The sequence below is a fragment of the Bradyrhizobium neotropicale genome (assembly GCF_001641695.1).
Taxonomy (GTDB): Bacteria; Pseudomonadota; Alphaproteobacteria; order Rhizobiales; family Xanthobacteraceae; genus Bradyrhizobium; species Bradyrhizobium neotropicale.
This window is the reverse complement of the sequence record NZ_LSEF01000034.1, coordinates 102,991-160,261: the sequence shown is the minus strand read 5'-3', so window position 1 is coordinate 160,261 and position 57,271 is coordinate 102,991. Positions and strand designations below refer to the sequence as shown.

Annotated in this window: 49 protein-coding genes and 4 pseudogenes (1 of these 53 cut by a window edge); 21 read left to right on the top strand and 32 right to left on the bottom strand. The window is 64.1% G+C overall.

The features are described from left to right. From AXW67_RS10065 to AXW67_RS10055, 3 genes are all read right to left on the bottom strand, one after another. Positions 1-1,372: the 5' portion of an amidohydrolase family protein gene (locus AXW67_RS10065; RefSeq protein WP_063677761.1), read on the bottom strand. The gene continues 119 nt to the left of window position 1, outside the view; 1,372 of the gene's 1,491 nt are visible here — the first part of the coding sequence; its start codon is at positions 1,370-1,372; its stop codon lies beyond the left edge, outside the window. A gap of 204 nt (positions 1,373-1,576) precedes the next feature. Continuing rightward, a complete protein-coding gene (locus tag AXW67_RS10060) occupies positions 1,577-2,353 on the bottom strand; it encodes a class I SAM-dependent methyltransferase (RefSeq protein ID WP_063677760.1) in 777 nt (258 codons plus the stop codon). A 135-nt stretch (positions 2,354-2,488) separates the two neighbouring features. After that, entirely contained in the window at positions 2,489-4,111 is a 1,623-nt protein-coding gene (locus AXW67_RS10055) for an ABC-F family ATP-binding cassette domain-containing protein (RefSeq protein ID WP_063677759.1), read from the bottom strand. A gap of 198 nt (positions 4,112-4,309) precedes the next feature. Between AXW67_RS10055 and AXW67_RS10050 the strand changes: the two genes are divergently transcribed. The 4 genes from AXW67_RS10050 to AXW67_RS10035 all read left to right on the top strand — a co-directional run bounded on the left by AXW67_RS10050 (position 4,310) and on the right by AXW67_RS10035 (position 9,521). Next, positions 4,310-5,401, top strand: coding sequence for a hypothetical protein (locus AXW67_RS10050; RefSeq protein ID WP_063677758.1), 1,092 nt, complete (start codon positions 4,310-4,312; stop codon positions 5,399-5,401). A gap of 189 nt (positions 5,402-5,590) precedes the next feature. Beyond that, on the top strand, positions 5,591-8,362 hold the full coding sequence (locus tag AXW67_RS10045) for a xanthine dehydrogenase family protein molybdopterin-binding subunit (protein WP_063677757.1): 2,772 nt from the start codon (positions 5,591-5,593) through the stop codon (positions 8,360-8,362). After that, complete coding sequence (locus AXW67_RS10040) at positions 8,359-8,883, top strand: (2Fe-2S)-binding protein (RefSeq protein ID WP_063677756.1); 525 nt, start codon at positions 8,359-8,361, stop codon at positions 8,881-8,883. The genes AXW67_RS10045 and AXW67_RS10040 overlap by 4 nt, the downstream gene beginning before the upstream one ends. Positions 8,884-8,903: 20 nt before the next feature. Beyond that, positions 8,904-9,521, top strand: coding sequence for an Isoquinoline 1-oxidoreductase subunit (locus AXW67_RS10035; protein WP_082907851.1), 618 nt, complete (start codon positions 8,904-8,906; stop codon positions 9,519-9,521). A 170-nt stretch (positions 9,522-9,691) separates the two neighbouring features. Here AXW67_RS10035 and AXW67_RS10030 read toward each other — a convergent pair whose 3' ends face one another. From AXW67_RS10030 to AXW67_RS42690, 11 genes and pseudogenes are all read right to left on the bottom strand, one after another. Continuing rightward, a complete protein-coding gene (locus AXW67_RS10030) occupies positions 9,692-16,195 on the bottom strand; it encodes an AAA family ATPase (RefSeq protein ID WP_082907850.1) in 6,504 nt (2,167 codons plus the stop codon). Between the two features lie 17 nt (positions 16,196-16,212). After that, positions 16,213-17,496, bottom strand: a complete 1,284-nt coding sequence (locus AXW67_RS10025) for an MFS transporter (protein WP_063677755.1) — start codon at positions 17,494-17,496, stop codon at positions 16,213-16,215. Positions 17,497-17,962: 466 nt separating this feature from the next. After that, positions 17,963-19,399 carry an IS1182 family transposase gene (locus tag AXW67_RS10020; protein WP_063677754.1) on the bottom strand — a complete coding sequence of 479 codons (1,437 nt, stop codon included), beginning with the start codon at positions 19,397-19,399 and terminating at the stop codon, positions 17,963-17,965. 156 nt (positions 19,400-19,555) lie between these two features. Further along, complete coding sequence (locus AXW67_RS10015) at positions 19,556-20,260, bottom strand: GrlR family regulatory protein (protein WP_063677753.1); 705 nt, start codon at positions 20,258-20,260, stop codon at positions 19,556-19,558. A 252-nt stretch (positions 20,261-20,512) separates the two neighbouring features. Further along, complete coding sequence (locus AXW67_RS41750; protein WP_007609497.1) at positions 20,513-20,662, bottom strand: hypothetical protein; 150 nt, start codon at positions 20,660-20,662, stop codon at positions 20,513-20,515. Between the two features lie 77 nt (positions 20,663-20,739). Further along, positions 20,740-21,099 (bottom strand): annotated as a pseudogene (locus tag AXW67_RS43900) (tetratricopeptide repeat protein); the annotation flags it as partial. Between the two features lies 1 nt (position 21,100). Continuing rightward, positions 21,101-21,555 (bottom strand): tetratricopeptide repeat protein (locus AXW67_RS43895; RefSeq protein ID WP_430648709.1); only part of this gene is annotated, 455 nt, incomplete at its 3' end. A 32-nt stretch (positions 21,556-21,587) separates the two neighbouring features. Continuing rightward, entirely contained in the window at positions 21,588-22,274 is a 687-nt protein-coding gene (locus AXW67_RS10005) for a substrate-binding domain-containing protein (RefSeq protein WP_063677787.1), read from the bottom strand. Between the two features lie 20 nt (positions 22,275-22,294). Beyond that, the gene (locus AXW67_RS10000) at positions 22,295-22,996 is read right to left on the bottom strand and encodes a GrlR family regulatory protein (RefSeq protein ID WP_063677752.1); all 702 of its coding nucleotides are present in this window, start codon (positions 22,994-22,996) and stop codon (positions 22,295-22,297) included. Between the two features lie 190 nt (positions 22,997-23,186). After that, the gene (locus AXW67_RS09995) at positions 23,187-24,221 is read right to left on the bottom strand and encodes a glutamine synthetase beta-grasp domain-containing protein (RefSeq protein ID WP_063677751.1); all 1,035 of its coding nucleotides are present in this window, start codon (positions 24,219-24,221) and stop codon (positions 23,187-23,189) included. A 177-nt stretch (positions 24,222-24,398) separates the two neighbouring features. Beyond that, the gene (locus AXW67_RS42690; protein ID WP_161491245.1) at positions 24,399-24,677 is read right to left on the bottom strand and encodes a hypothetical protein; all 279 of its coding nucleotides are present in this window, start codon (positions 24,675-24,677) and stop codon (positions 24,399-24,401) included. Between the two features lie 78 nt (positions 24,678-24,755). On the opposite strand from AXW67_RS42690, the gene AXW67_RS09985 reads away from it, so the two are divergent. Continuing rightward, complete coding sequence (locus tag AXW67_RS09985; RefSeq protein WP_063677749.1) at positions 24,756-24,956, top strand: DUF2735 domain-containing protein; 201 nt, start codon at positions 24,756-24,758, stop codon at positions 24,954-24,956. Between the two features lie 112 nt (positions 24,957-25,068). On the opposite strand, the gene AXW67_RS09980 is transcribed toward AXW67_RS09985, so the two are convergent. Then, positions 25,069-25,380, bottom strand: a complete 312-nt coding sequence (locus tag AXW67_RS09980) for an MliC family protein (RefSeq protein ID WP_063677748.1) — start codon at positions 25,378-25,380, stop codon at positions 25,069-25,071. An 86-nt stretch (positions 25,381-25,466) separates the two neighbouring features. Here AXW67_RS09980 and AXW67_RS09975 point away from each other — a divergent pair, with 86 nt between their 5' ends. Beyond that, entirely contained in the window at positions 25,467-26,210 is a 744-nt protein-coding gene (locus tag AXW67_RS09975; protein WP_063677747.1) for a tyrosine-protein phosphatase, read from the top strand. A 10-nt stretch (positions 26,211-26,220) separates the two neighbouring features. On the opposite strand, the gene AXW67_RS09970 is transcribed toward AXW67_RS09975, so the two are convergent. Then, positions 26,221-26,940, bottom strand: a complete 720-nt coding sequence (locus AXW67_RS09970; RefSeq protein WP_063677746.1) for an SGNH/GDSL hydrolase family protein — start codon at positions 26,938-26,940, stop codon at positions 26,221-26,223. 116 nt (positions 26,941-27,056) lie between these two features. Between AXW67_RS09970 and AXW67_RS09965 the strand changes: the two genes are divergently transcribed. Then, positions 27,057-27,737 (top strand): SDR family oxidoreductase, encoded by a 681-nt coding sequence (locus AXW67_RS09965; RefSeq protein WP_063677745.1) that lies wholly within the window; start codon positions 27,057-27,059, stop codon positions 27,735-27,737. Here AXW67_RS09965 and AXW67_RS09960 read toward each other — a convergent pair. Further along, the gene (locus AXW67_RS09960; protein ID WP_063677785.1) at positions 27,734-28,081 is read right to left on the bottom strand and encodes a GrlR family regulatory protein; all 348 of its coding nucleotides are present in this window, start codon (positions 28,079-28,081) and stop codon (positions 27,734-27,736) included. The two genes, AXW67_RS09965 and AXW67_RS09960, sit on opposite strands and share 4 nt — an antisense overlap. 126 nt (positions 28,082-28,207) lie before the next feature. On the opposite strand from AXW67_RS09960, the gene AXW67_RS09955 reads away from it, so the two are divergent. Both AXW67_RS09955 and AXW67_RS09950 read left to right on the top strand, forming a co-directional pair. Continuing rightward, positions 28,208-28,894, top strand: a complete 687-nt coding sequence (locus tag AXW67_RS09955; protein ID WP_063677744.1) for a DUF2161 domain-containing phosphodiesterase — start codon at positions 28,208-28,210, stop codon at positions 28,892-28,894. A 104-nt stretch (positions 28,895-28,998) separates the two neighbouring features. Beyond that, positions 28,999-29,304, top strand: coding sequence for a hypothetical protein (locus tag AXW67_RS09950; protein WP_063677743.1), 306 nt, complete (start codon positions 28,999-29,001; stop codon positions 29,302-29,304). 74 nt (positions 29,305-29,378) lie between these two features. On the opposite strand, the gene AXW67_RS09945 is transcribed toward AXW67_RS09950, so the two are convergent. Both AXW67_RS09945 and AXW67_RS09940 read right to left on the bottom strand, forming a co-directional pair. After that, a complete protein-coding gene (locus tag AXW67_RS09945; protein WP_063677742.1) occupies positions 29,379-29,984 on the bottom strand; it encodes a GNAT family N-acetyltransferase in 606 nt (201 codons plus the stop codon). A gap of 148 nt (positions 29,985-30,132) precedes the next feature. Then, complete coding sequence (locus AXW67_RS09940; RefSeq protein WP_027551377.1) at positions 30,133-30,534, bottom strand: PaaI family thioesterase; 402 nt, start codon at positions 30,532-30,534, stop codon at positions 30,133-30,135. Between the two features lie 119 nt (positions 30,535-30,653). On the opposite strand from AXW67_RS09940, the gene AXW67_RS09935 reads away from it, so the two are divergent. Then, positions 30,654-31,442: a cobalamin-binding protein gene (locus tag AXW67_RS09935; protein WP_063677741.1), complete on the top strand. Its 789-nt coding sequence runs from the start codon at positions 30,654-30,656 to the stop codon at positions 31,440-31,442. Between the two features lie 285 nt (positions 31,443-31,727). Here AXW67_RS09935 and kynU read toward each other — a convergent pair whose 3' ends face one another. From kynU to AXW67_RS09910, 5 genes are all read right to left on the bottom strand, one after another. Further along, positions 31,728-32,936, bottom strand: coding sequence for a kynureninase (kynU, locus tag AXW67_RS09930; RefSeq protein ID WP_063677740.1), 1,209 nt, complete (start codon positions 32,934-32,936; stop codon positions 31,728-31,730). An 8-nt stretch (positions 32,937-32,944) separates the two neighbouring features. Next, positions 32,945-33,784 (bottom strand): tryptophan 2,3-dioxygenase, encoded by an 840-nt coding sequence (gene kynA, locus AXW67_RS09925; protein ID WP_063677739.1) that lies wholly within the window; start codon positions 33,782-33,784, stop codon positions 32,945-32,947. Between the two features lie 33 nt (positions 33,785-33,817). Further along, positions 33,818-34,627 carry an alpha/beta hydrolase gene (locus tag AXW67_RS09920; protein ID WP_063677738.1) on the bottom strand — a complete coding sequence of 270 codons (810 nt, stop codon included), beginning with the start codon at positions 34,625-34,627 and terminating at the stop codon, positions 33,818-33,820. Between the two features lie 243 nt (positions 34,628-34,870). After that, positions 34,871-36,148, bottom strand: coding sequence for an ArgE/DapE family deacylase (locus AXW67_RS09915; protein WP_063677737.1), 1,278 nt, complete (start codon positions 36,146-36,148; stop codon positions 34,871-34,873). A gap of 52 nt (positions 36,149-36,200) precedes the next feature. Beyond that, entirely contained in the window at positions 36,201-36,926 is a 726-nt protein-coding gene (locus AXW67_RS09910; RefSeq protein WP_063677736.1) for a pyridoxamine 5'-phosphate oxidase family protein, read from the bottom strand. A gap of 75 nt (positions 36,927-37,001) precedes the next feature. Here AXW67_RS09910 and pdxR point away from each other — a divergent pair, with 75 nt between their 5' ends. Both pdxR and AXW67_RS09900 read left to right on the top strand, forming a co-directional pair. Then, positions 37,002-38,474, top strand: a complete 1,473-nt coding sequence (gene pdxR / locus AXW67_RS09905; protein ID WP_063677735.1) for a MocR-like pyridoxine biosynthesis transcription factor PdxR — start codon at positions 37,002-37,004, stop codon at positions 38,472-38,474. 67 nt (positions 38,475-38,541) lie between these two features. Further along, entirely contained in the window at positions 38,542-38,787 is a 246-nt protein-coding gene (locus tag AXW67_RS09900) for a DUF6719 family protein (protein WP_063677734.1), read from the top strand. 13 nt (positions 38,788-38,800) lie between these two features. Here AXW67_RS09900 and AXW67_RS09895 read toward each other — a convergent pair whose 3' ends face one another. Together AXW67_RS09895 and AXW67_RS43890 are read right to left on the bottom strand one after the other, a co-directional pair. Beyond that, on the bottom strand, positions 38,801-39,163 hold the full coding sequence (locus AXW67_RS09895; protein WP_063677733.1) for a hypothetical protein: 363 nt from the start codon (positions 39,161-39,163) through the stop codon (positions 38,801-38,803). A 35-nt stretch (positions 39,164-39,198) separates the two neighbouring features. Beyond that, on the bottom strand, positions 39,199-39,360 hold the full coding sequence (locus tag AXW67_RS43890) for a hypothetical protein (RefSeq protein WP_201723657.1): 162 nt from the start codon (positions 39,358-39,360) through the stop codon (positions 39,199-39,201). A gap of 251 nt (positions 39,361-39,611) precedes the next feature. Between AXW67_RS43890 and AXW67_RS09890 the strand changes: the two genes are divergently transcribed. Continuing rightward, positions 39,612-39,827, top strand: a complete 216-nt coding sequence (locus AXW67_RS09890) for a hypothetical protein (RefSeq protein WP_063677784.1) — start codon at positions 39,612-39,614, stop codon at positions 39,825-39,827. Between the two features lie 8 nt (positions 39,828-39,835). On the opposite strand, the gene AXW67_RS09885 is transcribed toward AXW67_RS09890, so the two are convergent. Then, positions 39,836-40,384 carry a CreA family protein gene (locus AXW67_RS09885; RefSeq protein WP_063677732.1) on the bottom strand — a complete coding sequence of 183 codons (549 nt, stop codon included), beginning with the start codon at positions 40,382-40,384 and terminating at the stop codon, positions 39,836-39,838. A 208-nt stretch (positions 40,385-40,592) separates the two neighbouring features. Between AXW67_RS09885 and AXW67_RS43885 the strand changes: the two are divergent. The 5 genes and pseudogenes from AXW67_RS43885 to AXW67_RS09865 all read left to right on the top strand — a co-directional run. Beyond that, positions 40,593-41,614 (top strand): annotated as a pseudogene (locus AXW67_RS43885) (L,D-transpeptidase family protein); the annotation flags it as partial. A gap of 1 nt (position 41,615) precedes the next feature. Beyond that, positions 41,616-42,291: pseudogene (locus AXW67_RS43880) on the top strand (L,D-transpeptidase); the annotation flags it as partial. A gap of 92 nt (positions 42,292-42,383) precedes the next feature. After that, entirely contained in the window at positions 42,384-42,953 is a 570-nt protein-coding gene (locus tag AXW67_RS09875; protein ID WP_063677731.1) for a glutathione peroxidase, read from the top strand. Between the two features lie 165 nt (positions 42,954-43,118). Next, positions 43,119-44,120: a polysaccharide deacetylase family protein gene (locus tag AXW67_RS09870; protein ID WP_063677783.1), complete on the top strand. Its 1,002-nt coding sequence runs from the start codon at positions 43,119-43,121 to the stop codon at positions 44,118-44,120. A gap of 10 nt (positions 44,121-44,130) precedes the next feature. Next, on the top strand, positions 44,131-44,694 hold the full coding sequence (locus AXW67_RS09865; protein WP_063677730.1) for a dihydrofolate reductase family protein: 564 nt from the start codon (positions 44,131-44,133) through the stop codon (positions 44,692-44,694). A 95-nt stretch (positions 44,695-44,789) separates the two neighbouring features. Here the strand turns inward: AXW67_RS09865 and AXW67_RS09860 are convergent, their stop codons facing one another. From AXW67_RS09860 to AXW67_RS09845, 3 genes are all read right to left on the bottom strand, one after another. Then, on the bottom strand, positions 44,790-46,775 hold the full coding sequence (locus tag AXW67_RS09860; RefSeq protein ID WP_082907849.1) for a tetratricopeptide repeat protein: 1,986 nt from the start codon (positions 46,773-46,775) through the stop codon (positions 44,790-44,792). A gap of 302 nt (positions 46,776-47,077) precedes the next feature. Continuing rightward, a complete protein-coding gene (locus AXW67_RS09850) occupies positions 47,078-47,530 on the bottom strand; it encodes a DoxX family protein (protein ID WP_027551394.1) in 453 nt (150 codons plus the stop codon). A 285-nt stretch (positions 47,531-47,815) separates the two neighbouring features. Continuing rightward, positions 47,816-50,128, bottom strand: a complete 2,313-nt coding sequence (locus AXW67_RS09845) for an NADP-dependent malic enzyme (protein ID WP_027551395.1) — start codon at positions 50,126-50,128, stop codon at positions 47,816-47,818. Between the two features lie 252 nt (positions 50,129-50,380). Here AXW67_RS09845 and AXW67_RS09840 point away from each other — a divergent pair, with 252 nt between their 5' ends. Continuing rightward, complete coding sequence (locus AXW67_RS09840) at positions 50,381-52,348, top strand: hypothetical protein (RefSeq protein ID WP_063677727.1); 1,968 nt, start codon at positions 50,381-50,383, stop codon at positions 52,346-52,348. A 206-nt stretch (positions 52,349-52,554) separates the two neighbouring features. Here the strand turns inward: AXW67_RS09840 and aspS are convergent, their stop codons facing one another. Then, positions 52,555-54,327 carry an aspartate--tRNA ligase gene (gene aspS, locus AXW67_RS09835; protein WP_063677726.1) on the bottom strand — a complete coding sequence of 591 codons (1,773 nt, stop codon included), beginning with the start codon at positions 54,325-54,327 and terminating at the stop codon, positions 52,555-52,557. Positions 54,328-54,521: 194 nt separating this feature from the next. Between aspS and AXW67_RS09830 the strand changes: the two genes are divergently transcribed. Then, on the top strand, positions 54,522-56,000 hold the full coding sequence (locus AXW67_RS09830) for a protein adenylyltransferase SelO (protein ID WP_063677725.1): 1,479 nt from the start codon (positions 54,522-54,524) through the stop codon (positions 55,998-56,000). A gap of 53 nt (positions 56,001-56,053) precedes the next feature. Here AXW67_RS09830 and AXW67_RS09825 read toward each other — a convergent pair whose 3' ends face one another. Beyond that, positions 56,054-56,587 (bottom strand): REP-associated tyrosine transposase, encoded by a 534-nt coding sequence (locus AXW67_RS09825; RefSeq protein WP_063677724.1) that lies wholly within the window; start codon positions 56,585-56,587, stop codon positions 56,054-56,056. Between the two features lie 255 nt (positions 56,588-56,842). On the opposite strand from AXW67_RS09825, the pseudogene AXW67_RS43875 reads away from it, so the two are divergent. Next, a pseudogene (locus AXW67_RS43875) lies at positions 56,843-57,271 on the top strand (metallophosphoesterase); the annotation flags it as partial.

Below are 57,271 nucleotides of genomic sequence, written 5' to 3'. Positions count from 1 at the left end.
GATTCATTGCGGAGAACTCCGCCCGGTCGGTCAGCGTATTGTAGTCGAATACCACGATATCGGCATCGGCGCCTGACGCCAGCCGTCCCTTGGCGCGCATCGCGGGCGTGCTGTGCTGGAGGATCTCCGCCGGGATCAGCGAGCATTTGCGGATGCCTTCCAGCAGCGACACCGTCCGCCGCTCCCGCACCCACTCGCGGATGAAACGCGTGAAGCAGCCGGCCGAGCGCGGATGCGAGGTGGCATCCTTCGGCAGTGGCCAGGCATCGCCGGTGTAGACGCTGCCATCTGCGAGCGTCCAGGGCATCGCGTCGGACGCGATCGCGCCGCCGGGATAGAGCACGGCCATGTCGAGGAGATCGCGGTGGTGCGCGTTGTTCTCGATATCGAGAACGTGCCAGAGCACCAGCGTGGAGGGCTCGGCGGCCTGCGCCGCCAGCAGCTCCTCGCGGTCGCGGAAGCGCGTGCCGTCGGCAACGCGCTGCACCGAGTCATAGCCGGTGCCGTTGCGCTCGACGAATTTTGGGTCGCTGAAGAAGGCGGCGGCGAGCACGGTCGATCCGGTGCCGTATGGATAGGCTTCGATTGTGATCGGCAGCCCCTGCGCTTGCGCTTTCGCGACCAGCTTCACACAGCGCTCGATGTCGGTCTTGCTGGAGGAGTTGAAGTGGCAGATGTGCATGTGCGCGCCGGTGGCGCCGGCATAGCCGATCAGGCGGATATAGGCCTCGGCCGCGCTTTCCGGATCGATGCGTGACATGAAGGCGACGTGGGTGAAGGTCGGCACGTCATGCGTGGCCGCGAGCTGGCAGACCGCGGTGAGCTCCTGCACGCCGGCGCCCGGGGCATAGGCATTGAGGATCCCGATGCCGATGCCACCCTCGTTGAGGCCTTCGGCGAGACGATCGAGGATGCCGGCCACTTCCGTGTCGCTCGCCACGTTCTCGATCCAGCGGCGATCGCGCATGGCATTGCCGAACGCTTCCAGCGAACTTTCCGAGTTGGCGCCCGTCATCGCGCCGATACGCGCGAAAGCCCAGTTGGCGGCGGCGCCGTAATTGAGCACACGCCCCTTCGCCGCCTGCTTGCGATACCAGGCAGCGACCGGCAGGACTCCGGCCTCGAGGTCGAGCGTCGTGGTCACGCCGTCGAACGCCTGCATGCGATCGGCGGGGATCGACTGGCCGTGCGCGTGCAGGTCGATGAAGCCGGGCGCCACAACCAGACCGGTCGCATCGATGGTCCGCTCGGCGCCGCCAAGGGAGGTGCCGACCGCGACGATCCGGCCATCCATCATTGCGACGTCGCCGACGGCGTCCGTCCCGCTGGCCGGATCGACCACCCGGCCGCCCGTGATCACCAAGCCGCCCATTCCCGCTACTCCCGCATTCCAAAAGCCGAGTCCCTCGAAGCCGGCAATCGGCTCAAGCGAGCGTAGCGAGCGGTCTGCAGGCGTTCAAGGATGCGAACGGCATGGCAGCTCAAACGTTCGCGCGTTCTCTTCGGCGCGAATAGTTCGTTGCGCCAGGAATCGTACCGGGCGAGATCGACGCGTTCAAGGCGCGTCGGACGCCCGTCAGGCCTGCTTCAGCAGATGCCGGGCGAATTCGGGCAGCGTGCGGAAAGCCATGTGCAGGTTGTCGTTGAAGGAGGCGGTCTGATAGCCGTGGTGCTGCCAGGCGCGGACAAGCGCTGCGCGGCTGAAGATCGAGACATGGCCGTTGCGTGGGCCGACGTACCACCAATTGACGCCGTGCATCTCGAAATCAGCCGGCTGCACCAGCGTCGAGAACAGCACGAGCCCGGTCTCCTTCGTGCTTGACACGATGGCGGCGACGCCCGTCATCGGATCGGGCATGTGCTCCAGCGTCTCGAAGCAGGTGACGACATCAAACTTCTCCTGCGGCGGCTGCGCGAAATCGGCCACGAAGGGATCGAAGGTCTGCGCATCCAGGAAGCCGGAGCCGCGCAACGTCGTGCTCAGCAGGCCATCACCGCCACCGTAATCGAGCACGCGCAACTCAGCCTTCCTCGCTCCGAAAAAATGCTGCACCAGTTTTGCGTTGCTGATCGGCCGAGCCTCCCGGTAATCGGGGTCGACCTCGATATACCCGTCGTTATAGATGTTGGTCTTGAAGTTCGCCTCGCTCCAATCGTCAAATGCATCCGTGAACAGGAATCCGCAGACCTGGCAGCGATGGTAATAGACCGGGGTCCCAGACAGCGGCAGCCGCCTGCTGCGTGCTTCACTGCAGTGTTTGGCGAAATCGACCACACCGAACAGCGCGGCCTCCGCGCCGCAGATCTTGCACGACAGAGGTGCCGTCGAAACTTGTCTCAGTTTGGTGATCATGCCCCGTTCCACAACCTTCGCCCCAGGACGGTTTATCGCCCACGAGCGTTGCGCGAGGGTTGCGCGTCCGCGACCGCTTCACAACGTTACGGATCGGTCACATGCACGACTGGCAACCGATCGGGGCGATGCCGATCACGACCGCAGCCCCGGCGCTTCCTGGCCGGTGCGGGCGACGTATTCGGTGTAGCCGCCGCCATATTGGTGGATGCCTTCGGGAGTCAGCTCCAGCACGCGGTTGGACAGCGTCGCCAGGAAGTGGCGGTCGTGCGAGACGAACAGCATGGTGCCCTCGAAATCCGACAGCGCCGTGATCAGCATCTCCTTGGTGGCGAGGTCGAGATGGTTGGTCGGCTCGTCCAGCACCAGGAAATTCGGCGGATCGAACAGCATCTTTGCCATCACGAGGCGCGCCTTCTCGCCGCCTGACAGAACCCGGCAGCGCTTCTCGACGTCATCGCCGGAGAAGCCGAAGCAGCCGGCGAGCGCGCGTAAGCTTCCCTGCCCCGCGGTCGGGAACGCATCCTCCAGCGACTGGAACACCGTGCGCTCGCCGTCGAGCAGGTCCATGGCATGCTGGGCGAAATAGCCCATCTTGACGCTGCCGCCCAATGCCACCGAGCCCTGATCGGGCTCGCTCGCGCCGGCAACGAGCTTGAGCAGCGTCGACTTGCCGGCGCCGTTGATGCCCATCACGCACCAGCGCTCGCGGCGGCGGATCATGAAATCGAGGCCGTCATAGATGCGCTTGCTGCCGTAGCCCTTGTGGACGTTCTTGAGCGCAACGACGTCCTCGCCCGAGCGCGGCGCGGGCGGGAAATCGAACGCCACGGTCTGGCGGCGGCGTGGCGGCTCGACCCGCTCGATCTTGTCGAGCTTCTTGACCCGGCTCTGCACCTGCGCGGCATGCGACGCGCGCGCCTTGAAGCGTTCGATGAACTTGATCTCCTTGGCAAGCATCGCCTGCTGGCGCTCGAACTGCGCCTGCTGCTGCTTCTCATTCAGCGCACGCTGCTGCTCGTAGAACTCGTAATCGCCGGTGTAGGTCGTGAGCGAGCCGGAGTCGATTTCGACCACCTTGGAGATCACGCGGTTGATGAACTCGCGGTCGTGCGAGGTCATCAGCAGCGTGCCTTCGTAGTCGCGCAGGAATTTTTCCAGCCAGATCAGGCTTTCGAGATCGAGATGGTTGCTCGGCTCGTCCAGGAGCATGACATCGGGGCGCATCAACAGGATGCGCGCCAGCGCGACGCGCATCTTCCAGCCGCCCGAGAGCGCACCGACATCGCCGTCCATCATCTCATGACTGAAGCCGAGACCGGACAGCGCCTCGCGCGCCCGTCCGTCGAGCGCATAGCCGTCGAGCTCCTCGAAACGGTGCTGCACCTCGCCGTAGCGCGTGATGATCTCGTCCATCTCGTCGGCCTTATCCGGATCGGCCATCGCCGCCTCGAGCTCGCGCAGCTCGGCGGCGACCTCGCTCACCGGCCCCGCGCCATTCATGACCTCGGCGACGGCACTGTGGCCGGACATCTCGCCGACATCCTGGCTGAAATAGCCGATTGTGATGCCGCGATCGATCGAGACCTGGCCCTCGTCGGGCAGCTCCTGCCCGGCGATCATGCGGAACAGCGTGGTCTTGCCGGCGCCGTTCGGGCCGACGAGGCCGATCTTCTCGCCCTTGTTGAGGGCTGCGGAGGCTTCGATGAACAGGATCTGGTGGCCGGCTTGCTTGCTGACGTTGTCGAGGCGGATCATGAGGTCTTTTTGGGGGGAATTTTGCGTTGCGGCGTCTTAGTCCATGCGGACGCCAAGGGGAAGCCCGGCCGCGCCCGGGTTCACCCGTCCCCTGACGAATCCTTAGCAATTTTGCGCCAAAACGGTGCTCGCCCCGCCGAAGATTTGACAGGCGTGTGCTGACATACCGCCTTCTGGAAATGCTCCCGGAGAATTCCGATGAAATATCCTATTCGTTTTGCCGTGGCCGCCACACTGATGCTTGGTGGCGGGGGAGCCGCAACCGCCCAAATCCTGCCCGACTATATGGCGCCGATCTCCGGCAAGACGACCGCCGCGCCCGGCGACGTCGCGACCAAGGACGTGATCGCGCTCAACACGGCCATGTTCGAGCTCTATGGCGACGCTGCAAAAGTGTTCCAGAAGAACATCCTCGACAAGCACCCGGTGATCCTTGGCCTGTTCTCCGGTGCCGGTGGGCGCTTCATCCTCTACCGGCCCGGCCAGCCGCCGCTTGATGCGCCGCAGGTTCCGGTGGTCTACCAGCTTCTGAAATCGGTCGGCCACAGCACCATGGCGCTGGCCGAGGTCGTGGGCCCCTATGTCGACAATCCCGACAACAAATCGTGGCGCGGCCCGATGCTGGCGTTTCGCACCCGGATGCAGTCGGCGATCGACGCCCTCGATGCCACGCCGATGCAGGCCGACTGGCGCGACAACAGCCGCACCATCCTGAAAAACAACCTCGGCTTCATGGACGAATGCCTCGCAAGCGGCGTCATTCCGTTCGCGAAGCTCGAAGCGTTCGGCAAGCAGCAGGCACCGTTCCTCGCCAAGAATGTCGCCTGGGCCGCCCAGACCCAGGTCGCACACTGGATGGGAGTGCTCGCAGACTGGAAGGCGCAGCTCGGTCCCGATTGGGAGAAGACCTATGCCGCCAGCAATACGATCTATGTCGCGCGGCAGAACAACGTGCTCTTCAGCGTGCTGGCGCAGTTCTTCGGCCCCGAGGCGATCAACTCGCGCCTGCTGCTGATCGAAACCGTCTCCTTCACCACGACGCCAGCCGACATGCTGGAATCGCTGACGCGGATCATCGCCGATCGCTCGGTCGGTTCCCTGTTCTTCGGCAATTATCATCTGATGGACTACGAGCTCATGGGGGGCGACGGGCGCGCGGCGATCGTGGCGGAGACGGCAAAGCGCGGCATGACGCCGTTCCTGCCGCCGCTGGTCCCCTTCGGTTCCAAGCAGTGGCCGACCCTGATCACGCCAGGCCCAGGCCCCGCGACGATCGCGGACCTCAAATAGTCAGCGAAATATCGAAACAGACGGCGGCGGCATCACGGCCGCCGTCTTCATTCGTTGGTAACGCCCTACCCGTTTCTATCGTCGAATGACGAATCATGACAGCTTCACGCGAGCGTTGGCGCGTACCCTCCGGGTCATCGATGCCGTCGGCATCATGATGTCCTCGAAACCTCACACAAGGATCTGAACATGCGGCCTTCGCGACGCGAGTTCGTGAAGTGGTTGTCGGCAGGCGGCATCTCGATCAGCCTGTCGCAGCTCGGTGTGGCGAAGGAGGCTCCGTTCGCGTCCCACGAGACGCTTCCCGGGCGCGGCAACTTCAACCCCGCGGCGAAGGGCGCAGGCCGCGTCGACGGCGTCGCCAAGGTCACCGGCGCAAAGCTGTACGCCTCCGATTTTCGCGCCAATGACCTGCCGGGTTGGCCACAGACTACCTCGCACGCGATCCTGGTGCGAGCCAATGACGCCACGCATGTCTACACCGGCATGGATCTCGCGCGTCTTTCGGGCGCGCTGAAGCCGTCCGTCGTCATCACCGCCGCCGATCTCGACCGCATCGGCACGCAGGTGCCGGAGTTCTACACCGGCGACCTGTTCTGCCCGCCCGGCAAGACGCCGCTCTATCTCGGACAGCCCGTCGCACTTCTCGTCTTCGAAAAGTTCGACGCCTTCGACCAGGCGCGTCTGGTGCTGCGCGACGGCACCTTCGTCAAATTCGGCGAGGAAACCGGGCCGGTGATGGCGCCCGATTACGGCTCCTTCCGCTTCACACGCGTGGCAGGCAGCGCACCTGAGAAGCCGGACATTTATTCCCCGATCCAGGCCGGCTGGGTTTCGCCCAAAAAGGTGCAGAACGCCGCGCTGCCGGTGTGGTCACCGCTCGCCAAGGAGATGCCCGCCGATTACGCCAAGGCCGCCAAGCATGGCGAGCAGATCCGCGCCGAGCTTGCGACGGAGGATGCTTCGCTCCTGGTGCTCGACCGCGAATTCGAGACGCAATCGGTCGACCCGTTGTTCCTCGAGCCCGAATGCGGGCTCGCCTGGTACAACGGCAAGGGTGGCAATCTCGAGCTGGTGCTCGGCGTGCAGTCGCCCTATGAGGCGGCCGAGTCGATCGCGCATCTGCTTGCCAAGGCCCGCGCGCCCTTTAAGCCCGCGCATATCAATGCCCAGTTCGCCCATGTCGGCGGCGGCTTCGGCGGCCGCGATCACACGCCGTTCATTCTCTATGTCGCGCTCGCGGCGATCTGCTTCCCGGGCAAGCCGGTACGGCTCGCGCATGACCGCTACCAGCAATTCCAAGGCGGCATCAAACGTCACCCGATCAAGATGCGCTCGCGCATCGGCATCGACCGTGCCAGCGGCAAGATCAAGGCCTTCGCCGCCGATCACGTGCTCGACGGCGGCGGGCTCGCCAACTTTTCCGCCAATGTCGCGGTCGTCGCCGCCACCGGCGCGATCGGGATCTACGACATCCCGAAAGTCGACGTCACCACGGTCGCGCTGCATTCGCGCGGCGTGACCGCGGGCTCGATGCGAGGCTATGGCACGCTGCAGACCATGACGGCGCTCGAAGTGCTGATCGACGAGGCCGCAGGCGAGCTCAAGCTCGATCCGATCGAATTCCGACGGCGCAATGCGCTCAAGCAGAACGGCCGGACCATGACGGGCAATCCCTACATCGTCTCGGTGCGGACGCCCGAAATCCTCGACAAGCTGGAAAAGCATCCGATCTGGCAGCAACGCGCACAGTTCAAGCAGGCGTCGACGGACCGGCTGGTCGGCACCGGCGTTGCCTGCGTGACCAAGGATTACGGCTCCGGTGCGGACTGCTCGCTCGGCCGTGTCGAGATCGGCGCCGACGGCAAGATCGCGATATTCTGCGACCACGTCGAGATGGGTAATGGCATCGGCACGGCGCTCGCAAACCGCGTCGCCGGCCATCTCGGCACCATCGCCGACGAGGTCTCGGTCGCCCGCGTCGACAGCTACGACGTGCTCGGCCTCGTCACCTCGGGCGATCCCTACACCATGGATCAGAAGACCCAAGATGCGGCATCGCGGAATCCGCGCTGGGTGCCTGCGATCAGCTCGCCGACATCAGCCTCGATCGGCGCTCATGTCGGCACGCATTCCTCGGCGGAAGCCGCCCGCGTCATCTTCCGCTTCGGCCTCTGGCCCGCGGCGCTGGAGCTGTGGCGCATCCCGAAGACCGATCCGCGCGCACGGCAATGGGCGAGCGCGACCTGGCAAAACGGCCAGCTTGTGGTGCCCGGCCTCGAACCGCTGGCGCTGCCGGCGCTTGCGACAACGGCGCATGCGCGCGGCTTCGTCACCGGCGCGGTGGCGCACAGCTTCTCGCGCTGGGCCTGGTCGCGCGCCCGCTTCTCCCTGTTCGGCGAGCAATGGCGTGGCGATATCGACGCGCTCGCGATCCGCAGGGGTAGCGGCAAGTTCGAGCGGATCAACCGCACAGGCGTCAAATTTCCGCCGACCGACAACAATCGTATCGGCACCGCCTACACCTCGATGTGCGGCACCGCCGTCCGCGTCGAGATCGAACGCGCCACCGGGAACTTGCGCATCGCCAAGGCCTATAGCGTGTTCGAATGCGGCACCGCGCTCGTTCCCGAGGTGGTGATGGGCCAGTCCCATGGCGGCTTCGCCATGGGTGTCGGCTACGCGCTGCTCGAAACCCTGCCGCCGTTCGAAGGCGGCCCGGGCAACGGCGAATGGAATCTCGGGCGCTACCTGATCGCGCGTGGCTCGGACCTGCCCCTGCGTGACCTCGAGATCGAGATGTTGAAGCCGCTGACACCCGATGAGGAGCCGAAGGGCATGGCGGAAGTCGTCATGATCCCGATCGTGCCCGCGCTGATCAACGCCATCCATGACGCCACCGGACACCGCTTCCGCGCGCTGCCGGTCACGGCAAGCCTGTTGAAGGGAGTGCTCGCGTGACGACTCTCAGCCTCACCATCAACGGCCAGAAGCACGGCCCGATGGATGTCCGCGACGATCTCTCGATGAACGATTTCCTGCGCGAGATCCTCGGCATGACCGGGACCAAGTTCGGCTGCGGCGCCGCGCAATGCCTGAGCTGCGCCATCATCGTCGACGAGCCCGACGGCACCAGCTATACCAGCCCGACCTGCATCGCGCCCGCCACAAATTTCGACGGCAAGTCGATCCGCACCGTCGAGGGCCACGCCAAGGACGGACAGCTCTCGGCTTTGCAAAAGGCCTTCATCGACCACTTCGCTTTCCAGTGCGGCTATTGCACCGCCGGCTTCCTCAACGAGGGCCAGGTCCTGCTCGAACGCCTGGCGCACAAGCCGGTGGCGCGCGAGGCGCTGGAGCAGACGATCGCGGACGCGCTCGACGGCCATCTCTGCCGCTGCACCGGCTACATCAAATATCACGAGGCGGTGCGCGACGTGATCCTGGCCGATTCAACACGCTATCTCATCGCCACCAAGTGAAGGCGCGAAGGACACGGGCCATGATTTCCGACACGCGCTTCAAGACGATGGCCGTGGTCGCGGCGCTCGCCTGCAGCCTCTGCACGGGCTACGCAGCCTCCGAGACGGCGAGCCATGCGCTGGCCTCGCCTGAGAGCTTTGCCAACATTGCCGATACCGAGAAACGCTCGGCCGCGATCTTCACCGAACTCGGCAAGGTGCTGACGCATCCGCGCTGCACCAACTGCCACCCGGCCGGCGACAGCCCGCGCCAAGGCGATAATCCGCATCTCCATCAGCCGCCGGTCGCACGCGGCGCCGACGGTCACGGCGTCGAGTCGATGCGGTGCCACACCTGTCACCAGAAAGCCAATTTCGAACCCGGCCGCATTCCCGGCCATCCCGAGTGGCATCTCGCGCCGCGAGAGATGGCCTGGGAAGGCAAGACCATCGGCGAGATCTGCGAACAGATCAGGGACCCCGCGCGCAATGGCGGGCGCAAGGTGGAAGCGCTGATCGACCATATCGGCAAGGACACGCTGGTCGGCTGGGCCTGGAAGCCCGGCTTCGGCCGCTCGCCCGTGCCGGGCACCCAGGCGCAAGCCGGCGAGCTGGTCGAGGCCTGGGTGAAGACCGGGGCCGCCTGCCCCGCGCCGTGACGAGGCGCTAAGGCGAATAGGCTCAAAGGTCGACTTCCAAGGGTAAGGCGGAAGTCGCCCTGCTTGGTCGTCATCGACGGCTTAGGACCCCAAGCCGACCTCAGCAGCCCGATCCCACTCACCGCCCAGGGTCCGGCGACACCGGCGCGCTGCGGCCGATCTCGGTAAGGTCATCTGCCGTCCCGGAGAACGGGCTCTCGTTCCGTATCGGCTCTCTCATGCCGCCGGCATTGGCCGGTGTATTCAGCGGAGACGGTCTCGTCTCGGTCCAGAGACAGGCTGAATTGAAAGACTGCGCCCCGAGGTTCATTCACGCCCGCCCATATCCGTCCCCCGTGCGCTTCGACGATCGAACGGCAAATTGATAATCCCATGCCCATGCCACCGGACTTGGTCGTGTAGAAAGCGTTGAAGATGTGCTCAAGCCTCGCCGGATCCAGTCCTGGACCCGAATCCCGCAGGCTGACGAGCACGCCATTCAACCCATCTCTGCCCGTGCTGATCAGCAACTCTCGCGCCCCCTCGCCGATGCCGCTCATTGCTTCGATGGCGTTGACGATCAAGTTGAGGACCACTTGTTGCAGTTGGACCCGATCTGCTTGAATGAGCGGCAAGCCCTCCGCGAGTTCCGTCCGCACCGAGACGCCGTTCTTCACCACTTCGGCACGGGTCAGGGCTATAACCTCAACCACCGCCTCGTTGATGTCCAAGTCCTCCTTTCGCGGAGGCGTCTTCTTCATAAGGGCCCGGATCCGGCTGATGACGTCACCGGCTCGCATGCCGTCGCTGACGATCCAACCGAGCGTCTCCCGGACCTTCTCCAGACCTGGCGGTTGAGCATCGAGCCAGTTCACCCCGGCCCCTGCGTTGGTGACAATCGCAGCGATCGGCTGTCTGATTTCATGGGCAATCGAGGCCATGAGCTGTCCCATTGTCGCGACACGGCTCGCGTGCGCGAGCTCCGCCTGCACTTCGCGATAGCGGCGTTCGCTGTCTCGTGCTTCGGCTTCCGCCTGCTTGCGTTCGGAAATATCGTTGAAAAGGATTCCGACGCGTCTGCGCTTTGGGTCTTCGACCCGGAAGGCGTAAACGTCATACCAGCGTCCGAGTTGTTTGGCTTCACTTTCAAAGCGCATCGGCTCGCCCGTCAGGGCGATCCTGCCGTAAATCTCGAACCAATGTTCTTCGTGCTGGGGCGCGATTTCGCGCATCCGTCTGCCGGCCGCATTCTTGATTCCCGTGTGCCGTTCAAACGACGGGCTGATTTGCAAGAAACGATAATCGACCGGCCTTTCGTTCTGGTCGAACAAAACTTCAATCGTGCAAAAACCCTCGTCAATCGATTCGAACAACGTGCGGTAATTCTGTTCCGACTCGCGCAATTCCGTCTCGGCGCGCTTGCGCTCGATGAACTGACCGATCTGGCTACCGATGGTAGCCAGCATATTGAGCAGCTCCTGATCGGGCTGCCTGATCTCGCGACTGAAAAACTCGATCACGCCAAAGACTTCCCTCCCGAGCAGGATCGGAAAGCCGATGGCCGCGTGCAGTCCTTCGCGTTGGGCGATGAGGCCGCGCGGAAAGTTTTGATCAGGAACGACATCGGGAACGTATTCGGGCTTAAGGCTGGACCACACCCGGCCCGGTAGTCCCACCCCCCGAACGAAGGTGAACTCAGAACCGACTCTTTCAAATTCCGGGACTTCTATCGACCCTTCATGCCAAAGCTCGACACAGCGCAGCGCCTCGGCCTCTCGGTCCACGCGCCAGAGCGTGCCCACGTCCCATCCCAGACACTCGCCCATAGCCCGCAGTATTCTCGGAGTAGCCTCCTCGATCGTGACCGCTTCCGCCAAGATCTGCGCGACCGTGTGCTGCACGCGAAGGCGTTCCTCTGCGCGCTTGCGCTCCGTCAAATTGAGCACGAATGCGACACCTTGGTTCCCGCCTTCTTCGAAAGTCGCCGCGCCGATCAGTACGGGAACACGGCTCCGGTCTTTCCGGAAATACTCCTTCTCGAACGGCTGCGAACTTCCGGTCATCTTCAACTCGGGCACCCAGCGTTGTTCGTCGCGGTCAAGCCATTCCGGCGGCGTCAGCTCCGTCCAGCGTATGCGACCAGAGACGAGAGACTCTCGGTCGTAGCCGATCATGTGGAGAAACGCGTCATTGGCCTCGATGATCCGACCGTCGAAATCCCAGATGAAGATCCCGATGATATTGGCGTCGACCAGGCGCCTGATCTTCGCTTCGCGCTCAGCGAGATCGCGGTACAAACGGTTGTTCTCCAGCGCGATCGCCGCCTGCGAGGCGAGCAACTTCAGTACCGCGATCCGGGCCGGCGCGAAGACGCGAGGAGCTAGGTTGTTCTCCAGATAGAGCACTCCGATGAGCTTGGCTTGATTGAGCAAAGGCAGGCAGAGAATCGAGCGCGCACGGTGCCGGTCGATGTACGGATCCGCGGAGAACGGGTTCTGGACCGCGGCATCGTCGAGGATCACACTCTCCTGCGTGCGCAAGGCGTAATGCAGGACCGATTCCGGCAACATTGCTGCAACGACGGCCTCCTCGCGCAGTTGCACGATGACCGCGTCGCCGCTGGTCGTGGCTTCTGCCGCGGTCCGCAGCTCGTTTCCTCGCGAAAGAATCAACAGGCCGCGCTCGGCGCCCGCCTGAGTGATCGCGGTGCGTATGAGTGTGTCGATCAGCTTGTCCAGCACGATCTCGCCTGAGACGGATTGCGACACCTTGATCACGGTCGCGAGGTCGAGGTGCTCGACCGGGGTGCCGATCGTGCCCGTCGCAGCGGGCGCCGGCACCTCCTTGCGAAGGTGCGGATACATCTCGTCGAGCTGCCGCACCTTGCCGACGGCACCCCAACGGAGATAGCCATCGCGCGCGCTTGCTAAATATACGCGCGCGAACTCTTCGAACCCGCGCACCGCGTAGAAGCGCGCGGCCAGCTCGTAGGCAAGCGCTTCGTTATGAACAAAGCCGTTTGCGCGCGCCGAGTGGATCGCCTGCTCGTATTGACGCTCGGCCTCGAGCTCCCGGCCTTCGATCCGCGCAATCTCCGCCCCTACGAGCGCGGCGCGGTTCTCGAAATTCTCCGGGCAATTCGCTGCCCAGATCTCGAGCTGTCGGTGGTGCGCGGCCAAGGGCTCCAAATGCTGCTGCCGCTCGCCGGCTGGTGCGATGTCCCACGATGAGGCGCGCGACAGCGCGCCATAGAAGTGATACTCGGCCGTTTCCGGGTGTGCCAGCGATGGCCAAGGCAGCGGTTGCGCCCGCGACGCAGCATCGACAGCAGCCGCATAGTCGCCGGCAAGAAAGCGTGCCTGCAGCTTTCGTATCCAGTACCAGCATTGGGGAAGCTCCAATGCCGGGTGACTTGACAGATGGCGCTCGAACGCACGTTCATCGAAGCTCCCATCGTCAAAGGCACCGAATTTCGTCGTTAGGCCACGCAACGTCCGGATCAGGGCGAGTTGCCCGGTGATCCAACCGACGACGAGACCAAACCGGAATTTCTGCGCAAACTCGAGACTCTTTTCCGCTTCGCTTTGCGCCTCTACGAGCGGATCGCCTGCCATGAGAAGATTGGTGTTCAGCTGGGCACAGCCGTATCCCGCATAAGTGAGATCGCCGACACGGTTTGCGATTTCGAACGAACGACGCAGGAGATCACGGCCGGTCCGGACATGTCTCGTCCAAGGCACGATGAACCCGAAAACCTCGAGCGTTCTCCCCTGGAAGCGCTTCAGCTCCGGTTTTTCGACGAGCTCACAGCCGAGGCGGCCAAATCGAAATCCGGCATCGTAGTTGCCGAAATACGGCCCGGCCAACATGGCAAGCAGCTCATAGGCGGGACACGACGCGTCGCTGTGGCCGTGCTCGAGACTGAGGTTGACGGCTCTGCAGGTTGCCAGGGTCCCCAAATGGGACGATGTAAAGAAGGCGGGCAGTGCGATCCTTATCAGGACGTCGACTGTCGCGAGCGATTCCGGATCGCTCATCAAGGGTAACTCGACGAGCTCCTCGATCGTGCGGTTCCCGAGCTGCGACCAGATGCGCTCGTATTCGCGGCGTGCTTCCTCTGCTGTCGGATGCGGGGACCAGTCGATGCCCAGGTGCTGGAGGTAGTCCAGACCCACTGCGATGGCGCGGTCGCTCTGATCGATGGTCATATACAGATCCACGCGCAAACACGCCACGGTCGCTCGCTGGACCGTCGTTGCGGCGCGCGGAGCAAGCGCAGCCAGGCGCTCGTCCGCTTCCGTCAGAGCGCCCGTCACGAACTCGCATTCGGCCCGGTGCAGCTCCAGCTCGAAGATCAGTTCGTGCCGGCGCTCCCACGGGTCTTCCGGCAGCAGCGCCGCGCCGGCGGCGAGATAGGTGAGCGCCGACGCATAGGCGGTAGAGGCCTTGGCCCGCTTGCCCGCGATCAGGTTGAGTTCGGCCAGCCGCTTGCGCTCGTCCGGTGCCGTGATCAGCGTGGCGCCCCGGTTGAGGTGATTGACAATGTCGAAGATCGCTTCCTCGCGTTTCTCGGGAGGGATGTGGGTCGCCAGCAGTCTGCCGATTCGAAGGTGCGCTTCGCCACGCAGCGCCTCCGGGATCAGCGAATATGCGGCTTCCTGAACGCGATCGTGGACGAACCGGTAGCCGCCGGCCAGGCGCTCGACAAACTCCTGGTGGACGGCCGGCTGCAGGGCCGCGTGGACGTTCTCCTCCGACGCCCCGTAGACGAGTGAAAGGGGCTTGATCTCGGCGATGTTTCCGAGACAGGCCAGGCGCTGCAATGCGTTCTGCGTTTCGATCGGCAGGCGGGCAAACTTACCGACCATAAGGTCCACGACGTTGTCGGTGTATCGCTTGGAATGAATGCGGTCGAGATCCCAGGACCAGCTCGCAGCATCATGATCGAAGGCGAGCATTCCCTCTTCGGCGAGCGAAGAAATGAACTGAACGGCAAAAAACGGATTACCCCCCGTCTTCTCATGCACCAGTTGCGCGAGCGGCGCGGCGCGCTCCGGCTCGCAGCGCAGCGCGTCCGCCATGAGTTGCCCAAGGTGTTCACGAGCGAGGGGTGCTAGCGTGATCTCAGCCACCTTTCCGCCGGCGGTCTTGATGGCGTCGAGCTTCCGCATCAACGGATGGCCGGCAGTGACTTCGTTGCTGCGATAGGCACCGATCAGCATGAGGTGCTGGAGATCCGACCGGGTCAACAGATCCTCGAGCAGATCGAGCGTCGCCGCGTCGAGCCATTGCAAGTCATCGAGAAAGAGTGCCAGGGGATGTTCCGGCCGTGCGAAGACACCGATAAGTCGTCGAAACACCAGCTGGAAGCGCCGTTGCGCGTCCTGCGCCGCAAGCTCAGGGACGGGTGGCTGTTCTCCGATGATGAGCTTTAGCTCGGGGACCACGTCGATCATGAGCCGTCCGTTCGGGCTCAGCGCCTCCTGCAGGGCGTCGCGCCAACCGCTTAGCTCGGCGTCGCTCTTGCCGAGAAGAGGCCGGACGAGGCTCTGAAAGGCCTGTGCGAGCGTCATATAGGGGATGTCGCGCCTGTACTGGTCGAACTTGCCGGACGCAAAAAGGCCGCGTCGCGGCACGAGCACCTTGTGCAGCTCATGGACGACAGAGGATTTGCCGATGCCGGAATATCCCGAGATCAGGACCAGCTCCGGCGAGCCGCTCTTGACGATGCGATCGAAGGCGGCGAGCAACGTCTCGACCTCGCGCCCTCTCCCGTACAGCCTCTCGGGGATCAACAGCCGGTCCGGCGCGTCGTGGTCGCCGAGCGCAAACGGGTCGATGCACCCCTGACGCTCCCAATCGGCCAGACAGTGCCGAAGATCACTCTCGACACTTGCGGCTGTCTGATAACGCTCCTCGGCGGCCTTGGCGAGCAGCTTCATGATGATCTGGGAGACCGCGGCCGGGACATTCTCCAACCGCTCGCTCGGTGCCACCGGCTTTCTGGCGACATGGCAGTGCACCCATTCCATGGGATCGGACGCGGCGAACGGCAGTGAGCTCGTGAGCATTTGGTACAGCGTGACACCCAGCGCGTAGAGGTCGCTGCGGGAATCGATCGAGCGGTTCATGCGTCCGGTCTGTTCGGGCGCCATGTAGGCGAGCGTCCCCGCAATCGACTCGGGCGGATCGGGTGCCTGTCGCTCGCGCGGCAGACGCGAGGCAAGGCCGAACCCGGTGAGCCGCACCTCGCCGCCCGCGCCGGTCACCATGATGTGGGCCGGCTTGAGGTCCTTGTGGATGAGACCGCGCTGGTGGAGCTGACGCAGAGCCGAAGAGATGCCGACGGCGAGGCGCAGGAAGCGTCCCACCTCCATGGGGCCGCCGAGCAGCGCGGCGAGCGGTTCGCCCCCGGAGTCCTCGAGCACCAGCGTGGTCCGCCGGCCATCACGCCTGAGGTCCAGCGGCCGCACCGCCCAGGCACTGTCCAGCTCGTCCTTCAACCCGAATTCGTGGCCGAGGCGATCGAGGCTGGCGGGCGTTGGGTGCTCGGCGGCAGGCCGTACGGCCAGCACGGTCTTGCGCTGGGCGTCGGCGTCCAGCCTCCATTCCCGGCAGACGACGCGTTCGCTGTCCTGCCACAACACAAGGAGGCCGCTGTTCCCACCAGCGCCGAACTTGGATGATGGGTTCATATATTGAAGTTTATCACTCACGAACCGGCATGACGATGTCCTTTCTCGCCCACGAAGTCGGTCAGCTCCCTGCGGGTGGTGTCGCGCGCGAAGTAGAACAGCGGCGCCAGCAGGAAGAACGAGAACGCGAGCAGCGGCAGGCCGGCCGCAATCGAGTGCCCGGTCGCGATCCAGCCCACGATCGCGGGCGCGGTCGAGCCCGCGGCCGCGCCGAAAGCGAAAGCCGCGCCGACCGCGGTGCCGCGGATCTGGGTCGGGAACAGCTCGGTGGTATAGCCGAGCCCGCTGCCGAAGCTGCCGGTGATCAGGAAGTTCGCGACGAGGCCGACCCAGAACAGCGACGTGGGATCGCTGATGGAGCCGAGCACCACCAGCAGGATGGAGGACGGAATGACGAAGGCCGGGATTACATGGCGACGCCCGAAATGATCGGAGAGCGCACCACAAACCCAGTACGCGAAGATGGCGACGAACATCCAGATCGTGAGATAGGTTGCGGCGGTCTCGAAGCCGAGATGCTTCTCGTTGGCAAGGAACAGCGGCATCCAGGCCGCCCAGCCGAACCAGGTGAAGAGATAGAAGAAAACGCAGAGGGAGGCGATCAGCATCTCACGCGGACATTGCCTGACCGGTGACCAGAGATCGAAGCGCTTCCTCAGCCCCTCCTTCAGCATCGCCGCGGTGACGCGCTCGTAGCGTGGGCTTTCCTTGATGACGATCCTGATCCACAGCACCAGCAACGCCGGCAGCACGCCGAGGAAATAGAGCGAGCGCCAGCCCCACAGCGGCACCGCGATCAGCGCAATCCCTGAGCACAGCATGTAGCCGAGCGGATAGCCGCCGACCAGCCCGCCGAGCGCGGTGGCGCGCCATTTGGTCGGCGCCGTCTCGCCAACCATGACCATGCCGACCGGCTCTTCTCCCGATAGGGCAATCCGCGTGAGTGCGCTGAAAATCAGCAAGGACACCCAGCCGGTGGCAAAGCCGGTGAGCCCCGAGAAGACGCAGTAGCCCAAGATGGCGAGGATCAGGATCGGCTTGCGGCCGTAGAGATCAGCGAGCGCCGGAAAGACAAGGGTGCCGATCAACCCGACCCAGCGCGCGATTGTGGTGACAATGCCGATCGTCGCCGGAGCGATCCCCCACTCCATGATGATGAGAGGCGTCACCAGTTGCAGGATGGTCTGCTCGTAGACGTCGAACGCCCAGCCGGCAATGCAGATCGTCAGCACCGTGGCATTGTAGCGGGTCCACTGGTCGGCCCCTGGCGCGCTTGCCGGACCAGCAACGGATGCTGTCATTGCCAGCGTCTCCCGGTTGCGCTGATCGCTGCTTTTTTGATCCGGTGTGCAACTCTGGCCGGGCGATGACTCCGGCCGAGTCCTCCCGCGATGAGACTGCGCCGTTGTGTCGGGACGGTCAACGGAGATAAGCGCGTGGCTACTGTCCCGATCGCACGTCGGCGATCGCTGTGATCCGTAGCTGGAACCGAAGCAACAACCGCCCGCCGCAAACCTTGTTCGACAAGATTGGGACGCCCATCTCGTGATGCGGCGCCGATGGCCGCGATCAGGAGGTAATCGAGTAAAACGGTCGCAATCCGTGCATGGCGATGCCGCAGTGCATGCGTCCGGTTGTGGCCCAGGCTGTGTGATAACGCTTTGTCGACGGGCGGGTTGAGGCCCAGCCCCCGGTTTCGCGGCTGGATTTGGCTGCCAAAGAACAACCAGAGGGTTCTGAACGCCGAGGTGCCGGTGCAGATCCCCCTTACGTTTGCATCGCCTCCAGCAGTGGTCTGCAGCCCAGAATCGCTATTACGCGTTTCATGTTGTAGGCGAGCACATTCAGCGCCATCTCGGTGGCTACCTTGTGTCGTCCCCGCATCAGGAAGTGTGTCGCACCCATCCAGTCCTTTAAGGTCCCGAACGGATGCTCTACCGTCTTCCGGCGTAAAGTCATCTTGTTGGGGTCTTGGTCGAGCCGCTGCTGAACCCTCTCCAGCACAGCCTCGTGCTCCCACCGGGAGATGCGTCGCTGAGGACCAGTCGTGCACTGAGCTTTGAGCGCGCAGCTCTGACAAGCGTTCGTCCAGTAACGGCGCAGCATCTTACCATCTTCCTGGTTGGTGAAGCGATGCGTCAGCCGTTCACCGGCAGGGCAGCGATAGACATCCTCCGCTGCAACATAGATGAAGTCCTGCTTGCCAAAACGGCCGGCGGCTTTGGCACCTGAGGTCAGCGGTTTCGGCAATGTGACTGTGATACCGGCCTCCTCACAGGCACGAAGCTCTTCGCCCTCGTAGTAGCCGCGGTCAGCAACGACATCGAGCGTCTCGACAGCCATCTCGGCGCGAGCCTGCTCGGCCATGTTGACGAGTTGGTGGCGATCGCTGCCCACGTTGGTCACATCGTGAGCCACAATGAGATGATGCTGCGTATCAACCGCAATTTGCACGTTGTAGCCAACGATGCCGGTGTCTTTGCCACTTGTCGCCATCGAGCGGGCGTCAGGATCGGAGAGCGAGATCTGCTTGTCCTCGCTCTTCATCATCTCCGCGTTGATCGCGTTGAGTCGGCCGATCTCGTCCTTGAGCTTCTCGATCTTGCCTTTCAGCCGATCAACCTTCGCCTCCGGCACCGCATCGCCATGCCGATCGGCGGTTTCAAGCTGAGAGAGATAGCGGGTGATGCTCTCATCGATCCGCTCAAAACGCCTCTTCATCTTGGCCTCGGTGAAGTTCTTGTCCCGTGCGTTCACAGCCTTGAACTTTGATCCGTCAATGGCAACGCTCGCTTCGCTAAACAGATCAAGCTTGCGGCACAGCGCGACGAACTCGCGACAGACCTCACGAATGGCCTTTCCATTGTCCTTGCGGAAGTCCGCAATGGTCTTGAAGTCCGGCGCCAGCTGCCCAGTCAGCCAGATCATCTCGATGTTGCGCTGGCATTCCCGCTCCAGGCGCCGGCTCGATGGAATCCGATTAAGATAGCCGTAGATGTAAAGCTTGAGCATCGTACCGGGGTGATAGCTGGGTCGGCCGGTGTCGAGTGGCTGGACACCGACGAACCCGAGCTTATCGAGATCGAGGCCGTCGACGAACACGTCGACCGCTCGCACCGGGTTGTCCTCGGTCACATAATCATCGAGCGACGCTGGAAATAAGGTGCTCTGTCCACGAACCACCCCTTCAACAAAGCGCTTCATCGGCTGCCCCGCAAATCGCAGGGAATCTTAACCCGCGAATCACAGCAAACAGAGCGTTTTCACACAGCCTGGGCCCAAGGCCGACATGCAGACCTATCGGCTTCAACGTCGCTTTCTAATAGCAAAGCGGACGCGATGAATTTTTGAGTACGCGCTCTAGGCCCGACGCATCAGCTTCAGCGAAGCGGCAAGCCGCAGGCTGCGCTTTCCTGCGAGCGCGACACCTTCGAGCTCACCGCTGTCCGCCGTGCAGCTTCCGGAGAAGCCGATCCCGACCTCATAGCCGCCGAACACGGGGTTCTCGCCCTTCGCCGGCGTGTGCTCCTGGTTCAGCATCTCGCCCTTCCAGCGGCCGTCCGCCGACGAGTAGGAGCCGAGATAGTAGAAGAACGCATCGCCGCCGAGGATGCGGCCGTCCATCAGCAGCATGACGCCGGACAGCCCGGCATCGACGCCGTCGAGCGCGTCCAGATGGATCGCATAAAGTCCGTTCAGGATGCCGCCCGGACCGATCGTGCCGCGCGGCGGCAACCCCTCGTCGTCAAGCCGGGTAAGATTGGCCCAGAACATCGCGCTGGGCATCGAGGCGGCGTTGCCTTCGAAGCGAATCTGGTTGCCGCTCGAGCGGCCACGCACGCTGATGCTGACGACGTCGGCGCCGAGAAACGGCTTGTAGTGAGGATCGTCATTGTGGCGCTCGGTGATCACCTCCGCGATGATCTCGCCGTCCCGCTCCTGATACGTGCCGAGATGCGCGAAGGCCGAATTGCCGCCCAGCAGCTTGCCGTCATGCATGCACATGATGCTGCGCCCGGCCGCATCATTGATGCCGTATTCAACCTTGTAGAGTCCGTCCAGCAATGAAATGAACCCGCAAATGCAATATCTAATCGGCGGCTACCTAGCATTGCCGGCGCGCCTTGACCATCGGGCTTTTTCGCGCAGGGACCGGTGGTGGGCCTTCCGCTGCGATGATGCCATCATGCCGGTGTTTTGCCCGACGCGTCAACGAATTTCGTCAAATCCGCAACTCGCCATTCCGGTCCCCGGCTACTTTGCATGGGGTTGTTTTCGATATTTTTGTTGCAGGTCCGGGACTGCGTTCGTCACCCGCTAGTGCCGCTTGAAATATTGCACCTCGCGCTCGTGCTTTTCGGCCGCGGCGCGGCTCTTGAAGGTGCCGAGATTGCGGCGCTTGCCGGTCTTGGGATTCACTTTGCGAGAATAGAGGCGATATTCGCCGGATGCCAGTTTGCGGATCATGATCCGCGCCTTTCGTTGGTCAAGGAGTCAACGGCGGGCTTGCGGGCGCAGTTCCCCGGGGAATCGTATGAAGTGAGCTAGAAGCACAGCGTGGTGACGAGCTTGCCCTGCTTGTCCTTGATCGCGTAGGGGCAGCGCAGCCGCTCCAGCGCCTTCTTGGCATCTTCGTCGCCGAGCGCGGCGGCGCGCTCGTAATAGGCTTTCGCGGCATCCTTGTCCTTCGGACCGCCACGTCCCTCCTGGGCGAACGCGCCCATCCGCTCCAGCGCGCCCGGATGGTTTTGCGCGGCCGCTTTCTCGAACAAGGCACGCGCGGCGACGTCGTCCTTCTCGCCGCCATTGCCGCTCGCAAGCATCAGCCCGAGCTGGTACTGCGCCTCGGCATTGGTCTCGGCCGCCTTGCCGAGCAGCTCGCGGGCCCGCGCGGGATCGGCGGGNCCGCCTGTGCCGCCGAGAGCCGACAGGTTGCTGACGCCGCGCGGGTTGCCGGCCTGCGCCGCCTTCTCCAGCAGCTTTCGCGCCTGTGCCTCGTCCTTCGCGACGCCTGAGCCGGTCGCATAGAGCACGCCGAGCTCGACCATGGCCGCGCTCGATCCCTTGTCCGCCGCCTTGCGCCAGGCGGCGATGGCGTCCGTCATCTGCCGGTTAGCCGCGTAGGCGCGCCCGAGCTCGAACATCGCGCGCCGTGACGACGGCGCGGCCTGCTTGCAGAACTTGATGGCGGTGGCGATATCGGCGGCTGCCAGCTCGCTCACGCCCTTCACATCGGCCGGCTTGTCGGGATCGCTGGGATCGGCGGCGAGCCGATCGCACAGAACGAGATCGGCCGATTGCGCATGCGCCGACAAGGGCGCAGCGAGGGTGAAGAGGATGGCACAGAGACAGGACCGCATCGCCATCACGTTGCGTCCGCGCCCGGGCGAATTCAAGGCTCGAGCCCCGATTGCCGCAGGACGGGCGCGACCTCGGGCGAGGCCAGATGGTGCAGCAAGCGGTCGGCGGCCGCGGCATGTTTCGCATTTGCCATGCGGCCGGCGGAGAACACGGCCGGCGTTTGCAGGGCGTGCGGGATCGGTCCCACCACCTCGATGCCGTCGATCTGCTTCAGCTCGCTGATCTGCTGCACGGCGAGATCGGCTTCGCCAGTCACGAGCCGCTCTGCCGTAAAGCCCTGCTGCACGATGGTTGCCCTGGCATTGATCTCGGCGGCAATTCCCATTCGCTCGATGAGCTCCGCGAAGTAGATTCCGCTCGCACCCAGCCGCGAATAGGCAACCGATCGCGCGGCGAGCAATGTCTGGCGCAACGCGCCTTCGCCGGCGATGTCGGGATGCGCGTGCCCTGCCCTGACGGCGATGCCGACATAGGAGCGCGCCAGGTCGATGGCGCTGTCCGCAATAACGCGGCCTTCGCCGATCACCTCGTCGAGCCCCTCGCGCGTGAGGATCACGAGATCGGCGGCTTCGCCCTCGCGAAGCCGCTTGAGCAATGCCTGGGTCGGCGCGAAATCGGCGTCGATCCGGATATCTGTTGCCGCTTCAAAGGCGGACGACAGCTGACGCATCGCCCCTAGCAGACCGAGCGTAGAGAGCATACGAACGGCATTTTCCATGTGCGATTCCGAGATCATGATCAGGCGCGGTGCATCAGCTTGAGCGCGGCGGTCAGGCGCAGGCTACGCTTGCCGGCAAACGCCGTTGCCTCCAGCACCGCCTGCTCGCCGTCATAGGTGCCGGAGAAGCCGATGCCGACCTCATGACCGCCGAAGATCGGATCGTCCTTGGCTGGCGTATGCTCCTGGTTGAGGATCTGGCCTTTCCAGCGGCCCTTCGCCGCGGTGTAGCTGCCGACGTAATAGAACGATGCGTCGCCGCCGAGGATGCGGCCCTGGTTGAGCAGCATCACGCCCGTGAGACCACCGTCGACGCCATCCAGCATCCGCAAGTGAACCGAATAGAGGCCGTCGACGATGCCGCCCTCACCGACGCCGCCGGCGATCGGCACCTCGTCCTCCGTGATCGGCGTCATCACCGACTGGAAGGGCACGCCGGGCAGCTCCTTCAGCTCGCCCTTGAAGCGGTAGAGATCGCCGTCCGGCGTCCCCTTCGCAATCAAGGTCGCATCATCGGTGCCGGCCATCGCGCGGTAATTCGGATCGGGGTTGTGGCGGACGGTCTTGATCACGACGTCGACGCCGCCGGCGGTCTTCTCGTAGGTGCCGATATGGGCGAAGGCCGAATTGCCGCCGAGCATCTTGCCGTTGCCAGCATGCATCACGCTCCGGCCGACCGCGTCGCCAAGCTGAAATCGCACCTTGTAGAAACCTTCAAACACCAGCCGTGTCCCCGGCCCGCATCCCGCGTGCAGTCTATCCCGCTTTCATCGGCGATGGAGAGATTTCGCACCCTCATCGCGAGGCAGACCACAGCAAGGCCGTCATCAAAATGCAAAATCCGCCAGAGCCTTTCGGCTCTGGCGGATTGAAAGCCAACCCGGGCCAGCCCCAGCCCGGGCCGGGAGGATCTTAGGCCGCGGCCTTCTTGTCGGTCGGCACGGACGAGATCGTCTTCAGGATCTGCGAAGCGATCTGGTATGGGTCGCCCTGCGAGTTCGGACGGCGGTCTTCCAGATAGCCCTTGTAGCCGTTGTTGACGAAGGAGTGCGGAACGCGGATCGAGGCACCGCGGTCGGCCACGCCATAGCTGAATTTGTTCCAGGGCGCGGTCTCGTGCTTGCCGGTCAGACGCTTGTCATTGTCCGGGCCGTAGACGGCGATGTGGTCCATCAGGTTCTTCTCGAACGCGCCCATCAGCGCCTCGAAGTACTCCTTGCCGCCGACTTCGCGCATATAGGCGGTCGAGAAGTTGGCATGCATGCCCGAGCCGTTCCAGTCGGTGTCGCCGAGCGGCTTGCAGTGGAATTCGATGTCGATGCCGTACTTCTCGGTGAGGCGCAGCATCAGGTAACGGGCCATCCACATCTGGTCGGCAGCGGTCTTGGAGCCCTTGCCGAAGATCTGGAATTCCCACTGGCCCTTCGCGACTTCCGCGTTGATGCCTTCATGGTTGATGCCGGCCGTGAGGCAGAGGTCGAGATGCTCTTCGACGATCTTGCGCGCGACGTCGCCGACGTTCGAATAGCCGACGCCGGTGTAGTACGGACCCTGCGGCGCCGGATAGCCAGCGGTCGGGAAGCCGAGCGGACGGCCGTCCTTGTAGAAGAAGTATTCCTGCTCGAAGCCGAACCAGGCGCCGGCGTCATCGAGGATGGTGGCGCGCTTGTTGGACGGATGCGGGGTCTTGCCATCGGGCATCATGACTTCGCACATCACGAGGACGCCGTTGGTGCGGGCGCCGTCCGGGAAAACCGCGACCGGCTTCAGCACGCAGTCCGAGCTGTGGCCTTCGGCCTGTTGCGTGGAGGAGCCATCGAAGCCCCAGAGCGGAAGCTGCTCGAGCGTCGGGAACGACGCGAATTCCTTGATCTGAGTCTTGCCGCGCAAATTCGGAGTCGGCGTATATCCGTCGAGCCAGATGTACTCGAGCTTGTACTTGGTCATTGAGCCTCTCTGTAGATGATGCGAAAGGTGGGAACCGGGAGTTCCCGCACGTTTACCCGGCCATCATCGGCCGGCGCTTTACAAGCATTTAACGTGCCAAAGGGTCGCAGTGCTGACCTTTATCCACCGGTCACGGTCCGCGCCGGCGGGCCGGCCAGTGGTCCACAGGGACATGCGTCATAGCAGCGCACCTTTCCGTGAAGCTGCACTGCAAAAATCCCGCGGAAAACGCTTGATTCTGATGCAGCCGGGCGCCGCAGCGCCGTTGTCGATGAAACGCGCAGCACTGTCCCGCAATTTTTGCAAAGCCGTCACCCCGGCGCTCGCAACCTTCGCAATGGCCCGCGCGTTAGTCACCCGCCTGATGCCTTGGAGGAAGCAAAATACGGGCTGCCCAACGAATGAGCAGTCAATGATGTGCTTTTGAGCACTTTGCATTTCCGAATGCTCGGCCAATATCGAGATTCCAGTAACCACAATCGAAGGAGTCGGGCGCAGCATGGAGGCCAAGCGCTTCGACCAAGGAGATATCGAATGATTGACAATGGTCTGAGTCAGGGATCTGCAAAGATCTACCAATTCCCCGTCGGGGGCCGCACGGCCCTCGGGGGACGCCGCTATGGCGAGACCCGCCTTCCCGAACAGGTCGCAGCTCCCGTGAACGAGACGATCTGCAGCGGAAGCTGGTACCATCAGGAGGCGATCGACGAAGCCAAGCCAAAATGGGATCGCTGATGCCCGCGTTTGGTTCGGTACCGCCGCGCTCTCGCAAGCTCAGGCGGCAAGTTGAAAAAGGGTCGAAACAACTTTGTTTCGACCCTTTTTGATTCCCGGTTGGAATACGGGCTCAGATCGCCGCACAGGCGGTGACAGGCCGCTTGAGGTGATTGACCGTTGTCGCGCCCGTCCTGCCGATCTTCAGCGTGATGCCCGCCCCTGAATAGCGTGTGCCCGAGACCGTCAGCCGCTTGGCGAGCGTGATGGGCTCGCCGTCGATCTGGAGAAAGGCGCGCTTGTCGTAGTCATAAAACCCCACGATGAACTGCGTACCATCGGCACAACGATAGGTCTGGAATGTCTGCGCGCCTGCCGGCAGCGCCTGGAAAGTTCCTCCCGCCATTGCTGCGAAAGCCAAAATAATGGCCTTGTGCCTCTCCATGATCGCCCCCTGTAATAGACTTCAAGAAAAAATCCCGAAGGTGCCCGCTACGCGCGTCCGCCGGCAACATAGCCCAAGCTGATCCCATGTCAGACTCCCATACCCGTCACCTCAACCTGCAAGGCGCCAGCAATTTTCGCGATCTCGGCGGCTATCCGACCGCCGACGGCCGCACCACGCGCTGGCGGCATCTCTTCCGCTCCAACCATCTCGGCCTGCTCACGACCGCCGACGTCGAGATCGTCCGCGCGCTGCGCGTCAGAAGCGCGTTCGATTTTCGCGGGGTGGAGGAGCGCGCGGCCGGCGTCTGCGTCGTCGACGAGATCACCGTGCACTCGCTGCCGATCGAACCCACCGTGGTGGCCTCGCTGCGCGCCGAGCTCGCGCGGGGCACGCTGACCGCGCCGGTTGCGCTCGAGATCATGCGCGAGTCCTATCGCAACTATGTCCGCCATAACACACACAGTTTCCGCGCGCTGTTCGGGCACCTCCTGGAAGACCGCGCGCCGCTCGTCATCCACTGCACCGCCGGCAAGGACCGCACCGGCTTTGCCAGCGCGCTGATCCTGCATGCGCTCGGCGTGGCGGACGATGTGATCGCCGGGGATTATCTGCTGACCAACCAGCTCTACCGCCGCGACGCCTCCAGCGCCGCCGATCTTCCCGCCGATGTGCTCGACGCCATCGGAAGCGTCGAGGCCTCCTATCTCGATGCGGGCTTCGAGGCCGTCCGCGCCGAATATGGCGATCTCGAAACCTATTTGCGTGACGGGCTCAAGCTCGGGACACCGGAGCGGAGCGCGCTGAAGGCACGCTATCTGCAGTCGTGATCGCCGCCAATCAGCTCGTCGCCCCAGCGGCTTTGACGATCGCTGACTTGAGGGCCAGCGACACCTGCCAGGTGCTCCAGTCGCTCTGGTGCAGCTTGTCTGGGTCAGTCGGATCCACCAATTGCTCGAACGATACGCCGTTCTGCACGTGCCAATGCCGCATCAACGCCCAGCGTTGAAACAGGTTGACCCCGGCGCGATCGGCAGCAGCGTGGATCAACTGCACCATCTTGTCCGACAGCTCGGCACGGTCATCCCAGAGCATCTTCGTCACATATTGAGGATCGATCAGAAGGACCTCGAATCCGCGATCGCGCAACTGCGCCAGGCCTTCCCCGATCTTTGCGGCAACCACGTCGACATCGTAGAGGTCATTGTGAAACACCGCGTTCGTCCCGACCTGCCAGATCACCAGCACGGGACTGTCCTGGAAAATATCGGTCTCGAAGCGCCGAAGTTCGTCGCTTGCCTCCTCTCCGCCCTTGCCCCGGTTGAGCACGTCAATCCGGATCTCGGGATGAGGGTCGGCATCCTTGTAGTGCTGCCGTAGATACATCTCGAGCCGATAAGGATAGGGAACGACATCGCCCCGTCCTGCCGTTGAGGACGATCCCATGGCCACGATCCGCACCGGTCCTTTTCCGTCCAACGCCCGCCGGAATTGCCTGAGCGGGTATTTCAGGTCGACGATCGCGGAGGGAAATTCGATGATCGGCAAATTGTCAGACATGCCAAGCCCCCTCTTTGCGATCCAAGGTTGCGATGATTCAGCCTTGAAGCGGCCGCCATTGCAAGTCCAATTCGCCTTGCGCAATAGTCTGCGCGAATGAAACGACGGAGAGTATCGTGCAGGGAAAAGTCATTGTCGTGACCGGCGCGCTCGGCGCGCTCGGAAAGGTGGTGGCCGAGGCTGCGCAGGCGCGCGGCGCGCGCATTGCCGGCATCGACTACGCCCCCTCGCAGACGCCGGCGACCGCCGACCGCATCGAAATCGGCGGCGTCGATCTGTCCGACGCGCCACAGGCGAAGACGGCCGTCGATACGGCGGCAAAGCACTTCGGCAAGCTCGACGCGCTGATCAACATCGCCGGCGGCTTCGCCTTCGAGACGGTCGGCGACGGGGACGTCAAGACATGGCAGCGCATGTATGCGCTCAACGTGCTGACCGCGCTCAATACCTCGCGCGCGGCGCTGCCGCATCTGGCCGCATCGAAGGCCGGTCGCATCGTCAACATCGGCGCGATGGGCGCGCTCCAGGCCGGCGGCGGCATGGGCCCCTACGCGGCCTCCAAAGCCGGCGTGCATCGCCTCACCGAGGCGCTGGCCAACGAATGGAAAGGCAAGGTCACCGTGAATGCGGTGCTACCTTCGATCATCGACACCAAGGCCAATCGCGCCGACATGCCGAAGGCGGATTTCTCAAAATGGGTGACGCCGCAGGAGCTCGCCGAGGTGATCCTGTTCCTCGCCAGCGACGCCGCGAGCGGTATCACCGGTGCTCTGATCCCCGTAAGCGGGCGGGTCTAGTCCGGCACCAACAGCCGCAGATTGCCCTTGAAGCGGATGCTCTGCTTGCCGGCAAGCGCAATGCCTTCGCCATAAGCGGTCACGTCGGTGTAGGTGCCGCTGAAGCCGATGGTCACGACCTTGCGGCCCCACACCGGACGCTCATCGAACGATGGCGAGTGCTCCTCGTTGGTCAGCTCGCCCTTCCACTTGCCGTCACCCGAGCTGTAGGTGCCGTAGGCGAAGAAGAATGAATCGCCGCCGCGCATGGTGCCGTCGCGCAACACCATGACGCCCTGATTGCCGCCCTGCACGCCATCCAGCATCTCGATCCGGATGTGATAGAGCCCATTCCTGATTGTCATCTTCGCAAGCGCCCGGCTGTCCCCCGTGCAGGATAGCCGCACCATCGGTTCCCGATCAAATGGCGCAGAGGGCCAAGTCCGATCCGGGCTAGACTGCCCGCAACTGATTCTCCGATCGGACACCAAGTGGAAACCGCGCTTTATCTGCCCGTCAAACGCTTCCTCGAAGAGCTCGGCTTCACGGTCAAGGGCGAAATCGGCGGCTGCGATCTCGTGGGCCTCAGCGCCGGCGATCCGCCGGTCGTGGTGATCGGCGAGCTTAAGCTCGCCTTCAATCTCGAGCTGATCCTCCAGGCCGTCGACCGCGCGCCGGCGGCCGACGAGATCTGGATCGCGGCGAAGATGTCGGCGCGCGGCAAGGGACGCGAGAGCGATGCGCGCTATCGCAATCTCTGCCGACGGCTCGGCTTCGGCATGCTTGGCGTGACCGACGGCGGTCAGGTCGAGGTGCTGGTGAAGCCACCGACGGCGGCCCCGCGCCGCGAGCCAAAGACGCGCTCCCGCCTCGTCGCCGAGCATCAGCGCCGCCAGGGCGATCCCGTGCTCGGCGGCAGCACGCGCACGCCGATCATGACGGCCTACCGGCAGCAGGCGCTCGCCTGCGCCTCCGCGCTCGCCGACGGGCCGCGGAAGGTGCGCGAGCTGCGCGAACGCTGTCCGGATGCCGGCAAGATCCTGCTGCACAATGTCTATGGCTGGTTTGAGCGCGCCGAGCGCGGGATCTACGGCCTGACGGAAGCCGGCCATGCGGCCCTGAAACGCTGGCCGCAGCAACGGGTTGAGCTCGATGCCGGTGTCGCGTCACCGCCCTGACATCGGATCGATGCAAGCCGTGAATAGCTGACTTGCCACAGCAAATTCATATTGCAATGCAACATAGGCAGCACTAGGTATCCCGGGATCGAAACGAGGCCCCCATGAGCGTAGACTGGAATACCAAATATGGCACGCGGCGCGTCCGCCACGATCCGCCGACCCTGGACGAGGCGATTTTCGCCGCCGTCGGCATCACCGACGATCATGACCAGCAGGCCGAGATCGCTGCCGCGCTGATCGGGATGCCGCTCGACGTCGTGCAGGCCGAAGTCAAGAAGCAGGCACGCACCAACACCCGCGTTTCGGCGACCCGCGTGATCGCCGGCGAACAGGGCGCACAGCGCTCGATCGTGGTCGAACGCCGCGTCGTGCGCCGCTTCGGCAACGACAAGCGCACCGGCACCTGAGCGCTTTTTCGTCGACCCAAATATGAAAGCGGACCGGTTTTGCCGGTCCGCTTTTTGATTCTGCGCAGCAGCCTTTAGGCTGCGCGATTGCCGTACATGCTGGAAATCAGCTTCCAGCAGGTCGAGTTGAAGCTGAGAATGGCGCGGCCGGCCGTGAACGGCGCTGCCGCAAGATCCGCCAGTTCAGCTTCGGGCGGCTTGGTGAGATCGATCGTGCCGGTCGATTCGCCATGGCGGAATTGCAGATGGGCGCCGAACTTGTTCGCAAGGCCCCGCATCGCGTGATTCTCGGCACCCGTGGTGATGCGCAGGCGTGTGTAAGCCTTCCAGCGCGCCTCCGCGATCAGGCGGCGGAACAGCACCGTGCCGACGCCCTGGCGGCGCGCGGAGGCTTCCACGCTGAAAGCGACCTCGGGCAACGAATCGCCTTCCGGCGGATGCAGCTCAGCCGCACCACGGACCACGCCGTCGACGATATAGGCGACGATCACGGTGCCGTCCTCGGCACAGCGGGCGGCATACCGCTCGATAAAGCTGTCGTCGAGAAAGCCGTTGAAACGGTCGTACCGGCTTTCGGCGTCGAGCCTCAGCAGGTGATCGCGCAGGAGCGGCAGCTCTTCCTGCTGGATCAGGGTCCGTACATAGCCCGGAGCGGTGCGGACGGTCTCTTTTAGTGCCACGTCAAAACTCCTCTTGGTGTCCCTCGAGGAGGCGTTCGAATCCCTAGGTCCCCAATATTGTGCGTCGCAGCATCTTTTTCAAGACGGGAACCTGCCTAAGTTAGCGGCATGTAAGTGACAATTCGTTAATGAAATCAAGGCTCCGTAGTCATACGAGGACTAGCTGCGTCTGGGTCACGACAGCTACCAATTTACCGTCCTCGGTCTCCAGCCGCGTGGTCCAGACCTGGGTCCGCCGGCCCCGGTGGACGGGCGTAGCGGTGGCGATCACCGTGGTTCCCTCCTTGGCGCCGCCGATGAAGTTGGTCTTGCTCTCCAGCGTGGTGGTGCCCTTGGCGTCCTCCGGCAGGTTGATGACAGTCGCGGCCGCGCCGACGGAATCGGCCAGCGCCATCACGGCGCCCCCGTGAATGGTGTGGTGGAGCGTGCAGAGGTCCGGCCTGACCGTCATCCGTGCGACCACACGATCCTTCTCGGCCTCGACGAATTCGACGCCCTTGAGCTCGGCGAACGGCATCTTCATCGCTTTAAGTTTCTCAAGCGGCGTCATCGGACCTCCTCCCAATTCCTTGTTGTCTCAAGGTGAATGGCTTGGATCAGCAAAGCAATGACGTCCGAGGTCATGGCCCTGCTGACATCTTTGCCGGCATTTGGGCATATGCTCCTGCCATGCGCCACTTCCCGCCCCGCCGCATCGTCTGCCTGACCGAGGAAACGGTCGAAACGCTCTACCTGCTCGGCGAGCAAGATCGCATCGTCGGCGTCTCCGGTTACGCGGTGCGCCCGCCCCAAGTGCGTCGTGAGAAACCGCGGGTGTCGGCGTTCGTTTCGGCGGACATTCCAAAAATCCTGGCGCTCGAACCGGACCTCGTGCTGGCCTTCTCCGATCTCCAGGCCGGCATCGTCGCCGATCTCGTGCGCGCCGGCATTGCCGTCCACGCCTTCAACCAGCGCGACGTCGCCGGCATCCTGGCGATGATCCGCACGCTCGGGGCGCTGGTCGGCGCGGCGGAGCGCGCGGGACATCTAGCCGAGGATTTCGAACATCGCCTCGCCGCGATCGCCGCAACGCCCCGCCCCTCGCCTCGGCCAAAGGTCTATTTCGAGGAGTGGGATGATCCGCTGATCTCCGGCATCGGCTGGGTCTCCGAGCTGATCGAGATCTCCGGTGGCGAGGATGTGTTCCCGGAGTTGCGGCATCGGCAGTCCGCGAAGGACCGCATCGTCTCGGCGGAAGCTGTCCGTGAGGCCGCCCCCGAAATCATCCTCGCCTCCTGGTGCGGCAAGAAGGTCGTGCCCGCCCGCATTCGCCAGCGCGATGGCTGGGCCGAGATTCCGGCCGTGCGCGACGATCGCATTGTGGAGATCAAGTCGACGATCATCCTGCAACCCGGGCCGGCCGCGCTGACGGATGGGCTAGATGCGATTGTGAGGGCGCTGTGGGGCGAGCACGGGTGAATTGCTGCGTCGTCACCCTCGATGGCCCGTCATCCTGAGGCGCGAGCTGCACGGTGCGCAGCACCGTGCAGGGAGCCTCGAAGGATGAACGGCCCGGATGCAGCCGGGCCGTCGCCCTTCGAGGCCTCCGCTGCGCTCCGGCACCTCAGGGTGACGGTGATCGAGTTGAGCACACGGCTCCTTCCTCCTCGTCCTTGCGAGCGCAGCGAAGCAATCCAGAGTATCGCCGGGGAACGATTCTGGATTGCTTCGCTGCGCTCGCAATGACGTTGAAGCGCCCTCGTCTCACGTCACCGCGTTCACGACCTGATACTCCGGCCGCTTCCACACCTCGCCTTTGACGATCTCCTCGATGATCTCAGCCGCCTTCAGCACCTCGGCCTCGCCGATATAGAGCGGCGTAATCCCAAACCTCATGATATCCGGCGCGCGGAAATCGCCGATGACGCCGCGGGCGATCAGGGCCTGCATGGCGGCATAGCCGCCGTCGAAGGCAAAGGAGACTTGTGAGCCGCGGCGTTCGTGCACGCGCGGCGTGACGAGCTTGAGCTGCGGACAGCGGCGCTCGACCTCGGCGATCAACAAATCGCCGAGCGCCAGCGAGCGCGCACGAACGTCGGCAATATCGACGCGGTCCCAGATGTCGAGCGAGGCCTCCAGCGCTGCCATCGCCAGCACCGGCGGAGTGCCGACGCGCATGCGTTCGACGCCGCCGGCAGGCGCATAGCCGAGATCGAAGGCAAAGGGTTTTGCATGGCCCATCCAGCCGGACAGCGCGGCCCGCGCCCTGTCGGCATGACGCGGCGCGACGTAGAGGAAGGCCGGCGCGCCGGGGCCGGCGTTGAGATATTTGTAGGTGCAGCCGGCAGCGAAATCGGCGCCGCTGCCGGCGAGATCGACCGGCAACGCGCCGGCGGAATGCGCGAGGTCCCAGACGGTGACGATGCCGAGCGCATGCGCTTTTGTGGTCAGCTTCGCCATGTCGTGGCGGCGGCCGGTGCGGTAGTCGACCTCGGTGATGTAGAGCACCGCGATCTCCTCCGACAACGCGGCCTCGATCTCCTCTGGCGCGACCAGGCGCAATTGATGCCCGCGCCCCAGCGTCGCAATCAGGCCTTCGGCCATGTAGAGATCGGTCGGGAAATTGCCGGTGTCCGACAACACGACCAGGCGCTCCCGGTTCATGTCGAGCGCGGCGGCGAGCGCCTGATAGACCTTCAGCGACAGCGTATCGCCCATCATCACAGAGCCGGCCTCCGCGCCGATCAGCCGCGCGATGCGGTCGCCGACCCGGCGCGGCTGGACGTACCAGCCCGCCGTGTTCCAGGCGCGGATCAGCTCCTTGCCCCACTCGGCCGTGATGACGCGGTTGACGCGCTCGGCCACGCCAAGCGGCAGTGCGCCGAGCGAATTGCCGTCGAAATAGATCACGCCGTCAGGCAGATGGAACAGCGCCCTGGTGTCGTCATAGACGCGCAAGCGGGTTTCGGTCATGGACACCTCTAGAGAATGGTGCGGACGCGCCAGAGCTCGGGGAACAGCTCGACCTCCAGCATGCGCTTGAGGTAGCTCACGCCACCAGTGCCGCCGGTGCCACGCTTGAAGCCGATGACGCGCTCGACCGTCGTCACGTGGTTGAAGCGCCAGCGCCGAAAATAATCCTCGAAGTCGACGAGCTTTTCGGCGAGCTCGTAGAGCATCCAGTGCGTCTCCGGCGCCTCGTAGACCTCGCGCCAGGCCTGAAGTACGCCCTCGTGGAGGCTGTGGGTCTCGCGTACGTCGCGCGACAATACCGCGGCCGGTATCTTGAGGCCGCGGCGGTCGGCGAGCCGCAGCACCTCGTCATAGAGGCTCGGCGTCGCAAGCTCGGCCTCCAGGAGTTTCGTCGTCTCTGGATCATGCGCGTGCGGCTTCAGCATGGCGTGGTTGCGGTTGCCGAGCAGATATTCGATCAGCCGGTACTGACGCGACTGGAAGCCCGAGGACTGGCCGAGCTTCGAGCGGAAGCGCGTGTATTCGCTCGGCGTCATGGTGCGCAGCACATCCCAGGCGCTGTTGAGCTGCTCGAAGATGCGCGACACCCGCGCCAGCATCTTCATTGCCGGTGCCACCTCGTCCTGCGCGATCGCGCGGCGCGCGGCGCTGAGCTCGTGGATGGCGAGCCGCATCCACAATTCGGTGGTCTGATGCTGGATGATGAACAGCATCTCGTCATGCGCCTCCGACAGCGGATGCTGCGCGGTGAGGATCGCATCCAGCGCCAGATAATCGCCGTACGACATCCGCCGGGTGAAATCGGTCTCGGCGCCTTCGCTGGTGGGATCGTAATCGCTGGACGTCATGACAAGCCCCTCTCGATCATCCCTCTCGTAACTTCAGTCGAGGCCGACCAGGCGCGCGGTGATCGGCGACAACGGATCCTTCAGTCCGTCGACCACCGTGAAGTGGTTAAGCCCGGGCTCGATCGTAAGGTGCGTCGGCACATCAAAACCGGTCCAGACATTCGCCATCAGCTCGGACTGGCGGATGAACTCGGGCCGTTCGGCGCCGCCGACCCAGGCCGCAACCGGCGCATGCCCACGCGGCACATGCAGCGCCGCGCTCTCGAGCGTCGCCTCCTCCGTCGTCATCCGAAGCGTCTGGTTCATCTTCGTCTTCAGCAGCGGGCGCAGATCGTGCAGGCCGCTGATCGAGAGCGTCGCGGCGATGCGGTTGTAGACGGCAGGCTCGAGGCGGCTGTCGTCGCACAGCATGCGCGTGACGAGATGACCGCCGGCGGAATGGCCGGCAAGCCGGATCGGGCCGGAGACGAGCGAGGCCGCCTTGGCGATGGCGGCGGCGATCTCTGCGGTAATGTCGGAAATGCGCGCGGCCGGCGTCAGCGTGTAGCTCGGCAGCGCGACCGTCCAGCCGTGATGCCGTCCGCCTTCGGCGAGATCGGTCCAGTCCGACTTGTCAAAGCGCATCCAGTAGCCGCCGTGCACGAAGACGACGAGGCCCTTGCTATCGCCATCGGGCAGGATGAGATCGAGGTGCTGGCGCTGGCCGGGACCGTAGGCGATGTCGGGGCGAAAGCCGCGGAGTCCCGCACGATAAGCCGCCGCCCGCTCCGCCCACAGCGCCGGCAGCTTGTCCGAGCCCGGCACATGGGCCGAGTTGGCATAGGCATCATCCCAATCGCGCATTGTCACTCCCTGACGGACTCGGCCTGCGACTGCGCGCCAGTCTGCCACCGGCGCCGCCGGCATCCTAGTCTTTATTTTAAGCTTAAAGCATTTGGTGGCGCCCGTGTTTCGGGCAGCGGCGACGCCCAGAATCCAGAAATCGTAGGGTGGGCAAAGGCGCTCTTGCGCCGTGCCCACCATTTCCGCTCGGAGTGGTGGGCACGCTTCGCTTTGCCCACCCTACGAACTCAGCGCGCGAAACACCTACCCCTTCTCCACCCCGCACCATTCCGCGATGAACAGCGCCATCGCCTTGGTCGCCTTCTTCAGCGACTCCAGGTCGACATATTCGTTGAAGCCGTGCATCTCGCCGCCGCTCGCGCCGAAGCAGAGGCTTGGGATGCCGTGGTTGAGGCCGTAGAAGCGGATATCGGTGAGCGCGGTGAAAACGAGATCCTCGACCGCGCCGCCATAGGCCTTGTCGAAGGCCTTGGCGAAGGCGGCTTCCGGAGCGGCGGCGTCGGTCAGCTCATAGCCTTCCGACAAAAAGCCCGACCATTCGACCTCAGGCGGATTGTTGACGAGGAAGCGATGGTTGCGCGCCGCGGCGGCGACGCAGGCCAGAATCTCCTTCTGATGATCGGCGATCGACCAGCCCGGCAGCACCGCGATGCGGCAATCGACGTCGCACCAGGCCGGCACGCTGGACGCCCAGTCACCGCCCTTGATGATGCCGGGGTTGAAGTTGATGGGATGATTCAGCGTCTTGAAATGGCGGTCGGCCTTGGCGCGCTCGTTCCACTCGATCTCGAGCTTTTGCAGCGCCTGGATCAGATGATAGGCCGCCATGATCGCGTTGGCGCCGGAGCCGGCAAAGGCGACATGGGTCGGATGGCCTTTCACGCGCAGGCGGAACCAGATCACGCCGACCTGCGAGCGCACCATCTTGCCGCCGGTCGGCTCCGGAATGAAGCAGGCATCGGCGCGATAGCCGCGCTGAAGCGTCGAGAGCGCACCGACGCCGGTGCTCTCCTCTTCGATCACTGACTGGAAGTGGATCCGCGCCGTCGGCCGGAGACCAGCGGCCTTGATCGCGTCCAGCGCATAGAGCGCGCCGATGGTGCCGGACTTCATGTCGCAGGCGCCGCGGCCGAACATCTTGCCGTCCTTGATCACCGGCGAGAATGGCGGGGTATCCCACAGCTCCAGCGGACCGGCAGGCACCACGTCGCAGTGCCCCTGCAGGATCAGCGATTTGCCGGCCTCGATCCTGGGACGATAGGTGCCGACCACCGTGCGCGCCCTGGAGAAATCATGCTCGATCGGCCCAAAGCCGCGCAGGTCCTTCAAATCGTCGACATCGATGTGCCAGTCGTCGACCTCGTAGCCGCGCGCGCGCAGGAGGTCGCCGATCATGTCCTGGCACGGACCCTCGGCACCGCGGGTCGAGGGGATCGCGACGAAATCGCGTGTGGTCGCAAGCTGGGTGTCGAAGCCGGCGTCGACGGCGTCGACAATCCTCTGCTGCGTTTCGGCATTCATCAGGCAACTCCAGGCATTCAAGAGGTCCAAGGAGCGCGCAAGCTAGCCGATTTCAGCCGGTCGGGTACTGCTTAAAATAGGCACCCCGCAATGCATCTTCGAGCAACCGGCCTTCGGTATAGCCATTCAGCGTCGCAGGCCGCGTCACGCCGTCGAGCAGACGCGCGCACGGCTCCGGCGCGCCGAGCACCGTGCGCACCGGAATGCGCTCGGCATAGATCGGCAACGCGTAGTCCTCCTCGTCGTCGGCGACACCCTTGGCGCGGATTTTCGCCGACGCCTCCTCGATCTCCATCGCGATGAAGGAGGTCGCCTTGATCTCCTGCGTGTTGCTCTGGCGCAAGCTTGCCGTGCGATCCGGGAAGAAGCGGTCGACCATGGCGACCAGCGCACGCTGCTTCTCCTCGGGATCGGTGACGAGATAGGCGATGCCGAAGGCCATCACGGCACGGTAGTCGGCGGAGTGGTTGAAGCCGCAGCGCGCCAGCACGAGGCTGTCGAGATGGGCCACCGTCACGCACACGCGCTCGCCCTTCGACTGGTTGCGCAGCATGCGGCTGGCGCTTGAGCCGTGCCAATAGAGCTTCGTCCCCTCGCGCCAGAAGAAGGTCGGCGTGCAATAGGGCTGGCCGTCGATCGCATAGGAGACGTGACAGAGCATCGAGGAGTCCAGGATGCGGTGAACGGTGGCGTGATCGTAGAAGCCGCGGTCGTGACGGCGCTTAACCTGATTGCGCGCTGACGTCGGATAGGAACTTTGAGTATCGCTTTGGCTCACGGTCGCTCCTGTCGGGACTGGAAGAATTCCAGAACAGTTGTAGCGGTGGATTTGGTCTGCGATAGTGCCAATTCCATGCAAAAAATTCCGACCAATTTGGCACCCTCGCCGGCCAAGTCCGAGCTGCCGCTCGACCTCACCGGCCCGCACATCACGGCCGGCGCCTCCGCGGCGCAGCGGCTCTACCAGGCGCTGTGCGAGACGATCGTGAGCGGGCTGGTGAAGCCCGGCGAGCCGTTGCCGCCATCGCGCACGCTCGCAAAGCAGACGGGATTTCGACGCAACGCGGTGGTCATCGCCTATGAACGCCTCATCGCCGACGGCTTCGCCGAAGCGACCGTCGGCTCCGGCACCTTCGTCGCCGCGCGCATTCCGGCACGCGCGGCCGGGCCAACCAAGCCGAAAGCCGCGGTCGAGGCGCCGCGTCAGGGCGCGTTCTCGCTCGGGTGCACCCATATCGACGAGCGCGCGGTGCAGCGCTTCCGCGCCTTCGTGGGGCGGCGCATGCGTGCCTTCGGTGCCGAGCATCTCCATTATGGCGATCCGCGCGGCAGCCGCGAGCTGCGCGCCGCAATCGCCGATCACCTGTTGTCGGCGCGCGGCCTGCGTTGCGATCCCGACCAGATCATGCTCACGTCGGGAACGTTACACGCGTTACGCATCGTCCTCGGCGCGATCCTCAAACCGAACGATCAGGTCTGGTGCGAGGATCCCGGCTATCCCGCCGCCGGCAGGACAATTGCCCATTGTGGCTATCGCACGGTGTCTGTTCCCGTCGACGAGCATGGCATGCGCATCGCCAAGGGCCGCACCGCGGCACCTTCCGCGCGCGCGGCCTATGTGACACCGTCGCATCAATTTCCGCTGGGCGTGCAGATGTCGATGCCGCGGCGGCTCGAGCTTTTGGACTGGGCGAAGACGGCCGGCGCCTTCGTGTTCGAGGACGATTACGACAGCGAGTTCCGCTACGACGGCGCGCCGCTTATGTCGCTCGCCGGCATCGATCGTCTCCAGCGCGTGATCTACATGGGCACCTTTGCAAAAACCCTGTTTCCTGGCCTGCGCATCGGCTATTGCGCGCTGCCCGAGCGCCTCATCATTGACGTCACGGCCGCGCGCGCCGCACTCGACCGCTTTCCCGGCACGCTGATGGAAGGCGCGGTCGCCGACATGCTCCATTCCGGCGCCTTCGCTGCAAATCTGAAGCGCGTGCGAAAACTCTATCGCGAGGCGCGCGATGCGCTGGCGACGACGCTCGAAGCCGCGTCCGACGGGATACTCTCGGTGCCGGTGCCGTCGCAGGGCCTGCATCTGGTCGCGCGGTTCGATGCATCGATCGATCTTGCGGTCGCGGCCCAGGCGAAACAAGCCGCCGGTGCGGAGGGTTGGCTGTTGGCCGACACCTATATGCGCGCGCGTCCTCTGCCCGGCTTCGTGCTGGGATTTTCGGGGCATGCGATTCCGCAACTCGTCGCATCCGCAGAGCTGCTGGCACGCGCGTCGCGCGCGGCCTTGCGCGCCAAAAGCAAGCCGGCCCGCCGGGCGTGACGAAGGTTCACTATCAGAATCGCGCGCAGCTCCCTAGATTGCGCCATCGATGCCGGGACCTCTCATCATGCTGCTGCGCCGCGCGACCTGCCTTTCGCTCCTGATCTCGATCGCGCTCGCCACCACGGCCCGCGCGGGCACCGTCGGCCGCGAACAGGACATCGTCGACCTCAAGCTTGGTCAGCGTGTGCTCGTGGATGACGGAACCTGCCCCGCCGGACAAGTCAAGGAAGTGCGCGGCGCGAAGATGACCGACCAAGGGGTCTCGCGGACGAGTGCCTGCGTGCCGCGTTTCGGTCCGAAATCGAAGTGACGGACTAAAAGCCCTACTTCGCCGGTTCGAACATGCACTGCAAGGTCGGCTTGGCGATCTTGGTGAAGGTCGGACCGATCTCGCTCTGCTTGGATGCCGGGACCCAGTCGGTCTCGATCGTCGGCACGCCGGTCTCGCTGATGCCGCGCAGCAATGCTTCGCGCAGGTCACGGTCCTCGACGACCGCCGCGGCATGATCATGCAGGCAGCCGCAAACCTCCTCCGGATGCTCCCAGCGGCCGAGCATGTGCGGCGCGCATAGCCGCACGAACTCGCCGCGGGGATCCGGCAATCTATTCGGAGAGCGCACCTGCGCCTGGGCAGAACTGATTGCTGCGAGGGAAATGAATGCTGCGGCGCAAAGACGGAAGTGCATGATGGCGGTGCCGGCTGGTTTTCTTTGCCTTGCGATCAGAAGCGCGCAGCGACCACGATCGGCTGCGGCGCCGGGGCAACCGGCGAGCCGCTGTACTCGAAGGTGCCAACGCCCGGCAGGCTGCCATCGGCCGAACCCGCCACCGAGGAGCCAACGAGCACGAGGCCGAAAGCAAGGATGAAGCTGAGCGCGCGCATTGACTGTCTCCAGGATCTGTTCGGCCGGCGGTGCGCCGTTTTCGTTGCGGAACCTGATAACCATGCGTCGTTTCGTCCGTGATGCGCCAAAAGCGCAAAATGGTTTCGTGTTCGTGCGAATTGTTTCGTCGGACGCGAGGCGACGAAACAATTCTCGGAAAACACCAATCATTTCAGACGGGTCGCGCAGCAGTTTCACCTTGTCCGGCAAGCGGCCATGCGCCCGGGCGTTCACCTGAGGGATGGCCATCATGATGGCGACAGATCGCGCAGCGTCGCGCGACTCGGACCAGTGGACGGACTGCGCCAATCAACGACCCGACCACGGCCGCACCGCCTCGTCGGGCGCCAATTCTTCCGGCACGATGGCGCAGCAATCCAGCCCCGGCTGCGAGGCCGCGCCGCCGACATTCGTGCGGCTGACCGGCTCGCATCTCGTCAAGCCGCGCGCGCCGCGTCAGGATTAAAGACGCCGTCACTGGGTGAAGAAGTCGCCGCACTTCTCGATGTTCGTATCAGACGTCCCCCACGGCATGATCGGCACCGTCGAGGTCGAGTTCTTCGGTGAGCCCTCGATCAGCTTGTCGGAATAGACCATGTAGACGAGCACGTTGCGCTTGACGTCGCAGCCGCGCACGATCTGCATCTTCTTGAAGAAGAGCGAGCGGCGCCGGCGGAACATGTCATCGCCCTGCTCGAGCTTGTTCTTGAACTTGATGGGGCCAACCTGGCGGCAGGCCAGCGAGACGTCAGAGACCTCTTCGGCCAGCCCCAGCCAACCCTTGAAGCCGCCCTTCTCCGGCACGGTAAAATGACAGGCCACGCCTTCCACCTCGGGGTCGTCCAACCCGTAGGTCGCGAGCTTGTCATTCGGGCTGACCCATTTGAACACGGTGGAGCGGCGGAAGATCAGATCCGGCTCGTCGGCAGCCAAGGCGGAGGTCGCGGGCACGATCAGCAGCAGGAGGGATAAAGCGAAGTCTTTCAAGCGGATGCCGAAAAGACCGGGGAAACGGGATGACATGAAGTACTCCGGTAGCAGTCCCCGCAATGTAGGCATGGGACAGCCGATCAGGAAGTCGGCCGCAGGCCAGGGACGGCCACCGTTTACCGGTCTGTGAGGCTTTTTTGCTACGGCTTGGACAAAACTAGCCTGCCGCACAACCGCCGTGCTGGTGAACGCATATTCCCTCTGGGAGACTAAAGAGTGATTTGGAATTGTGGATTCGAGGATGAATAGCGTGAAGGGGTCCAGTTCTATCGCCGCATCGGCGCGGTTCTGGCACGTCGCCGTTTTGACGGCGGCGGGTGCGATCGGTACGACAACCCAAGCGGAAGCAGCGTTTTATTATTGGACGGATTATTCCGACGGCTCCTATTTCACCCGGCAGGAGCGCCATCCGGAAATGCTGCGGCCGAAGCCGCAGAAGCGCAGCGCGACCGGCAAGAAGAAAGACGTCGTCGTCGAGAAGGAAAGCGGAGCCAAGCCGCAAGGACCGCTCGTCATCGTTGTCTCGATCGACCGGCAGAAGGTGACGATCTACGACTCCAAGGGGGTGTTCGCGGAATCCCCTGTGTCGACCGGCATGAAAGGCCATTCCACGCCGATGGGCGTGTTCAGCGTCATCCAGAAGCACAAATTCCACCACTCCAACATCTATAGCAACGCGCCGATGCCGTACATGCAGCGGATCACCTGGTCCGGCGTCGCCATGCATGCCGGCGTGCTGCCAGGCTATCCGGCCTCGCACGGCTGCATCCGCATGCCGATGGCGTTTGCAGTGAAGATGTGGAACTGGACCAAGATGGGCGCGCGCGTGATCGTCACGCCCGGCCAGATGACGCCACAAAGCTTTTCGCATCCGCTCCTCGCCTCCGTGCGCGTGCCGCCGCAACCCGCGGCCAGCCTCGAGCCGCAGACCAATGGCGGCGACAAGGCGGATAAGGGTGCCGCGGAGACCAAGGCCGCGGAGGCGACCGTTGGCGAGGCGAAGCCCACCGAGACCAAGACGGCCAGCGCGGATGCCGTCCCCGAGCTGCGCTCGACGGTCGGCCACGCCGTGATGTCGGACGCGACCGGAGCCGCCTCACCGGCCGACAAGGCCGAAGCAACTGAGACCAAGACTGCCGAGGCGTCCGAACCGGCGAAGCCGCAACCCGAGCAGGCTGCCAAGCCGGCCGAGGTGACGAACGTGGAGGCAAAGCCTGCCGCCAGTGCCGATGCTTCCAAGGACGCACCGAAGGCCGAAGCCAGNCGCCGAGAAGATTGAGGCCGCCAAGCCTGAGACTGTCAGGTCTGAGGCAGCGAAGCCTGAACCGGCCAAGACCGAAGCAGCCAAGAACGAGGCCGCCGAGGCCGCGAATAAACCCGACACGACGGTAACGGCGCCCGCGCAGGCCACTTCGCCGGAAGCGAAGAAGGACCAGACCCGCGTCGCCGATCCCGCGCCCGCCGCAAAGCAGGAGCCGCCGAAGCGCGCCGGTCAGATTGCGGTGTTCATCAGCCGCAAGGATGGGAAGATCTATGTGCGGCAGAATTTTTCCCCGCTGTTCGAGACGCCCGCCACCATCACGGCGAGTGATCGGCCGCTCGGCACGCATGTCTTCACCGCCGAGGTGGACAAGACCGACACCAATGCGCTGCATTGGTCGGTCGTGTCGCTGCCCGTCTCCGTTCGCGCCGCCGCACGCGATGATGACAACCACATCACGCGCCGCCAGCGTAACGCCGCCGTGGTCCCCGTTGCCGCAAAACCGGTGATCATGCCGGACAGTCCGGCCGAAGCGCTCGATCGAATCTCGATCTCTGCCGACACCATGGCGAAGATCAACGAGATGATGACCAGCGGTGGCTCGATCATCGTCTCCGACCAAGGCATCAACCAGGGCGAGACCGGCGAAGGGACCGACTTCATCGTGCGCCTGTATTGAGCGCTTTGCCGCTTAAGATAACGCGGTGTTGAGCAGGCCGGTGGCGCCGGCGGCGTAACATGCATCCCCGGATCATCTCGGGGGACGCTGCCATGCTGAACCGCAGGACCATGCTGACCACGGCGCTCGCGGCGTCGGCCGCCTCCGCAACGCGCGCGCTGGCCGATGGCGGCATGAGCCGAATATCGGCCTACGCCTTCTCCTTCCCGGCGCTTTCGGGTGACGACATCCGCCTCGCCGCGTTCACCGGCCGGCCGCTGCTGATCGTCAACACTGCCTCGCTCTGCGGCTACACTCCGCAATATGCTGGGCTGCAGGAGCTCTGGAGCGAGTTTCGCCAGCGCGGGCTGACCATCATCGGCGTGCCCTCCAACGATTTCGGTGGCCAGGAGCCCGGCGGCACGAGCGAGATTTCGGAGACCGCACACCACCAATACGGCGTTACCTTCCCCATTACAGCCAAGGCCGTCGTGATCGGACCGGCAGCGCATCCCTTCTACAAGTGGGCCGCGGAGACGCGGCCGAAAGAGGTTCCGCGCTGGAACTTCCACAAATACCTGATCGGCCGCGACGGCTATATCGCCGAAGTGTTTGCGTCCGCGGTCGAACCGACCGACACACGGGTGAAAACAGCTGTCGCCAAGGCGCTGGCAGACAGCTGATGCGCGGCGACCCAAGACGGTTGGGCACAATTATGGCGAAGCGCCAAACAGCCGTTGCAATGGCGATGGCGCACCATCTAGGCTAGGATCATATGGGGCAGGATGGGTTTTGCCGGGGGCGAAAAGCCACGGCGGAACAACGGGATCAATCTCGAGGACAACACCATGCGTGTGGCGGCAGGACTGATTTTGGCAAGCGCGATGTCTGTTGCGATGGCAGGCGCAGCATGGTCACAAACCCCGGCAGCGAAGCCTGCGGCCGCGACGCAAGCCGCGCCGGCTGCGGCGGCACCGGCGGCCGCTCCCGCTGCAGCAGCCGCGCAGCCCGCGCTGGCCAATCCGCCTGCGCCGAAACAGGCGGCGCAGCCGGCGCGCGCCGCTTGCAACAATCCGGACGCACTGGGCGTTGCCCGCACCGTCGAGATCGACACCACCGGTGGTCCCGGCTTCGGCTTCGAGCACTTCAAGGAGCTCGACTTCCTGCGCGACCACGAGGTCGTCCTGACCTTCGACGACGGTCCCTGGCCGCACAACACGCCGGCGGTGCTGAAGGCGCTCGCCGATCAGTGCACCACCGGCATCTTCTTTCCGATCGGCAAGCACTCGACCTATGAGCCGGAGATCCTGAAGCAGGTCTACGCCGCCGGCCACACCATCGGCGCGCACACCTGGTCGCATGCCAATCTCAACAACAAGAAGCTCACCGAGCAGCAGAAGAAGGACGAGATCGAGAAGGGATTCAGCGCGGTGAAATGGGCGCTCGGCGGCATCGCGCCCTCGCCGTTCTTCCGCTTCCCGGCGCTCCAGCATCCGCCCGAGATGGTCACCTATCTCGGCAACCGCAACGTCGCGATCTTCTCCTGTGACCTAGACTCCTTCGACTTCAAGGCCTCCAAGCCCGAGAAGGTGATCGAGACCGTGATGAAGAAGCTCGACAAGCTGGGCAAGGGCATCATCCTGATGCACGACTTCCAGAAGCACACCGCCGAGGCCCTGCCCGAGCTCTTGAACCGCCTCAAGGCCGGCGGCTTCAAGGTGGTGGCGATGCGCGCGAAGGCGCCGGTCTCAACGCTGCCCGAATACGACCAGGAGCTGCTCAAGGACGTCAAGCTGCCCACGGTGAGCCAGCGCCCGGTCAACAGCGTGGTGACGACCGTTTCCGAATAGCCGTCCCCCTTTGTCTCTCCGCTTCGAAGGCTACGTCATCGTCTCCGCGGACGGCATGCTCGCCGACGCGGGTCATGTCATGCCCGACAGCCTGAAGTTCGACGGCGACAAGCTGTTCTTCGAGCAGGCGCTCGATCGCGCCGCGCTGATCGTGCACGGCCGGCACTCGCATGAGCAGCAGCCGAACTCGCCCAAGCGCAAGCGGCTGGTCCTGACCCGCAGGATCAGGGCCCTTACCGTCGATCCGGAGCTGCCGAACACAACGTTGTGGAATCCGGAGCATGCGAGCTTCGAGGAGGCCTGCGTCTTCGCCGACGTCACCTCCGGCACGGTCGCGATCATCGGCGGTCCCGTCGTATTCGACATGTTCATGGACCGCTACGACACGTTCTGGCTGTCGGAAGCGCCACGCGTGCGGCTAGCCGGCGGCGAAGGCTGCTTCGTGGGCGTGCCGGAACGGACGCCGCATCAGGTGCTTGCCGCGCACGGGATGAAGCCGGGCGCACCGTTCGTGCTGGATGCGGCGAATGACGTGACGGTTACGCCGTGGCGGCCAGCGGGAGACTCCAACTAAATCTCGAAGAACAACCCCATGCACAGTACCGGTGTCTTGATACCCGCGTACAACGCGTACGTTTGTCACGCAAAGCTAACGACGCCCTTGACGGCCTAAGAGCGTGCGATGTTCGAGAGCTCGTACTTCTCGAGTTCAGCGCGCACGTCCTTGAGGACGCTTAACCAATCGCCGGGCTGAGGTTGCCGGAACTGCCGCAGCGTCGGATACCAGGGGCTGTCGTCGCGGTTCAGCAACCAGCGCCAGCACCGGTCGAAGCGATTGAGCAGCCAGACAGGGCAGCCAAGCGCTCCTGCAAGATGCACCACCGCGGTATCGACACTGATGACCAGATCGAGCGCCTCGATCAGCGCGGCCGTTTCACCGAAGTCGTGGAGGTCATCGGTCCAATCGTGCAATGACAGACCGGGCGGCGGCGATTGGCTGGTCGCCGGTCCTTTCTGCAATGAGACGAAACTCACCCCCGGCAGGTCCGCCAGCTCTGAAAATCGCTCAAGCGGAATGGATCGCCGCCGGTCGCCGCTCATCGCCTGATTGCCTGCCCAGACGAGGCCGACCCGCGGGCCATTGAGTTGCCGGACCCGCTGGCGCCAGGCCGCCACGCGTTGCGGATCGGCCCGGAGATAGGATGCCTGTTGCGGGATGGTTTCGAGGGTGGTGCCAAGGACCCGCGGCAGACTCAACAGCGGGCAATACAGATCGAATGACGGCAGCGGATCGCCAAGGGCGACGATGCCCTCGATTCCCGGCAGCCCCGCCAGGAGCGGCACCAGCGGCCGCTGAACCTCGAGAACGACCCGCCGCCCCGCCGCAATTGCCGGCACGAAACGGCAAAACTGAAGCGTGTCGCCCAGGCCCTGCTCCGCATGAACCAGCAGGACCCGATCACCAATATCCCCTCCGCTCCAGAGAGGCTGGCGGAAGCCGCGAAGCTGCGACTTTTTCCTATCCTGCTTCCACCGCCACTCATATTCCCGCCATCCTTCGTCGAACTGGCCTGCCAGCAACAGCGCGACCCCAAGGTTGAAATGCGCGTCGGGATAGTCCGGCTTTTGCGCCACCGCCATCCGCAAACTCCGAATGGCATCATCAGGCCGCCCAAGATCGACCAGCAAGGTGCCGAGATTATTGAGCGCCTTGGGCCAAGCCGGATTGTGATCGAGAGCCGCCCGATAGCAAGACTCCGCTTCGTGGAAACGGCCGGACTCGCGAAGGGCGTTGCCCAAGGTCAGTTGCGCCTGCACATCGTCCGGCTTCAGACGCAAAGCTTCCCTGCAGCATGCTTCCGCCTCTTCCGGCCGCCCCCGGAGGCGCAGCAAGTCACTGAGATTGTTCAAGGCCTCGGGGAAACATGAATTGAGTTTGCAGGCTTCGCGAAGATTGACCTCCGCTTCGTCGAGGCGGCCCAATTTGATGAGAAGACCGCCAAGATTACAATAGGCCTCCGCATATGTCGGATCGAGACGCAGGGCCTCACGATAGCAACGCTCGCATTCCTCGAAAGCGGTCAGATCGAATAGCACTGCCCCAAGGTGCAAATGGGCCGCCGCGAAATTCGGCCTATGCTGCAGCACCTGCCGAAACTCGCTGATCGCATCATCGAAATGTTTCCGCCCCACCAGCAGATTGGCGAGTTTGAAACGGGCATCGACGTGGTCGGGAGCGTATCGCAGCGCGAACCGGTAGTGGGCCTCCTCACCCGCGACGTCCCCACACTCACCCAGCAGGATACCAAGCTGAATGTGCACATCCAGATTGTCGGGCTTGTGCAGCAGCGCTTCCCGATAGCTCGCGACGGCCTCGCCCCTTCGTCCGAGGCCGTGCAGAGCGGCAGCCATGCTGCTGTGATAGAAGCTGTTGCGAGGTTGGAGCTTGACGGCACGGATGAAGAGATCGAGCGCCCTGTCGTGGTGACCAACCTGGAGCGACGCAATCCCCAGAAGGAAGATACTTTCCGCATGATCCGGCTCGGATGCCAGTATCTGCCGATAGATCGCCTCCGCTTGCGGCAAGCGGCCTGCGCGATGGTGTGCGAGACCGGCCTCTAATGAGACAGAACCCGAGGACTCTTCAGCGTACATTACGATGGACCCATCATCGATGCGAACGCGTAAGGTGCGAGACGATGCCCCTTCTTGCGTTTGCCGCTCATGCAGACTCTCTGAAGCGGCCTGCCCCCCGGCGGACTAGACAGCCAGACAAGCCGCTTGAACGCCGAGCGACTCTCGAACTTGCCTCATGCCTCGTCTCGATCACTCTGCAGCAACGACCTTGCGCGAAGCTGGACACACCGCGAACGTCGACGCGGCAACAGTCGCCAACCCGAGATTTCGGCTTCGATTGCTTTGGATGCCAGCCAGGCTGACGGGGCGTGAGACGTCAGCTACACGTCGCCGTAGGCCGCCTCGACCGGGCGCGTGGCGCGGCCGTAGCCGATGATCATGAACAGAGCGCCGATGATCGACAGGTTCTTCAGCGCGTCGACCAGCATCTTGGCGTTGTCGGGCGGCGCCTGATTCCAGAAATCGTAGAACAGCAGGGTTGCGACCGCGACGTAGATGATCAGCAGCATCGCGAAGAATCGCGCGCCAAAGTTCAGCGCGATCATCAGGCCCGCGATGATCTCGAGCGCGCCGACCGCGATCGCCAGCAGTTGCGGCGTGGTCATCGCGGTTGCCGTCTCGACCTGCTTTGCGTACGGCGCGATCACCTCGGGCACCACGACCTTGGTGGCGATGAAATCGGCCGTCGCCTGGATCGCGAACAATTTTGTCGCGCCCGTGTAGATGAACAGCACGGCGAACAGGATCCGCCCGAAAGTCACGAACGCTGGCATGGTCGGCCTCTTGGCAAACTCTAGAGCACGGGACGCTTGAGGTGATTATGAAGAGTCCGCCTGAGGTTTTCAAACGGGGAAATTGCGAAACTGTTTTGAAAAGATCGAGCGACCGAGGCTCCGGGCGTGTGCTCCCTCTCCCCGTTCTTACGGGAGAGGGTTGGGGTGATGGGCTCCCCGATTACGGTAACAGTTGAAATCGCGGAAGCTCCCCCTCACCCGAATTCGAGCTGCGCTCGAATTCGACCTCTCCCCGCAAGCGGGGCGAGGTGAAGGAACAGCGCCCTACGTGAACAAGCTCGGCTGCTGCCGCGCCGCACGCTCCTGGGCTTCCACCACGGCGACCGCGGTCATGTTGAGAATGCCGCGCGCGGTGACCGAGGGGGTCAGGATGTGGGCGGGGCGTGCCGGGCCGATCAGGATCGGGCCGACGGGGAGCGCGTCCGCCAGCGACTTGATCATCTGATAGGCGACGTTGGCAGTGTCGAGGCTCGGCATGATCAAGATGTTGGCCTCGCCCTCGAGCTTCGAGTGCGGCAGCACCATTCTGCGCGCCGCGGCCGAGAGCGCGGTGTCGCCCTGCATCTCGCCATCGGCTTCGATCTCCGGATGCTTCTCCCTCAGGAGCTGGGTGGCGTAGCGCATCTTGCGCGAGGACTCGGTGTCGTAGCCGCCAAAATCGGAGTGCGACACGAACGCGATCTTCGGCTTGATGTTGAAGCGCTGGACGTGGACCGCCGCGAGCGAGGCGATCTCGGCGAGCTCTTCCGCACTCGGATTGGGCCGCACCTGGGTGTCGGCAATGAAGAAGGCCCCCTTGCTGGTGATCAGCAGCGCCAGCGCGGCGTAGTCGCTGATCCCCGGCGAGAATCCGACGATCTCGCGGACATGACGCAGATGGCTCATGTAGCGGCCCTCGACGCCGCAGAGCATGGCGTCCGCCTCCCCGCGTGTCACCGCGAGCGCCGCGATCACCGTGTTGTTGGTGCGCACCACCGTGCGTGCCGCATCCGGCGTCACACCCCGGCGGCCGGCAACCTCGACATAGGACTGCACGTAGGAGCGGTAACGCGGATCGTCCTCGGGATTGACGAGGTCGAAGTCCTTGCCCGCCCGGATCGACAGGCCGAAGCGCTTGATGCGCGCCTCGACCACCGAGGGACGCCCGACCAGGATCGGCCGCGCCAGCTTCTCCTCCAGCACGACTTGGGTCGCGCGAAGTACGCGCTCGTCCTCCCCTTCGGCATAGATCACGCGGACCGGCTGGGTCTTGGCCTTCGCGAACATCGGCTTCATGACGAGGCCGGAGCGGAAGGCGAAGCGTTCGAGCAGCGCGCGATATTCGTCGAAATTGGTAATGGGACGCGTCGCGACGCCGGACTCCATCGCCGCCTTCGCCACCGCCGGCGCGATGCGCAAGATAAGCCGGGGATCAAACGGGCTCGGGATCAGCGAGCCGGGGCCGAAGCCGCCCGCCTCGCCGGTGTCGAGGCTGCCCTGGGAGACGGCATCGGACGGCGCCTCGCGCGCGAGCTGCGCGATGGCCTCGACCGCGGCGTGCTTCATCTCCTCATTGATCGCGGTGGCGCCGACGTCGAGCGCGCCGCGGAAGATGAAGGGAAAGCACAGGACGTTGTTGACCTGGTTCGGATAGTCGGAGCGCCCGGTGCAGATCATGGCGTCGGGACGGGCTTTGCGCGCCTCCTCCGGCATGATCTCCGGCGTCGGGTTCGCGAGCGCCATGATCAAGGGCTTGTCGCCCATCGCCTTGGCCATCTCGGGCTTGAGCACGCCCGGTGCCGAGAGGCCGATGAAGATGTCGGCGCCGTCGATCACGTCGGCAAGCGTGCGCTTGTCGGTCTTCTGCGCGTAGACCGCCTTCCAGCGGTCCATCGAGGTGTTGCGGCCCTCATGCACGAGCCCGTCGATGTCGCAGACCCAGATGTTCTTGCGCTGCGCGCCCATCGACACCAGCAGATTGAGCGTGGCGATCGCCGCGGCCCCTGCCCCGGACGCCACGATCTTGACGTCGGACAACTTCTTGCCGTTCAGCCTGAGCCCGTTGACGATGGCGGCGGCGACGATGATCGCGGTGCCGTGCTGGTCGTCATGGAACACCGGGATCTTCATGCGCTCCTTCAGCCGCGCCTCGATCTCGAAGCACTCCGGCCCGCGGATGTCCTCGAGATTGATGCCGCCGAAGGTCGGCTCCAGCGCCGCGACGGTCTCGACGACGCGATCGATGGTGTCGGCGGCGATCTCGATATCGAAGACGTCGATGCCGGCGAACTTCTTGAACAGGACCGCCTTGCCCTCCATCACCGGCTTCGAGGCCAGCGGGCCGATATTGCCGAGGCCCAGCACCGCGGTGCCGTTCGAGACCACGGCGACCAAGTTGGCGCGGGTCGTGAGCGAGGCGGCTTCGGCCGGGTTCTTGGCGATCTCGGTACAGGCGGCGGCAACGCCTGGAGAATAGGCAAGCGCGAGATCGCGCTGGTTGGCGAGCGGCTTGCTCGCCTGGATCTCGAGCTTTCCGGGGCGCGGCAGACGGTGATAGGCCAGTGCCGCCGAATGGAGATCTTCAGAATAAGACGACATGCGGTGTCTCGCCTCGCGTTATGCGGCCTCAAAGATGCATTGTCCTGACCCGTTCGCCGCGGTGCACACGGTATTCCGGCCCATGGAAACCGGGATGAAGCACGGTCGGCGCCCCGGTGGCAACATCCGATTGCAAGCCCATCAACAGGCCGCCCAGTCAAATATTTGAAAACCATAGCTTTCCCTGGACCGGCCAAGGTTTCGCGAATATGGCAGCTTGCGCGGTGCAAAATGAGCAACTGGAGCTGAGGAATGAAGAGGATCCTGATCGGCCTGATCGCAGTGGCGGTGCTGGCCGCAGGCGGATGGCTCGGCTTCAACCTCTACGCCAAACATCGCGCCACCGCCGAGGTCGAGGCCGCGTTCGACCAGATCCGCGCCGGCGGCGGCAAGGCGAGCTACGGCAAGGTGACCTTCGACGTGATGAGCCGGACGCTGACGATCGAGGACATCGCAGTCGAGCCCGCCCAGCAGCCGCAGGCCCGTGTCAGGATCGCAAACCTCAAGGGCACGGGAGTCCGCCAGGTCGACGAGACGCGTTTCTCGGCAGACAATATCGAGCTCGCCGGCCTGGACGTCACGCTGGAGCAGGTCGGACCGCCGGTGAAAGCCGCCTACAAGATTCCGCAGGTCACGATCCGGGATTATTCCGGCCCGATCCGCGCCCAGAGCGCGCCGACGTCGAGCTCCCTCATCGACATCTGCCGGTTTGTGCTCGATCAATATGCGACCGTCACGGCATCTTCGGTCGTAGCCCCAACCCTCACCGTCTCATTCGATGCCGGCAGCAACGCCGGCGGCAACGGCGACATCGTCTATTCGGGGCTCGCAATCCAGAAGCTCGCCCGGGGCAAGGTCGATGCGATGAAGGCGGACCGGGCCACCTTCACGATCAACGTGCCGCAGCCTGGCAAGCAGGACAAGGTGACCGGCGAACTCTCCAATCTCGTGGTCAATGATTTCGATGCGACCGCGATCGCCGCCACGCTCGATCCGCAGAAGACCAATGACGACAGCTACCACCGCGTCTACCGGCAAATCGCCGCCGGTCCCTATGTGCTGACATCGGCACAGGGCGTGCGGATCGAGGTCGATGGCGTCACTTTCGACGAGATTGCGGTGCAGCCGTCAAAATTCCGGCCAGCCGAGATTCTGGCGCTGATGCCGGCGGACCGGTCGGTTCTCCCGACACCGGCGCAGTCGCGCGAGATGATGGAGAAGCTCGCCGGGCTCTATGAGGGTCTTCGCGTCGGCAAGATCGAGGTCGGCAGGACGTCGATGGGAACGCCGCAAGGGACGGCCAGAATCAATGCGGTCCGCTACCAGCAAGGCGAATTCGCAATCGAAGGCCTCGATGCGCCGTCCCCGAAGGGCCAGTTCAAGATGGACCGCTTCGCTCTCAAATCCTTCAGCGCGGCGAACCTGATGCGTTGGGCGGCGGGCCTGACCAACCCTGGGCAGACGCCGTCGCCGGATCAGATGCTCGGCCTGTTCCGGGTGCTCGAAGGCGCCGAGATCAAGGGCGTGGTGTCGCCCTACGGGAATGCGAAGCAATCGGTGACCATCGATACGATCAGCCTGAACTGGGGCCAGCTGGTCGGATCGATCCCGAGCAAAGCCAATCTGGTCGTGAAGATGGTTGCCCCGACCGATCCGGCCAATCCGGCGCAGATGCCGCTGACCATGGCCGGCATCGACAAGCTCGCGATCGATCTCGATCTCGGCGCCGCTTGGACCGAGTCGTCCGGCTCCTTTGCGCTCGCGCCTGCGACCATCGATCTTGGCAACCTCGCCAAGGCGCAGGCCCGCGTCGCACTCGCCAACGTGCCGCGTGGCGTGTTCACGTCCGATCCGGCGCAGGCCATGGCGGAGGCAGGGAAGATCGAGGCCGGCACGGTGGAGCTCAGCCTGCACGACAATGGCGTCGTCGACCTCGCGATCGCGCAGTTCGCGCGCATGCAGAATGTCGGCCGCGACGGCGCACGACAGGCGATCATCGACGGCATCAAGGCCCAGCGCGAACAATTCGCCGACGCCAATCCCGACGCAGGTGCAGCGGTGGATGCGATCGCGAGCTTCGTTGCGACACCCGGCCAGACGCTCGCCCTCAAGCTGACGCCGCTCGGCAAGGTGCCGCTGGTTCAGCTCATGGATCTCCTCAACACCGAACCGATCATCGCGCTGGCGCAATTTAGGATCGAGGCCTCGACGGGTTTGTAAGCACGGCTGCTGAGCCGATTTCCATCTCGTGTCCCGGACGCGGCGCGGCGTGAAATGACGCGACGCAGAGCCGGGACCCAGAAAGGTCACCGTACGCTGAGACGTGGGCCCCGGCTCTGCAGCGCACCGCTAAAGAGCGCTGCGCTGCGTCCGGGGCACGAGATCCAACAATGCTCTCCCCGCGCGCGGGGAGAGGCGAAACAACATCACTTCTGCGGCAGGTTGACCCGGATGTGCAGCTCGCGGAGCTGCTTGGTGGTGGCTTCCGAGGGCGCACCCATCAGGAGGTCCATGGCCTGCTGGTTCATCGGGAACAGCGAGATCTCGCGCAGGTTCGTGGTACCGCACAGCAGCATCACGATGCGGTCGACGCCCGCCGCCATTCCGCCATGCGGCGGCGCGCCGTACTGGAAGGCGCGGTACATGCCGCCGAAGCGATCGACCACTTCCTGCTCGCCATAGCCGGCGATCTCGAACGCCTTCACCATCGCTTCCGGCACGTGGTTGCGAATGCCGCCCGATGCGATCTCGTAGCCGTTGCAGGTGATGTCGTACTGGAACGCCTTGATGGTCAGCGGATCCTGTCCCTTCAACGCCTCCAGGCCGCCCTGCGGCATCGAGAACGGGTTGTGGGAGAAGTCGACCTTCTTGTCGTCCTCGTTGTACTCGTACATCGGGAAGTCGACGATCCAGGCGAGTTCGAACCGCTCCTTGTCGGTGAGGTTCAACTCCTCGCCGACCTTGTTGCGGGCAAGGCCAGAGAACTTCCAGAACTTGTCGGGATCACCGGCGACGAAGAAGGCGGCATCGCCCTCCTTCACGCCGAGCTGCGCGCGGATCGCTGCCGTGCGCTCCGGCCCGATGTTGTTCGCGAGGGGACCTGCGCCCTCGCCGCCCTCGCGCCACATGATGTAGCCGAGGCCCGGCTGGCCCTCGCCCTGCGCCCACGAATTCATGCGGTCGCAGAACGCACGCGAGCCGCCGCCCGGTGCCGGGATCGCCCAGACCTGGTTCTTGGGGTCCTCGAGCATGCGCGCGAACACCTTGAAGCCGGAGCCGCGGAAGTGCTCGGAGACTTCCTGCATCTCGATCGGGTTGCGCAGGTCCGGCTTGTCGCTGCCGTATTTGCGCAAGGCTTCCGCGAACGGAATGCGGCGCCAGCCCTTCGTTACCGGCTTGCCCTTGGCGAACTCCTCGAACACGCCGGTGATCACCGGCTCCATCGCCGCGAAGACGTCGTCCTGGGTGACGAAGCTCATCTCGACGTCGAGCTGATAGAACTCGCCGGGCAGACGGTCGGCGCGCGGGTCCTCGTCGCGGAAGCAGGGCGCGATCTGGAAGTAGCGATCGAAGCCGCTCATCATGAGCAGCTGCTTGTACTGCTGCGGCGCCTGCGGCAGCGCGTAGAACTTGCCGGGATGGATGCGCGAGGGCACCAGGAAGTCGCGCGCGCCCTCCGGCGAGGACGCGGTCAGGATCGGGGTGTTGAACTCGAAGAAGCCCTGGTCCTTCATGCGCCGGCGCATGGAGTCGATGATCGCGACGCGCGTCATGATGTTCTGGTGCAGCTTCTCGCGACGCAAATCGAGGAAGCGGTACTTGAGGCGGATGTCCTCGGGGTATTCCTGGTCGCCGAACACCGGCAGCGGCAGGTCGCCGGCAGGTCCCAGCACCTCGATCTCGCTGACATAGACCTCGACCTTGCCGGTCGGCAGGTCGTCATTGTCGGTGCCTTCGGGGCGACGGCGGGCCTTGCCGTCCATCCGCACCACGAATTCCGAGCGCAGCTTTTCGGCGAGCGAGAACGCAGGCGAGTCCGGGTCGACCACACACTGGGTCAGGCCGTAATGGTCGCGCAGGTCGATGAACAGCACGCCGCCATGGTCGCGAACGCGATGGACCCAGCCTGAGAGGCGGACCGTCTCGCCGATGTTGCTGTCGCGGAGCGCGCCGCATGTATGTGACCGGTAGCGATGCATGGTCGTCCCAAAATCAATGTCGGAGGATCGAATCGGACGGCCAAAAGGCCGGTCCGAAGTTGCGGCAGGGTTTACCCGACGAGGCCGGGGGCGGCAACCAAGGGAACGGCTTGTTTTGGGCCCGGAACGCCCATTTTTGTCCCCTCAGAGCCCAAGCCTTTGCCGATCGGCGTTGTCAGCCTATCTTTAGCGCCATGACGGTTCATTTCCCCTTCCAGAACTCCTATTCGGCCTTGCCGGACACGTTCTTTGCCCGGGTCGCGCCGACCCCGGTCGCCGCACCCCGGCTGATCAAGCTGAACCGGCCCCTGGCGGTCCAGCTCGGGCTCGATCCCGATGTCCTTGAGACCGCTGAAGGCGTGGAAATCCTGGCCGGGAAAACGGTTCCAGCCGGCGCCGACCCGATCGCCATGGCCTATGCTGGCCACCAGTTCGGGCAATTCGTGCCCCAGCTCGGCGACGGCCGGGCGATCCTGCTCGGCGAGGTCATCGACAGGGACGGCGTCCGCCGCGACATCCAGCTCAAGGGAAGCGGCCCCACCCCCTTCTCCCGTCGCGGCGATGGCCGCGCCGCACTCGGGCCGGTGCTGCGCGAATACATCGTGAGCGAAGCGATGTTCGCGCTGGGCATTCCGACCACGCGATCGCTCGCCGCCGTCGTGACCGGTGAGCATGTGCTCCGCGAGACCGCGCTGCCTGGCGCGGTACTGACCCGCGTCGCCTCCAGCCACATCCGCGTCGGCACCTTCCAGTATTTTGCCGTGCGCCGCGACACCGACGCGATCCGCCGGCTCGCCGACCACGTCATCGCCCGCCATTACCCGGAGCTGTCGGGCACCGAGCAAGCCTATCACGCGCTGCTCGCCGGCGTCGTCGCGCGCCAGGCCGATCTCGTCGCGCGCTGGCTGCTGGTCGGCTTCATCCACGGCGTGATGAACACCGACAACACCTCGATCTCCGGCGAGACCATCGACTACGGCCCCTGCGCCTTCATGGATGCCTACGATCCCGCGCAGGTGTTTTCCTCGATCGACGAGATGGGCCGCTACGCCTATGCCAACCAGCCGCGCATCGCGCTGTGGAATCTGACCCGGCTCGCCGAATGCCTCTTGCCGCTGTTCTCCAATGACCAGGAGAAGGCCATTGAGGAAGCGCAGGACATTCTCGGCGCGTTCCCCGACATCTTCAGCCAAGCCTATCAGGCTGGCCTGCGCAGGAAGGTCGGTCTGTTCACGGAGCGTGACGGCGACGAGGCCCTGATCCAGGACCTGCTCGACGCCATGGCGAAGAACCAGGCCGACTTCACCCTCACCTTCCGCAGGCTCGGCGATGCCGCAGGCAATGAGGACCGCGCTAGCGACGTCCGCGCTCAGTTCATGGATCCCTCGGCTTTCGACGAGTGGGCGAAGCGCTGGCGCGAACGCACCGGCTTGGAGCCGCAGTCCGCGGCCGAGCGGCAAGCCGATATGCACGCGGTCAACCCCGCCTTCATCCCGCGCAATCACCGCGTCGAGGCGGTGATCCAGGCCGCTGTCAACAACGACGATTACGCGCCGTTCGAGGAGCTGGTGAAGGTGCTGGCCAAGCCGTACGACGACCAGCCCGAGTACGCCGCCTACGCCGACCCGCCGCTGCCGGATCAGCGCGTGTTGCGGACGTTCTGCGGGACGTGAGGCGCGTCGATCTTCGTAGGGTGGATTAGCCGAAGGCGTAATCCACCATCGGCTCATTCCCGCTCTCCAAAGTCGCCGACGACATTGGAATCGCCGCCCCAATCCTCGGGAAACAAACCGGCGCGGACGTCGCGATGAAACGACGAGTACGGCCAGTCGCACACCCTTGAGACATGCCCATGCTTGACGGGATTGTAATAGCAATACGCGACGTGGCGCGCGTAGTCGGCCTCGTCGCGAATAAGATGTTCCCAAAACCGGCGTTGCCAGATGCTGCGTTCGTTCCGCGCGGCGCGGACCGCGCTCAACCGCTCGGTCGATGGCAGCGCTTTGGCGAAGCGGGTCTTGATGAGCCGCCAGCGCATCGAAAAACCGGAATCGCCTGGCGGCAATGTCCAGACTGCGTGCAGATGCTCGGGCAGAACTACAAACGCATTGATGGCGAACGGATAGCTCTGGCGAGTTGCGGCCACCGCCTTTCGCAAGATTCCGATCTGGTCAATCAAAAGAGCCTTACGCCGATCGAGTAGATTCACCGTGAAGAACCAGCATCCTCCGGGAACGAATGCGCGGCGGTAGTCGGACATCCTCGTCGGATATCACAACCTGAGATTGGTTCACAGTGGTGGATTACGCCTCCGGCTAATCCACCCTACACTGGTGCGGACCGAGCCATCCCACGCACCTTCCGGGTGGCAAGATCGGTTGATCCATCCAGCAGTTGCGGTGCAATGCGGTAGGCGTGGAACCGCTGTCATCAAACTGATACACTCGCGCTCTAACGGGCTGGCAGGCCGTCTTGCCGGAGGCGACCGTCCTCCCAAAATCCAGACAAGCGCGCCATGCCCTTCAAATTCATCCACATCACCGACACGCACATCGCTGGCCCCGGGCTGAAGCTCTATGGGCTCGATCCGCGCGCCCGGCTGGATGCCGCCATCGCCGACATCAACAAGCACCAGCTAGATGCCGCATTTGCGGTCGTGACCGGCGATCTCACCCATTGGGGCGAACCGGAGGCCTACGCTGATTTCGCCGCGGCGATGGCCGCGCTCAAGATGCCCTACATCGCCATGGTGGGTAATCACGACCGCCGCGTCGCCTGTCTCGACGGCCTCAAAGCCGCGCCGCGCGATCCCAACGGCTTCGTGCAGGGCACGCGGACCACCGAGCACGGCCTGTTCGTCTTCCTCGACACGCTGGACGAGACCAGCCACGCCGGCGAGATGTGCGCAAAGCGTTTCGAATGGCTCGCGAACACGCTTGCCGCG

Coding starts and splice junctions, on each gene's coding strand:
- AXW67_RS10060 (WP_063677760.1), bottom strand. CDS start 2,353: ATGATCACCAAACTGAGACAAGTTTCGACGGCACCTCTGTCGTGCAAG.
- AXW67_RS10055 (WP_063677759.1), bottom strand. CDS start 4,111: ATGATCCGCCTCGACAACGTCAGCAAGCAAGCCGGCCACCAGATCCTG.
- AXW67_RS10050 (WP_063677758.1), top strand. CDS start 4,310: ATGAAATATCCTATTCGTTTTGCCGTGGCCGCCACACTGATGCTTGGT.
- AXW67_RS10045 (WP_063677757.1), top strand. CDS start 5,591: ATGCGGCCTTCGCGACGCGAGTTCGTGAAGTGGTTGTCGGCAGGCGGC.
- AXW67_RS10035 (WP_082907851.1), top strand. CDS start 8,904: ATGATTTCCGACACGCGCTTCAAGACGATGGCCGTGGTCGCGGCGCTC.
- AXW67_RS10030 (WP_082907850.1), bottom strand. CDS start 16,195: ATGAACCCATCATCCAAGTTCGGCGCTGGTGGGAACAGCGGCCTCCTT.
- AXW67_RS10025 (WP_063677755.1), bottom strand. CDS start 17,496: ATGACAGCATCCGTTGCTGGTCCGGCAAGCGCGCCAGGGGCCGACCAG.
- AXW67_RS10020 (WP_063677754.1), bottom strand. CDS start 19,399: ATGAAGCGCTTTGTTGAAGGGGTGGTTCGTGGACAGAGCACCTTATTT.
- AXW67_RS41750 (WP_007609497.1), bottom strand. CDS start 20,662: ATGATCCGCAAACTGGCATCCGGCGAATATCGCCTCTATTCTCGCAAA.
- AXW67_RS10005 (WP_063677787.1), bottom strand. CDS start 22,274: ATGGAAAATGCCGTTCGTATGCTCTCTACGCTCGGTCTGCTAGGGGCG.
- AXW67_RS09995 (WP_063677751.1), bottom strand. CDS start 24,221: ATGACCAAGTACAAGCTCGAGTACATCTGGCTCGACGGATATACGCCG.
- AXW67_RS09985 (WP_063677749.1), top strand. CDS start 24,756: ATGATTGACAATGGTCTGAGTCAGGGATCTGCAAAGATCTACCAATTC.
- AXW67_RS09980 (WP_063677748.1), bottom strand. CDS start 25,380: ATGGAGAGGCACAAGGCCATTATTTTGGCTTTCGCAGCAATGGCGGGA.
- AXW67_RS09975 (WP_063677747.1), top strand. CDS start 25,467: ATGTCAGACTCCCATACCCGTCACCTCAACCTGCAAGGCGCCAGCAAT.
- AXW67_RS09970 (WP_063677746.1), bottom strand. CDS start 26,940: ATGTCTGACAATTTGCCGATCATCGAATTTCCCTCCGCGATCGTCGAC.
- AXW67_RS09960 (WP_063677785.1), bottom strand. CDS start 28,081: ATGACAATCAGGAATGGGCTCTATCACATCCGGATCGAGATGCTGGAT.
- AXW67_RS09950 (WP_063677743.1), top strand. CDS start 28,999: ATGAGCGTAGACTGGAATACCAAATATGGCACGCGGCGCGTCCGCCAC.
- AXW67_RS09940 (WP_027551377.1), bottom strand. CDS start 30,534: ATGACGCCGCTTGAGAAACTTAAAGCGATGAAGATGCCGTTCGCCGAG.
- AXW67_RS09935 (WP_063677741.1), top strand. CDS start 30,654: ATGCGCCACTTCCCGCCCCGCCGCATCGTCTGCCTGACCGAGGAAACG.
- kynU (WP_063677740.1), bottom strand. CDS start 32,936: ATGACCGAAACCCGCTTGCGCGTCTATGACGACACCAGGGCGCTGTTC.
- kynA (WP_063677739.1), bottom strand. CDS start 33,784: ATGACGTCCAGCGATTACGATCCCACCAGCGAAGGCGCCGAGACCGAT.
- AXW67_RS09920 (WP_063677738.1), bottom strand. CDS start 34,627: ATGCGCGATTGGGATGATGCCTATGCCAACTCGGCCCATGTGCCGGGC.
- AXW67_RS09915 (WP_063677737.1), bottom strand. CDS start 36,148: ATGAATGCCGAAACGCAGCAGAGGATTGTCGACGCCGTCGACGCCGGC.
- pdxR (WP_063677735.1), top strand. CDS start 37,002: ATGCAAAAAATTCCGACCAATTTGGCACCCTCGCCGGCCAAGTCCGAG.
- AXW67_RS09900 (WP_063677734.1), top strand. CDS start 38,542: ATGCTGCTGCGCCGCGCGACCTGCCTTTCGCTCCTGATCTCGATCGCG.
- AXW67_RS09895 (WP_063677733.1), bottom strand. CDS start 39,163: ATGCACTTCCGTCTTTGCGCCGCAGCATTCATTTCCCTCGCAGCAATC.
- AXW67_RS43890 (WP_201723657.1), bottom strand. CDS start 39,360: ATGCGCGCGCTCAGCTTCATCCTTGCTTTCGGCCTCGTGCTCGTTGGC.
- AXW67_RS09890 (WP_063677784.1), top strand. CDS start 39,612: ATGATGGCGACAGATCGCGCAGCGTCGCGCGACTCGGACCAGTGGACG.
- AXW67_RS09885 (WP_063677732.1), bottom strand. CDS start 40,384: ATGTCATCCCGTTTCCCCGGTCTTTTCGGCATCCGCTTGAAAGACTTC.
- AXW67_RS09875 (WP_063677731.1), top strand. CDS start 42,384: ATGCTGAACCGCAGGACCATGCTGACCACGGCGCTCGCGGCGTCGGCC.
- AXW67_RS09870 (WP_063677783.1), top strand. CDS start 43,119: ATGCGTGTGGCGGCAGGACTGATTTTGGCAAGCGCGATGTCTGTTGCG.
- AXW67_RS09860 (WP_082907849.1), bottom strand. CDS start 46,775: ATGTACGCTGAAGAGTCCTCGGGTTCTGTCTCATTAGAGGCCGGTCTC.
- AXW67_RS09850 (WP_027551394.1), bottom strand. CDS start 47,530: ATGCCAGCGTTCGTGACTTTCGGGCGGATCCTGTTCGCCGTGCTGTTC.
- AXW67_RS09845 (WP_027551395.1), bottom strand. CDS start 50,128: ATGTCGTCTTATTCTGAAGATCTCCATTCGGCGGCACTGGCCTATCAC.
- AXW67_RS09840 (WP_063677727.1), top strand. CDS start 50,381: ATGAAGAGGATCCTGATCGGCCTGATCGCAGTGGCGGTGCTGGCCGCA.
- aspS (WP_063677726.1), bottom strand. CDS start 54,327: ATGCATCGCTACCGGTCACATACATGCGGCGCGCTCCGCGACAGCAAC.
- AXW67_RS09830 (WP_063677725.1), top strand. CDS start 54,522: ATGACGGTTCATTTCCCCTTCCAGAACTCCTATTCGGCCTTGCCGGAC.
- AXW67_RS09825 (WP_063677724.1), bottom strand. CDS start 56,587: ATGTCCGACTACCGCCGCGCATTCGTTCCCGGAGGATGCTGGTTCTTC.